General features: G+C 47.8%; 69 protein-coding genes and 2 other annotated features (1 of these 71 running past the window's edge). Of the genes, 67 read left to right on the forward strand and 2 right to left on the reverse strand.

Features of this window, described 5'->3' with window-relative positions; genetic code table 11:
• Positions 1-306: 306 nt before the first annotated feature.
• The 9 genes from SB752_RS29630 to pssA all read left to right on the forward strand — a co-directional run bounded on the left by SB752_RS29630 (position 307) and on the right by pssA (position 10,330).
• A complete protein-coding gene (locus SB752_RS29630) occupies positions 307-1,431 on the forward strand; it encodes an MGDG synthase family glycosyltransferase (RefSeq protein WP_410719052.1) in 1,125 nt (374 codons plus the stop codon).
• Between the two features lie 35 nt (positions 1,432-1,466).
• Complete coding sequence (locus tag SB752_RS29635; RefSeq protein WP_410719053.1) at positions 1,467-2,153, forward strand: HAD family hydrolase; 687 nt, start codon at positions 1,467-1,469, stop codon at positions 2,151-2,153.
• 163 nt (positions 2,154-2,316) lie between these two features.
• A complete protein-coding gene (locus SB752_RS29640) occupies positions 2,317-2,781 on the forward strand; it encodes a CtsR family transcriptional regulator (protein ID WP_103110214.1) in 465 nt (154 codons plus the stop codon).
• 41 nt (positions 2,782-2,822) lie between these two features.
• Entirely contained in the window at positions 2,823-3,341 is a 519-nt protein-coding gene (gene mcsA, locus SB752_RS29645; RefSeq protein ID WP_410719054.1) for a protein-arginine kinase activator protein McsA, read from the forward strand.
• A 20-nt stretch (positions 3,342-3,361) separates the two neighbouring features.
• Positions 3,362-4,435: a protein-arginine kinase McsB gene (gene mcsB / locus SB752_RS29650; RefSeq protein ID WP_410719055.1), complete on the forward strand. Its 1,074-nt coding sequence runs from the start codon at positions 3,362-3,364 to the stop codon at positions 4,433-4,435.
• Positions 4,436-4,505: 70 nt separating this feature from the next.
• Positions 4,506-6,956, forward strand: a complete 2,451-nt coding sequence (locus SB752_RS29655) for an ATP-dependent Clp protease ATP-binding subunit (RefSeq protein WP_410719056.1) — start codon at positions 4,506-4,508, stop codon at positions 6,954-6,956.
• A gap of 104 nt (positions 6,957-7,060) precedes the next feature.
• Positions 7,061-8,428, forward strand: a complete 1,368-nt coding sequence (gene radA / locus SB752_RS29660; RefSeq protein ID WP_410719057.1) for a DNA repair protein RadA — start codon at positions 7,061-7,063, stop codon at positions 8,426-8,428.
• Positions 8,429-8,437: 9 nt separating this feature from the next.
• Positions 8,438-9,514, forward strand: a complete 1,077-nt coding sequence (disA, locus tag SB752_RS29665) for a DNA integrity scanning diadenylate cyclase DisA (protein ID WP_410719058.1) — start codon at positions 8,438-8,440, stop codon at positions 9,512-9,514.
• A gap of 87 nt (positions 9,515-9,601) precedes the next feature.
• Positions 9,602-10,330, forward strand: coding sequence for a CDP-diacylglycerol--serine O-phosphatidyltransferase (pssA, locus tag SB752_RS29670; RefSeq protein ID WP_410719059.1), 729 nt, complete (start codon positions 9,602-9,604; stop codon positions 10,328-10,330).
• Positions 10,331-10,423: 93 nt separating this feature from the next.
• On the opposite strand, the gene SB752_RS29675 is transcribed toward pssA, so the two are convergent.
• On the reverse strand, positions 10,424-10,819 hold the full coding sequence (locus SB752_RS29675) for a nucleoside triphosphate pyrophosphohydrolase family protein (protein WP_410719060.1): 396 nt from the start codon (positions 10,817-10,819) through the stop codon (positions 10,424-10,426).
• Between the two features lie 285 nt (positions 10,820-11,104).
• On the opposite strand from SB752_RS29675, the gene SB752_RS29680 reads away from it, so the two are divergent.
• From SB752_RS29680 to SB752_RS29805, 26 genes are all read left to right on the forward strand, one after another.
• The gene (locus SB752_RS29680) at positions 11,105-12,196 is read left to right on the forward strand and encodes a PIN/TRAM domain-containing protein (protein ID WP_410719061.1); all 1,092 of its coding nucleotides are present in this window, start codon (positions 11,105-11,107) and stop codon (positions 12,194-12,196) included.
• Positions 12,197-12,217: 21 nt separating this feature from the next.
• Positions 12,218-12,904 carry a 2-C-methyl-D-erythritol 4-phosphate cytidylyltransferase gene (gene ispD, locus SB752_RS29685; RefSeq protein ID WP_410719062.1) on the forward strand — a complete coding sequence of 229 codons (687 nt, stop codon included), beginning with the start codon at positions 12,218-12,220 and terminating at the stop codon, positions 12,902-12,904.
• A gap of 2 nt (positions 12,905-12,906) precedes the next feature.
• The gene (gene ispF, locus SB752_RS29690) at positions 12,907-13,380 is read left to right on the forward strand and encodes a 2-C-methyl-D-erythritol 2,4-cyclodiphosphate synthase (RefSeq protein WP_410719063.1); all 474 of its coding nucleotides are present in this window, start codon (positions 12,907-12,909) and stop codon (positions 13,378-13,380) included.
• A gap of 88 nt (positions 13,381-13,468) precedes the next feature.
• Positions 13,469-14,935, forward strand: coding sequence for a glutamate--tRNA ligase (gene gltX / locus SB752_RS29695; protein ID WP_410719064.1), 1,467 nt, complete (start codon positions 13,469-13,471; stop codon positions 14,933-14,935).
• Between the two features lie 28 nt (positions 14,936-14,963).
• Positions 14,964-15,233: a binding site (T-box leader), on the forward strand.
• 70 nt (positions 15,234-15,303) lie between these two features.
• Complete coding sequence (gene cysE / locus SB752_RS29700) at positions 15,304-15,969, forward strand: serine O-acetyltransferase (RefSeq protein WP_410719065.1); 666 nt, start codon at positions 15,304-15,306, stop codon at positions 15,967-15,969.
• Entirely contained in the window at positions 15,950-17,356 is a 1,407-nt protein-coding gene (gene cysS, locus SB752_RS29705) for a cysteine--tRNA ligase (protein ID WP_410719066.1), read from the forward strand. Before cysE ends, cysS begins: the two co-directional genes overlap by 20 nt.
• Positions 17,357-17,371: 15 nt before the next feature.
• A complete protein-coding gene (locus SB752_RS29710) occupies positions 17,372-17,773 on the forward strand; it encodes a Mini-ribonuclease 3 (protein ID WP_103110202.1) in 402 nt (133 codons plus the stop codon).
• 2 nt (positions 17,774-17,775) lie between these two features.
• Positions 17,776-18,531 carry a 23S rRNA (guanosine(2251)-2'-O)-methyltransferase RlmB gene (gene rlmB / locus SB752_RS29715; RefSeq protein WP_213025986.1) on the forward strand — a complete coding sequence of 252 codons (756 nt, stop codon included), beginning with the start codon at positions 17,776-17,778 and terminating at the stop codon, positions 18,529-18,531.
• 1 nt (position 18,532) lies between these two features.
• Entirely contained in the window at positions 18,533-19,057 is a 525-nt protein-coding gene (locus SB752_RS29720; protein ID WP_410719067.1) for an NYN domain-containing protein, read from the forward strand.
• A gap of 82 nt (positions 19,058-19,139) precedes the next feature.
• The gene (gene sigH, locus SB752_RS29725) at positions 19,140-19,790 is read left to right on the forward strand and encodes an RNA polymerase sporulation sigma factor SigH (RefSeq protein ID WP_005828894.1); all 651 of its coding nucleotides are present in this window, start codon (positions 19,140-19,142) and stop codon (positions 19,788-19,790) included.
• Positions 19,791-20,099: 309 nt separating this feature from the next.
• Positions 20,100-20,249 carry a 50S ribosomal protein L33 gene (gene rpmG, locus SB752_RS29730; protein WP_003392018.1) on the forward strand — a complete coding sequence of 50 codons (150 nt, stop codon included), beginning with the start codon at positions 20,100-20,102 and terminating at the stop codon, positions 20,247-20,249.
• The gene (gene secE, locus SB752_RS29735) at positions 20,249-20,497 is read left to right on the forward strand and encodes a preprotein translocase subunit SecE (RefSeq protein ID WP_410719068.1); all 249 of its coding nucleotides are present in this window, start codon (positions 20,249-20,251) and stop codon (positions 20,495-20,497) included. Before rpmG ends, secE begins: the two co-directional genes overlap by 1 nt.
• 45 nt (positions 20,498-20,542) lie before the next feature.
• Positions 20,543-21,079 carry a transcription termination/antitermination protein NusG gene (gene nusG, locus SB752_RS29740; RefSeq protein WP_049742216.1) on the forward strand — a complete coding sequence of 179 codons (537 nt, stop codon included), beginning with the start codon at positions 20,543-20,545 and terminating at the stop codon, positions 21,077-21,079.
• Positions 21,080-21,262: 183 nt separating this feature from the next.
• Positions 21,263-21,688, forward strand: coding sequence for a 50S ribosomal protein L11 (rplK, locus tag SB752_RS29745; RefSeq protein ID WP_005828886.1), 426 nt, complete (start codon positions 21,263-21,265; stop codon positions 21,686-21,688).
• Positions 21,689-21,777: 89 nt separating this feature from the next.
• On the forward strand, positions 21,778-22,461 hold the full coding sequence (rplA, locus tag SB752_RS29750; RefSeq protein WP_410719069.1) for a 50S ribosomal protein L1: 684 nt from the start codon (positions 21,778-21,780) through the stop codon (positions 22,459-22,461).
• A 42-nt stretch (positions 22,462-22,503) separates the two neighbouring features.
• Positions 22,504-22,666, forward strand: a sequence feature (ribosomal protein L10 leader region).
• Between the two features lie 25 nt (positions 22,667-22,691).
• A complete protein-coding gene (gene rplJ / locus SB752_RS29755) occupies positions 22,692-23,207 on the forward strand; it encodes a 50S ribosomal protein L10 (protein WP_410719070.1) in 516 nt (171 codons plus the stop codon).
• 56 nt (positions 23,208-23,263) lie between these two features.
• A complete protein-coding gene (gene rplL / locus SB752_RS29760) occupies positions 23,264-23,626 on the forward strand; it encodes a 50S ribosomal protein L7/L12 (RefSeq protein WP_088910278.1) in 363 nt (120 codons plus the stop codon).
• Positions 23,627-23,727: 101 nt separating this feature from the next.
• Entirely contained in the window at positions 23,728-24,324 is a 597-nt protein-coding gene (locus SB752_RS29765; protein ID WP_410719071.1) for a class I SAM-dependent methyltransferase, read from the forward strand.
• A 310-nt stretch (positions 24,325-24,634) separates the two neighbouring features.
• Positions 24,635-28,174: a DNA-directed RNA polymerase subunit beta gene (gene rpoB / locus SB752_RS29770; RefSeq protein ID WP_410719072.1), complete on the forward strand. Its 3,540-nt coding sequence runs from the start codon at positions 24,635-24,637 to the stop codon at positions 28,172-28,174.
• A 30-nt stretch (positions 28,175-28,204) separates the two neighbouring features.
• Entirely contained in the window at positions 28,205-31,831 is a 3,627-nt protein-coding gene (rpoC, locus tag SB752_RS29775; RefSeq protein ID WP_410719073.1) for a DNA-directed RNA polymerase subunit beta', read from the forward strand.
• Between the two features lie 137 nt (positions 31,832-31,968).
• The gene (locus SB752_RS29780) at positions 31,969-32,223 is read left to right on the forward strand and encodes a 50S ribosomal protein L7ae-like protein (RefSeq protein ID WP_049742223.1); all 255 of its coding nucleotides are present in this window, start codon (positions 31,969-31,971) and stop codon (positions 32,221-32,223) included.
• 122 nt (positions 32,224-32,345) lie between these two features.
• Positions 32,346-32,789 carry a 30S ribosomal protein S12 gene (gene rpsL, locus SB752_RS29785; protein ID WP_005828873.1) on the forward strand — a complete coding sequence of 148 codons (444 nt, stop codon included), beginning with the start codon at positions 32,346-32,348 and terminating at the stop codon, positions 32,787-32,789.
• 54 nt (positions 32,790-32,843) lie between these two features.
• Entirely contained in the window at positions 32,844-33,314 is a 471-nt protein-coding gene (gene rpsG, locus SB752_RS29790) for a 30S ribosomal protein S7 (protein WP_007716226.1), read from the forward strand.
• Between the two features lie 71 nt (positions 33,315-33,385).
• On the forward strand, positions 33,386-35,464 hold the full coding sequence (fusA, locus tag SB752_RS29795; RefSeq protein ID WP_410719074.1) for an elongation factor G: 2,079 nt from the start codon (positions 33,386-33,388) through the stop codon (positions 35,462-35,464).
• A gap of 121 nt (positions 35,465-35,585) precedes the next feature.
• Positions 35,586-36,776, forward strand: a complete 1,191-nt coding sequence (tuf, locus tag SB752_RS29800; RefSeq protein WP_289141683.1) for an elongation factor Tu — start codon at positions 35,586-35,588, stop codon at positions 36,774-36,776.
• Between the two features lie 168 nt (positions 36,777-36,944).
• Entirely contained in the window at positions 36,945-37,880 is a 936-nt protein-coding gene (locus SB752_RS29805; RefSeq protein WP_410719075.1) for a DMT family transporter, read from the forward strand.
• A gap of 8 nt (positions 37,881-37,888) precedes the next feature.
• Here SB752_RS29805 and SB752_RS29810 read toward each other — a convergent pair whose 3' ends face one another.
• Complete coding sequence (locus SB752_RS29810) at positions 37,889-38,287, reverse strand: globin domain-containing protein (protein ID WP_410719076.1); 399 nt, start codon at positions 38,285-38,287, stop codon at positions 37,889-37,891.
• Positions 38,288-38,643: 356 nt separating this feature from the next.
• On the opposite strand from SB752_RS29810, the gene rpsJ reads away from it, so the two are divergent.
• The 32 genes from rpsJ to SB752_RS29970 form a co-directional block, all read left to right on the forward strand.
• Positions 38,644-38,952: a 30S ribosomal protein S10 gene (rpsJ, locus tag SB752_RS29815; protein WP_003333796.1), complete on the forward strand. Its 309-nt coding sequence runs from the start codon at positions 38,644-38,646 to the stop codon at positions 38,950-38,952.
• Positions 38,953-39,099: 147 nt separating this feature from the next.
• Complete coding sequence (rplC, locus tag SB752_RS29820) at positions 39,100-39,729, forward strand: 50S ribosomal protein L3 (RefSeq protein ID WP_410719077.1); 630 nt, start codon at positions 39,100-39,102, stop codon at positions 39,727-39,729.
• Between the two features lie 20 nt (positions 39,730-39,749).
• Positions 39,750-40,373 (forward strand): 50S ribosomal protein L4, encoded by a 624-nt coding sequence (gene rplD, locus SB752_RS29825; RefSeq protein WP_410719078.1) that lies wholly within the window; start codon positions 39,750-39,752, stop codon positions 40,371-40,373.
• A complete protein-coding gene (gene rplW / locus SB752_RS29830; protein ID WP_049742230.1) occupies positions 40,373-40,663 on the forward strand; it encodes a 50S ribosomal protein L23 in 291 nt (96 codons plus the stop codon). The genes rplD and rplW overlap by 1 nt, the downstream gene beginning before the upstream one ends.
• Before the next feature lie 32 nt (positions 40,664-40,695).
• Positions 40,696-41,526, forward strand: a complete 831-nt coding sequence (gene rplB / locus SB752_RS29835; RefSeq protein ID WP_410719079.1) for a 50S ribosomal protein L2 — start codon at positions 40,696-40,698, stop codon at positions 41,524-41,526.
• A gap of 49 nt (positions 41,527-41,575) precedes the next feature.
• On the forward strand, positions 41,576-41,857 hold the full coding sequence (rpsS, locus tag SB752_RS29840; protein WP_007716246.1) for a 30S ribosomal protein S19: 282 nt from the start codon (positions 41,576-41,578) through the stop codon (positions 41,855-41,857).
• A gap of 29 nt (positions 41,858-41,886) precedes the next feature.
• Positions 41,887-42,219: a 50S ribosomal protein L22 gene (rplV, locus tag SB752_RS29845; RefSeq protein WP_023558735.1), complete on the forward strand. Its 333-nt coding sequence runs from the start codon at positions 41,887-41,889 to the stop codon at positions 42,217-42,219.
• Positions 42,220-42,232: 13 nt separating this feature from the next.
• Positions 42,233-42,895 carry a 30S ribosomal protein S3 gene (gene rpsC / locus SB752_RS29850; protein WP_049742232.1) on the forward strand — a complete coding sequence of 221 codons (663 nt, stop codon included), beginning with the start codon at positions 42,233-42,235 and terminating at the stop codon, positions 42,893-42,895.
• A gap of 2 nt (positions 42,896-42,897) precedes the next feature.
• Positions 42,898-43,332 carry a 50S ribosomal protein L16 gene (gene rplP / locus SB752_RS29855; protein ID WP_049742233.1) on the forward strand — a complete coding sequence of 145 codons (435 nt, stop codon included), beginning with the start codon at positions 42,898-42,900 and terminating at the stop codon, positions 43,330-43,332.
• Positions 43,322-43,519: a 50S ribosomal protein L29 gene (gene rpmC / locus SB752_RS29860; protein WP_049742234.1), complete on the forward strand. Its 198-nt coding sequence runs from the start codon at positions 43,322-43,324 to the stop codon at positions 43,517-43,519. The genes rplP and rpmC overlap by 11 nt, the downstream gene beginning before the upstream one ends.
• 22 nt (positions 43,520-43,541) lie before the next feature.
• Complete coding sequence (gene rpsQ / locus SB752_RS29865) at positions 43,542-43,808, forward strand: 30S ribosomal protein S17 (RefSeq protein ID WP_049742235.1); 267 nt, start codon at positions 43,542-43,544, stop codon at positions 43,806-43,808.
• 41 nt (positions 43,809-43,849) lie between these two features.
• The gene (rplN, locus tag SB752_RS29870) at positions 43,850-44,218 is read left to right on the forward strand and encodes a 50S ribosomal protein L14 (protein ID WP_005828835.1); all 369 of its coding nucleotides are present in this window, start codon (positions 43,850-43,852) and stop codon (positions 44,216-44,218) included.
• A gap of 49 nt (positions 44,219-44,267) precedes the next feature.
• A complete protein-coding gene (gene rplX, locus SB752_RS29875) occupies positions 44,268-44,582 on the forward strand; it encodes a 50S ribosomal protein L24 (RefSeq protein WP_007716253.1) in 315 nt (104 codons plus the stop codon).
• 26 nt (positions 44,583-44,608) lie between these two features.
• Positions 44,609-45,151 carry a 50S ribosomal protein L5 gene (gene rplE / locus SB752_RS29880; RefSeq protein WP_103110182.1) on the forward strand — a complete coding sequence of 181 codons (543 nt, stop codon included), beginning with the start codon at positions 44,609-44,611 and terminating at the stop codon, positions 45,149-45,151.
• 24 nt (positions 45,152-45,175) lie between these two features.
• Positions 45,176-45,361: a type Z 30S ribosomal protein S14 gene (locus SB752_RS29885; protein ID WP_005828830.1), complete on the forward strand. Its 186-nt coding sequence runs from the start codon at positions 45,176-45,178 to the stop codon at positions 45,359-45,361.
• A 27-nt stretch (positions 45,362-45,388) separates the two neighbouring features.
• Positions 45,389-45,787: a 30S ribosomal protein S8 gene (gene rpsH, locus SB752_RS29890; protein ID WP_410719080.1), complete on the forward strand. Its 399-nt coding sequence runs from the start codon at positions 45,389-45,391 to the stop codon at positions 45,785-45,787.
• Between the two features lie 35 nt (positions 45,788-45,822).
• Positions 45,823-46,359 carry a 50S ribosomal protein L6 gene (gene rplF, locus SB752_RS29895; protein WP_410719081.1) on the forward strand — a complete coding sequence of 179 codons (537 nt, stop codon included), beginning with the start codon at positions 45,823-45,825 and terminating at the stop codon, positions 46,357-46,359.
• Between the two features lie 32 nt (positions 46,360-46,391).
• Positions 46,392-46,754 carry a 50S ribosomal protein L18 gene (gene rplR, locus SB752_RS29900; RefSeq protein WP_047074697.1) on the forward strand — a complete coding sequence of 121 codons (363 nt, stop codon included), beginning with the start codon at positions 46,392-46,394 and terminating at the stop codon, positions 46,752-46,754.
• 18 nt (positions 46,755-46,772) lie between these two features.
• Positions 46,773-47,270: a 30S ribosomal protein S5 gene (gene rpsE, locus SB752_RS29905; protein ID WP_103110179.1), complete on the forward strand. Its 498-nt coding sequence runs from the start codon at positions 46,773-46,775 to the stop codon at positions 47,268-47,270.
• Between the two features lie 16 nt (positions 47,271-47,286).
• Positions 47,287-47,472: a 50S ribosomal protein L30 gene (gene rpmD, locus SB752_RS29910; protein ID WP_103110178.1), complete on the forward strand. Its 186-nt coding sequence runs from the start codon at positions 47,287-47,289 to the stop codon at positions 47,470-47,472.
• A 33-nt stretch (positions 47,473-47,505) separates the two neighbouring features.
• Positions 47,506-47,946, forward strand: a complete 441-nt coding sequence (gene rplO / locus SB752_RS29915; protein WP_289141698.1) for a 50S ribosomal protein L15 — start codon at positions 47,506-47,508, stop codon at positions 47,944-47,946.
• A complete protein-coding gene (gene secY, locus SB752_RS29920) occupies positions 47,946-49,241 on the forward strand; it encodes a preprotein translocase subunit SecY (protein ID WP_289141699.1) in 1,296 nt (431 codons plus the stop codon). Before rplO ends, secY begins: the two co-directional genes overlap by 1 nt.
• 60 nt (positions 49,242-49,301) lie before the next feature.
• The gene (locus tag SB752_RS29925; protein WP_103110175.1) at positions 49,302-49,946 is read left to right on the forward strand and encodes an adenylate kinase; all 645 of its coding nucleotides are present in this window, start codon (positions 49,302-49,304) and stop codon (positions 49,944-49,946) included.
• 6 nt (positions 49,947-49,952) lie between these two features.
• Positions 49,953-50,699: a type I methionyl aminopeptidase gene (map, locus tag SB752_RS29930; RefSeq protein WP_410719082.1), complete on the forward strand. Its 747-nt coding sequence runs from the start codon at positions 49,953-49,955 to the stop codon at positions 50,697-50,699.
• Between the two features lie 118 nt (positions 50,700-50,817).
• Positions 50,818-51,036, forward strand: coding sequence for a translation initiation factor IF-1 (gene infA, locus SB752_RS29935; protein ID WP_023558720.1), 219 nt, complete (start codon positions 50,818-50,820; stop codon positions 51,034-51,036).
• A 34-nt stretch (positions 51,037-51,070) separates the two neighbouring features.
• Positions 51,071-51,184, forward strand: a complete 114-nt coding sequence (gene rpmJ, locus SB752_RS29940; RefSeq protein WP_003333770.1) for a 50S ribosomal protein L36 — start codon at positions 51,071-51,073, stop codon at positions 51,182-51,184.
• A 21-nt stretch (positions 51,185-51,205) separates the two neighbouring features.
• Entirely contained in the window at positions 51,206-51,574 is a 369-nt protein-coding gene (rpsM, locus tag SB752_RS29945; protein ID WP_049742247.1) for a 30S ribosomal protein S13, read from the forward strand.
• 16 nt (positions 51,575-51,590) lie between these two features.
• Entirely contained in the window at positions 51,591-51,992 is a 402-nt protein-coding gene (rpsK, locus tag SB752_RS29950; protein WP_410719083.1) for a 30S ribosomal protein S11, read from the forward strand.
• Positions 51,993-52,148: 156 nt separating this feature from the next.
• Positions 52,149-53,093 (forward strand): DNA-directed RNA polymerase subunit alpha, encoded by a 945-nt coding sequence (locus SB752_RS29955; protein ID WP_376900296.1) that lies wholly within the window; start codon positions 52,149-52,151, stop codon positions 53,091-53,093.
• Positions 53,094-53,148: 55 nt separating this feature from the next.
• Positions 53,149-53,508, forward strand: a complete 360-nt coding sequence (gene rplQ / locus SB752_RS29960) for a 50S ribosomal protein L17 (protein ID WP_410719084.1) — start codon at positions 53,149-53,151, stop codon at positions 53,506-53,508.
• 186 nt (positions 53,509-53,694) lie between these two features.
• A complete protein-coding gene (locus SB752_RS29965) occupies positions 53,695-54,546 on the forward strand; it encodes an energy-coupling factor transporter ATPase (RefSeq protein WP_410719085.1) in 852 nt (283 codons plus the stop codon).
• Positions 54,522-55,331, forward strand: partial view of an energy-coupling factor transporter ATPase gene (locus tag SB752_RS29970; protein ID WP_410719086.1) — the 5' portion only. Its footprint extends 63 nt past the window's final position; 810 of the gene's 873 nt are visible here — the first part of the coding sequence; the start codon lies at positions 54,522-54,524; the stop codon falls past the right edge of the window. The genes SB752_RS29965 and SB752_RS29970 overlap by 25 nt, the downstream gene beginning before the upstream one ends.

The raw sequence follows: 55,331 nt of genomic DNA on the forward strand, positions 1-55,331 counted from the left end.
GGAGCTGACGAATACTAATCGGTCGAGGACTTATCCACACTCTTAGCAATCATGCAGATCCAGTTTTCAAGGAATGAAATGAACCTCTTTACCCCAAAATGGGTAAGGAGGTTTTTCGTTGTACAGATAAAATCTCAATTCGCTTTTGGTAAAAAACGTAAAAAGACCTTTTAATTTGTCGATAAGTTAGTTCGAATGGCCGACAAGAACCCTCTTGCGGACTGGAGAGAGGGTAGACTAACATGAGAAGGTACCTGAATCTGGCGTTGGAGTAGGCAAGGCAAGGTTTATGAAGGAGAAGAATTCATGAAAAAAATCCTCATCTTTTCTGCTTCCATCGGCAACGGTCACAATCAAGCTGCCAGAGCTATGCAGGAAAGCTTGGCTGAGAATGGTTGCACGTCTATGATCATTGATACGTTGGAATATATTAGTCCCACGTTTCACAAGATCTTGCTGGAAAGCTATATGAATCTGTTACGACTGTCACCGAAAATGTGGGGGAGAATATACCACAATACGGAGAAAAGCCGTTTTTTTGATATGAATGTACTGATGAACAAATTGCTCGCCAACAAATTGAAAAAGCTCATCAACAGTGTTCAACCTGATGCATTCATTGCAACGCATCCTTTTGCGAGCTGCATGCTCTCTGTACTTAAAGGAAGAAATAACTGGAAAGAGCCGATCTACACGATCATTACGGACTATACGATTCATCCGTCCTGGATTAATCATCACATCAATTACTACTTCATCGGACATGAGCAGCTTTATTATTTAGTAGACCTTTATCGGCAGGATCATCAGAAATTCATTCCGATGGGTATTCCGATTATGCGAAAGTTCAGTATGCCACTGGATGCCCAAGAGATCAGAATGAAGCTGGGACTTGCTCCAGAACAAAAAAGTATCATACTCTCGGGGGGCGGCCTGGGTCTAGGCTCCATGGAAAAGGTACTCGACGGACTGGAGGCGATAAACCTCCCGCTGAAGACCTTTGTACTCACTGGAACCAATGATAAGCTTTATAAAAAAGTTACCAATCGCACCTATCGACATGAGGTTGTCCCTCTAAAATTTATAAGCAACTTCCATGAGTATTTGGAAACAGCCGATCTTATAGTGACAAAATCCGGTGGATTAACATCTGCTGAGGTGATGAGCAAGAGGGTACCCATGATTATTTACAACCCGTTGCCGGGACAAGAAGAGCGAAATAGCCACTTCCTGTTGAATAATGGCTGTGCGGTACATGCCAATTTGTCAGAGCAGCTGATTTATTTTATCGACGAGTTATTGCATAGTCCGTCAAAGGTAGAGTATATGAGACGAATGGGTCAAAAAATATCGAAACCGGATGCGGCACAGCGGATTTCCGAATTTATTCGAGGCGATATGGAAATAGCGCTCCAAGCTGAAAATGACTAGCCTCAGGCGACAGTAAGAGGGGACGGGAGAAACAAATGAGTATTTCTTTTGCAATTCTGTTCGATATGGATGGCACTTTGCTGCAGACTGAGAAGCTGGCCATTCCAGCATTTACTCGAACGTTTGAGCAGCTGCAAAAAAAGGGATTATGGGATGGGCCAACTCCGGATGAGGGTGAGATTACCAATCTTCTTGGGATGACGATTGAGCAGGCCTGGAACAAGCTCATACCTGGTGCGAGTGAAGAGACGGTCCATGCAGCAGATACGTTATTACTGGAAAATGAAACTCAGCTCATACAGGAGCGAATTACCGATCTGTACCCAGGAGTAAAGGAGACGCTCGAAGCTCTCCATGCACAGGGGTATGCCCTATTTATAGCGAGTAATGGGCAAGAGGGGTACATTGAGGCCATCTGTGAAGAATATGGACTAAAGCCGCTTCTAACTGACCTGTACTCGGCAGGGCGATTTGCCACGAAATCAAAAAATGACCTGGTCGCCAAGCTGTTGCACGATTATCAGATCAAGCAAGCCATCATGGTAGGAGATCGTCATTCAGATATTGAGGCAGGAACAACCAATGGACTTAAGACGATTGGCTGCGACTTCGGTTTTGCCCAACCAGGAGAACTGGATGGAGCTACGATTGTCATTACAAGCTTCCCGCAATTACTTGAGATTCTTTCAAAAATCGACACCATCACGCATAATCAAACATAAACCATTCCGACTGGAGTGGTTTTTTCTTTGGTTTCAAGCGCCCCCTTTTTGCCCACACTAGAAAGTGTATTCACCCCTTGCATGAGCGTAGTAAACCCATTATAATCAAAGTCAAAGATAGTCAAAGTCAATAGTTAAAACACATGGAACAGGAGGCGATGACTTGCGAAACATCTCGGACATCATTGAACATCACTTAAAAAGCATCATTACCGAGAGTCCCAATGGAGCTATCGAGATTCAGCGTAGTGAGCTTGCCGACCTTTTTCAATGTGTCCCGTCCCAAATTAATTACGTCATCAACACTCGATTTACCGTACAAAAAGGGTATATCGTGGAAAGTAAGCGTGGCGGTGGCGGGTATATACGTATTCGCAAAGTGCAGATTGTCAGCAAGGCGCGTTTGCAGGAATTGTTGACCGAAGAGCTGATCGGTGAGAGTATTGCCCAAAATGTGGGTAATGCAATAGTGGAAAGACTGTTCGAAGAAGGCCTAGTCAACATCAGGGAAGCCACTTTGATGAAAATTGCCACATCGCGAAACGTATTGACTGTAGACACGGAATTACGAGATCGTTTGCGGGCAAATATTTTAAAGCAGATGATTGCGGCAATCCTGTTGAAGTAAACAAAGGAACAGGGACGCCCAGTGCTAGGAGGGATGATGTGATGAACTGTGAGGAATGCGGAAAACGACCGGCGACACTTCATCTGACGAAAATCGTCAATGGCGAAAAAACCGAATACCATATTTGTGAGCACTGTGCTCAGGAAAAAGGGGACGTCTTTACCGGCTTTCACAATTTTAGCATCAACAATCTCCTTTCAGGACTATTGAAATTTGATCCCATGCAGAAAAATGGACGCGAAACGGCAACGAGCAAACCACTCCGGTGCGAAACCTGCGGACTCACATATGCTCAGTTCAGCAAAAGCGGACGCTTCGGATGCAGTGATTGCTACACCTTTTTGGGGGATAAGCTCGACCCGTTGCTCCGACGCATTCATGGCAATACCCAGCATAGCGGCAAAGTGCCGGAGCGTACGGGTGGCCAGCTGAAAATCCGTAAAGAGCTGGAGCAGCTAAAACAAGCCCTGCAAAGTCATATTGCCAGCGAGGAATTTGAAAAGGCAGCTGAGATGCGTGACCGAATTCGTGCTTTGGAACAAAAAATGGCCCAATCGTAACAAGGGGAGGTAAGCAGGTAATGAGCCAACAGCAGTTTATGCAAAACCCGTGGAGCAATTGGATGAAAGGAGAAGGTCCCGATTCCGATATCGTTATCAGCACACGGCTGCGAATCGCCCGAAATCTGCGCCAGCACCCTTTCCCGTTATTGGCAACCGACTCCCAAGGAGAGGAAGTTGTTAGAAAGGTAACGGAGGTATGCGATTCGGAGGCCATGCGCAAACGACAGCCTCTGCAAATTATTCAAATGGATCAGGTAAATCCATTAGAGAAACGGGTATTGGTGGAGAAGCACCTGATTAGCCCCCACTTGGCAGAGGAATCACGTAAAGGAGCCGTTTTACTTAGTCCAGACGAGTCAGTCAGCATCATGGTAAATGAAGAAGACCATATACGAATTCAAGTTCTGTTGCCCGGGTTTCGATTGAATGAGACATGGGAAATCGGAACAAAAATAGATGATATTTTTGAGAAGCATCTCAACTACGCGTTTGATGAAACCAGAGGGTACCTCACAAGCTGCCCAACCAATGTGGGAACTGGGATTCGCGCCTCGGTTATGCTGCATCTGCCAGCACTAGTTATGACTCAGCAAATCAGCCGGATTCTGCAAGCGATTAATCAAGTTGGCTTGGTCGTTAGAGGAATTTACGGGGAAGGTAGCGAAGCGTTAGGGAACCTGTTTCAACTCTCCAATCAGGTAACGCTTGGATTGTCAGAAACAGATATCCTCTCGAATCTGTACGGGGTAGCCAGACAGATTATCGAGCAGGAGCGTGTAGCACGTACTTATTTGCTTGAGCATACACGCATATCATTGGAGGACCGGATATTCCGCTCGTATGGCATTTTGATGTTCGCACGTACGGTGGAGTCCAAGGAAGCAGCACAACGCCTATCCGATGTACGACTCGGGATTGATCTTGGTGTGATTCCAAATGTGTCACCGCTGATCCTGAATGAGCTGCTCGTGACGACCCAGCCTGGTTTTCTGCAGCAGCACGCAGGGCAAAAGCTGACTCCGGACCAGCGAGACGAACGCAGAGCCCGTTTAATCCGGGAGCGAATCGGAGTGAACGAGTCATCTGATTGACACGTAAAGGGCAGTAATATGCAACAGTTAACCCATAGAGAAAAAACACGGTTATACGGAGGTGTACGTTATGATGTTTGGACGTTTTACGGAACGAGCACAAAAAGTACTGGCGCTTGCCCTAGAAGAGGCAGTGCGTCTCGGACACAAGGATATTGGGACAGAGCATGTACTCTTAGGGCTGATTCGAGAAGGCGAGGGCATTGCTGCCAAGGCATTGCAATCACTTGGGCTTGGGCTCGACAAAATCCAGAGTGAAGTGGAGTCGTTGATCGGACGTGGAACAGAGCAGTCCGGTAGTAATTACACGCCAAACTATACACCTCGCGCCAAAAAGGTAATTGAACTGTCCATGGATGAGGCTCGCAAGCTGGGTCACACCTACGTCGGTACGGAACACATCCTGCTTGGTCTGATCCGTGAAGGCGAAGGCATTGCAGCACGCATTATGAATAATTTAGGTGTGAGCTTGAACAAGGCGCGTCAGCAGGTTCTGCAGCTGCTAGGTAGCTCGGAGCTAATGGCATCCCATCAGCCTTCTGGAGGTAACCCAGCGGCGAATACACCGACTTTGGATGGATTGGCACGCGACCTTACTGCCATCGCACGTGACGGTGGTCTTGACCCAGTCATTGGACGTCAAAAAGAAATTGAGCGTGTGATTCAAGTACTGAGCAGACGGACCAAAAATAATCCGGTATTAATCGGGGAGCCAGGCGTAGGGAAAACAGCAATTGCGGAAGGCTTGGCACAAAAGATTGTAAACAACGAAATTCCCGAAACACTTCGCGATAAACGTGTCATGACACTCGATATGGGTACAGTGGTAGCAGGTACCAAATATCGCGGTGAATTCGAAGATCGCTTGAAAAAGATTATGGATGAAATCAGGCAGGCCGGAAATATCATCCTGTTTATTGACGAATTGCATACATTGATCGGTGCTGGTGGTGCCGAAGGAGCGATTGACGCTTCAAACATTTTGAAGCCAGCTCTGGCCCGTGGCGAATTGCAGTGCGTAGGGGCTACCACCCTGGACGAATACCGCAAGTACATCGAAAAGGATGCAGCGCTTGAGCGTCGTTTCCAACCGATTCAGGTAGATGAGCCAACAGCCGAGGATGCCGTTAAAATCCTCCACGGCTTGCGTGATCGTTATGAGGCTCACCATCGCGTAAAGATTACGGATGAAGCTATTGAGCAGGCAGTCAAGCTGTCTGATCGCTATATCACAGATCGTTTCTTGCCTGACAAGGCGATTGACCTTGTGGATGAGGCCGCTTCCAAGGTGCGTTTGCAATCCTTCACCGTTCCACCGAATCTCAAGGAGCTGGAGGGACGTCTGGAAGAGGTACGCAAGGAAAAGGATGCGGCTGTTCAGTCGCAGGAATTCGAAGAGGCAGCAGCCTTGCGTGATCAGGAGCAAAAGCTGCGCGAAGAGCTGGATAAAACGAAAAAAGATTGGAAAGAACGTCAAGGTCAGCTAAACATGGAGGTAACTCCAGAGGATATCGCGACCGTTGTGGCTAGCTGGACAGGAATTCCTGTTCTCAAGCTCAAGGAAGAGGAAACCGAGAGACTGTTGAAAATGGAAGCAATCCTCCATGGTCGTGTCATCGGTCAGGATGAGGCAGTCAAATCCGTCTCCCGTGCGGTTCGCCGTGCACGTGCGGGCCTCAAAGATCCGAAGCGTCCCATTGGCTCCTTTATTTTCCTCGGACCAACAGGTGTAGGGAAAACCGAGCTGGCCCGTGCAGTAGCGGAAACGCTCTTTGGAGATGAAGACGCGATGATCCGTGTAGACATGTCCGAGTACATGGAGAAACACTCTACAGCACGTCTAGTGGGCGCGCCTCCGGGATATGTAGGCTATGATGAAGGCGGCCAGCTGACAGAAAAAGTTCGTCGCAAGCCGTATTCGGTTATCTTGCTCGACGAGATCGAAAAAGCGCATCCAGATGTGTTCAACATCTTACTGCAGGTACTTGATGACGGTCGTTTGACAGATTCTAAAGGACGCACGGTAGACTTCCGCAATACCGTCGTGATTATGACCTCCAACGTAGGAGCAAGCATGATCAAGAAAAACACGACCCTTGGCTTCACAACCGGCGATACCGAAAGAAAATACCAGGATATGAAGGACAAGGTGATGGATGAGCTGAAAAAGAGCTTCCGTCCTGAGTTCCTGAACCGGATCGATGAGGTCATTGTGTTCCACTCTCTGGAGCAGGAGCACATCGAGCAAATCGTGTCTTTGATGACAGATGAGCTGCGTAAACGCTTGAAAGAACAAAGCATTGATTTCCAATTGACCGACGACGCCAAGAAAATATTGGCGAAGGAAGGCTTCGATCCTGCATACGGTGCCCGTCCGCTGCGTCGTGCCATTCAGCGTCACATTGAGGACCGCTTGTCCGAAGAGCTGCTGAAAGGTAACATCAGCAAAGGCGACACGGTAAACATTGAATCTGAAGATGGTCAGCTGGTAGTAAAACGGTTGGAAAAGACAAAGTCATAAGGTAGGAAAATAATGTGGAATGCCTCCTGTTTCAGGAGGTATTCTTTTTTTGGGTGCGTATCTATGGTAAAAATAGAGGAGAAATTCCAAGTGAGGGTGCGAATATGTCAAAGTATAAAACGAAATACGCGTGTCAAGAATGTGGCTATGAATCACCAAAATGGATGGGGAAATGTCCAGGCTGTAACAGCTGGAATACGCTGGTCGAGGAAGTGACGGTGAAGGCTGCACACCGCCATGAAGGGATGAGTGGTGGACAGCGTCAGGCAGCAATTCCTTTGACTCAGATAGCAAGTGCAGAAGATCCGCGGATGGATACGACCATCGGTGAATTAAATCGTGTACTCGGTGGCGGACTTGTACCAGGCTCCCTCATTCTCGTCGGGGGCGATCCGGGAATCGGCAAATCAACACTGCTTCTACAAACCTCTTTTACATTAGCTCACCAAGGTGCCAAGGTGCTTTATGTATCCGGTGAGGAATCGGCAAAACAAATCAAATTACGCGCGGATCGACTGAATATGCAAACACCGCCCATGTTTGTCTTGGCAGAAAATGATTTAGATTTGATCGAACAGCATATTAATCAAGTAGACCCCCATGTTTTGATCATCGATTCAATTCAGACTGTGTTTCACCCTGCGGTACAATCTGCGGCGGGAAGTGTCGCCCAGGTACGAGAGGCTACTGCCCAGCTGATGCGGATTGCCAAAGGAAAAGGGATCGGTACATTCATTGTAGGTCACGTGACCAAGGAAGGCTCCATCGCCGGACCGCGTATGCTGGAGCATATGGTGGATGCCGTGCTTTATTTTGAGGGAGAACGTCATAACACTTTCCGCATTTTACGTGCTGTCAAAAATCGCTTTGGTTCGACAAATGAGATCGGCATTTTTGAAATGAAGGATCGGGGACTGGAGGAAGTAGCAAACCCTTCAGAGATCTTTCTGGCAGAGCGTCCTCATGGCGTGGCAGGCTCCACTGTCGTAGCGAGCATGGAAGGGACTCGTCCCGTCCTAGTAGAGCTTCAGGCTCTTGTAGCGCCTACTAGCTTTGTGACACCACGACGTATGGCTACGGGCGTAGATCATCAACGTGTAGCAATGATCATGGCTGTTCTGGAAAAGCGTATGGGCATGATGCTTCAAAATCAGGATGCGTATGTGAATGTGGCAGGGGGAGTACGGTTAGATGAGCCAGCAGTCGATCTGGCAATAGCCGTCAGTATTGCCAGCAGTTTTCGCGATCACGCAACCAATCCGCACGATGTGGTTATCGGAGAAATCGGCTTGACTGGAGAGGTGCGAGGGGTTTCACGGATTGAACAAAGGGTGCGGGAAGCACACAAGTTAGGCTTCAAGCGAGTTATCATTCCAGAAAAGAACATTCGCGGGTTGGAGGCACCAGACGATATCCAAGTGATTGGTGTAAACAACATAGCAGAGGCTTTGAATGAGGTGATAAGGGGGTAGGAGCGAGGGATGCAGGAGAACACCAAAAGAAATCCGCAGTTTAGCGATGTGCTTCGCTCAGTCGCTCCCGGTACACAGCTACGGGAAGGATTGGAAAATGTTTTGAGGGCGAAAACGGGTGGATTAATCGTCGTTGGCTACGGTCCGGAGATGAGATCGATTGTCGATGGTGGTTTTTCCATCAATTGTGACTTCTCTCCTGCCCATTTGTATGAATTGGCGAAGATGGATGGTGCCATCATAGTAAGTGAAGACGCAAAAAGAATCCTGTATGCCAATACCCAACTGTTTCCTCCTGCCTCCATATCTACCAGTGAAACAGGAACACGCCATCGGACGGCTCAAAGAACTGCTATTCAGACTCACTATCTGGTGATTGCAATCTCTCAACGTCGCAATGTCATTACACTGTACCAAGGGAACTTCCGTTATGTCTTAAATGAAATAAGCGTCATTCTGGCAAAGGCCAATCAGGCCGTCTCCACCTTGGAGAAATACAAGGCCGTTCTGGATCAGACGCTGACCAATCTCGGTGCGTTGGAATTTGAGGAATTAGTAACGTTTCAAGAAGTTACTTCCGTTTTGCAACGAATTGAGATGGTATTACGTATTAAGACAGAGGTCTCCAAGTACATATGTGAGCTAGGAATCGAGGGAAGGCTCGTTAGCATGCAGATGGAGGAGCTTGTATCAAACATTGAAGAAGAAGCGCACATGCTCATTCGCGATTATTGTCGAGACGTGTCGTATTCTCCTGATCATGTACTGCGTGACATGAAAAAACTAAGCTCCGATGAAATGTTAGAATTGCCCTCTTTCTTGCGTGTCCTTGGATACTCTGCAAACGTCAGTATGCTTGAAGAATCTGTTTCTCCAAGAGGGTATCGTATTTTGCAAAAAATCCCAAGGCTTCCTATTTCCATCATCACAAATTTGGTTCTTCATTTCCATAATTTACCTAGAATTATGATGGCTACGATCCAGGAATTGGACGAAGTTGAGGGGATTGGAGAGGTTCGAGCGAGGGCTATCAAAGATGGTCTGAAACGGATTCAGGAACAAGTGTTCATTGACAGGCACATTTAAAGTAGATAGGATTAAGGCATTATTTGTTTTCAACATTTGCCTAGGAGACGACTTTCTTTTAGGCAGAAGAAATCAGGAGGTAAGTCTATGTTCGTGAAATCGTTACCGAACATACTAACCGTAAGCAACTTGTTTCTGGGAGTTTTAGCAATTATTCTTGCGTTTCAAGGCGATCAATACGTCGATTATGCAGCTATTACAGTAATAATCGGTATGCTGGCAGACGGACTGGACGGACGCGTAGCACGAATGCTGAATGCACAAAGCGAGTTCGGTAAGGAACTGGATTCCTTGTCTGACGTGATCACGTTCGGGGTAGCGCCAGCGTTTATCATGTATGTTGTCGTCCTGCAAGATTTCAACCTGCTCGGTATTTTTGTCACCGCGATTTTTCCAATCTGTGGGGCGCTGCGCTTGGCTCGCTTCAATGTCCAAGCCGGAGTTCCAGGTTACTTCATCGGTTTGCCGATTACGGCAGCGGGTGGTGTGCTGGCTACACTTGCTCTATACCACCAGGTTTTCAACCCGGTACTGCTTGCAATAAGCATGCTGCTTCTCGCCTTTTTGATGGTATCCAAGGTCAAGTATCCGAATTTCAAAAAAGTGGGTATTCCTAAATCCGCGTACTGGATTACACCGATTATCATTGCTATTGTAGTCGTGGTAGCGATCAAGTACCCACAACAATTCCCTAAGATTGTCTTCTTGCCATTGGCGTTTTACGCTTTGTACGGAATAAAAAAAAACGTTGACTTTCTCGTCAAAAAATTACGTAAGAGAAAGAACAAAGAAGAAGAATCTGTGCCCTTTGAATAAAGGGCAACGACAAAAACCCGCACATTCGAGTGCGGGTTTTTCATTTTTTAAGTGCAACTTTTTTGAGGGTTCGTTCGTAATACGAGTGAAAGGTTATGAAAGGTTGAATACGCCCAGGGTGTTCAGTCTCTTTGACTCCTTCTCCAGTACGTCTTCTAGCTTGATGTCCGTAATATTGCACAAGGCTGTGAGATAAAACAGGTTTTTACCGAGCTCGGCAGTGACTACGTCGCGGCAATGCTCACACAAGGGTCCGGAGAAGTGGGTGTCCAAATGGGGCTTGTTTTCCTCCAGGTTTTTGCTGGAATCATACGTTTGCTTTTTAGCAACCACTTCCACACAGCCACATTCAGTGATGGATTTGGTCAGTGAACGGTTGATGCGGGAAGCCGATTCCTGAACTTTGGACATGACGTCCAGTACGCTCCGATGTCTGATCAGAAGCTCCGATACTTGCGTTTGAAAGTCGTCTACACTTCGATTGTCCATATGGTTCACCTCTGCTTTAGGCTGTAGATATCGTCAAAATTTTCGGGCATTCGTTATTGCCATTATAAGAAGGGAGTCTGCCCTCTGTCAATTTGCATCCAAAGGAAACGGGTGTTCGAGGTTGACGAGAAATTGACAACTATGTTAAAATTTTTGGCTATTTGACATGATAAAATCATTTTTGCTATAGTGAGGGAAAGTGCCGATGAAGCATTTTAGCCATTTGGAAAGAAATAGGGTTTTACTCAAAGCTTTACGTCTATATTAATAAAAGGAGGTGAAGGCATGGTACGCCGCATAGGAAAAATCTTTTTTGTCTTGATTGGCGGTGGATTGGGGTATCAATACGGAGATGACTTGTTTTCGATGCTCAATCCGCTTTTGAATTTCGGTGTAGTAGCTGGAACACAGTATATTGGTGCGGTACTTGGTGCCATCTTGTTCTTCTTTTTAGCCAATTGGTTATTAGATTATATTTTGAGAGTCGTCCGTTGGGGCGAAGAGACACTCGTCAAAATGCCAATTGTCGATGTTATGTTCGGAGCGATGGGGTTGATTAGTGGTCTTATTGTTGCGTTTTTATTATTCCTGCCCATCAGTAAAATTCCGATCCCTTTGATAGGAGATCTTTTGCCGTTGGTTGTTTCCGGACTGCTTGGCTATTTGGGGTTCCAAGTAGGTTTCCGCAAGCGGGACGAGATTATGTCCGTTTTTTCCATCGGACGCAAGGATAAGAAAAAAGACAATGCCTCCACTACCGTATCGAACGTGGAGAACAAAATATTGGATACAAGTGTTATCATTGATGGACGCATTGCAGATATTTGCCGCACCGGCTTTTTGGAAGGTGTGCTCGTAATACCAGGGTTTGTACTAGAAGAGCTTCAGCATATTGCAGATTCATCCGATGTGTTGAAAAGAAATCGCGGACGCCGTGGCCTGGACATCCTGAACAAGATTCAAAAGGAAATGAAGGTCAAGGTTCAGATTTGGGAAGGCGATTTTGAAGAGGTATCCGAAGTCGACAGCAAGCTGATCAAGCTGGCGAAAGTGATTAACGGGAAAGTCGTCACGAACGACTTTAACTTGAATAAAGTGTGCGAGCTGCAAGGTGTAGCCGTACTGAATATCAACGATTTGGCAAATGCAGTGAAGCCGGTCGTTTTGCCTGGGGAAGAAATGAACGTTCAGGTGATCAAGGACGGCAAGGAGCACGGTCAGGGAGTTGCTTACCTCGATGACGGTACGATGATCGTCGTGGAAGGTGGACGCGAATATATCGGCAATGATGTAGACGTCCTCGTGACAAGCGTACTGCAAACATCGGCTGGACGAATGATCTTCGCCAAGCCGAAGCTTCTGGAAAGAGCGTTATAGAGAGACAGGAGAGGAATTATCGTGAGTACGGGTGTCGTAATCGTTGCAGCCGGTTCCGGTAAACGGATGGGTGGGCAACGGAATAAGCTGTGGTTACCGCTTGCAGGAGAGCCGATTTTAGCTCATACGGTGCGCCTCTTCGCTACTCATCAGGATGTCGATCAAATCGTCCTGGTAGTAAGCGAGCAGGACTACGCAGATGTGCGAGAGTGGCTTCAAAAAGAAGCGATTCAGCTAACAGTTGTACTGGGCGGAGCAGAGAGACAGGATAGTGTGCGAAATGGCCTGGGCGCACTTTCTGAAAACTGCACGTATGTACTTGTTCACGACGCGGCCCGACCTTTTGTCACTCGCGAACAGATCAGAGAAATGATCAAGCAGGTAGAGCACGATCAAGCGACGATCATGGCTGTTCCTGTCAAAGATACGATAAAAGTGGTGGGGGCCACAGGAATTGTGGAAGCAACCCCAGCGCGGGAAAGCTTGTGGGCGGTACAAACCCCACAAGCTTTTCGTATGTCTTTGTTGCGAGAGGCACACGAGGCGGCGCAGCGTGCAGGTAAAGTAGGTACAGATGATGCGATGCTGGTAGAATGGCTCGGTCATTCCGTCACTGTCATACAGGGAAGCTACGAAAACATAAAGATAACCACGCCGGATGATTTGTGGTTCGGTGAAGAGATATTGCGAAAGCGAAAGGGAGAGTAGCTATGCGTATTGGACAAGGCTTTGATGTGCATCAACTGGTGGAGGGTCGTCCTTGCATCATCGGTGGCGTCACACTTCCCTATGAAAAAGGATTATTGGGTCATTCCGATGCAGACGTGCTCTTGCATGCGATAAGTGATGCCATTCTCGGGGCGATTGGAGAAGGAGATATCGGGCGGCATTTTCCTGATACCGATCCAGCCTTCAAGGATGCAGACAGTGTGAAGCTTTTGGAGCGCGTATGGAAAATGGTAAAGGAACGCGGATACCGTTTGGGAAATGTTGACGCTACGATCATCGCTCAAGCTCCAAAAATGGCTCCGTACATTCCGCAGATGTGCGAGGTCATCGCGCGGGTGCTGGAGGCGGATGATCCCTCCCAAGTAAATGTGAAGGCAACGACCTCGGAAAAGCTTGGTTTCACAGGCCGCGGAGAAGGAATTGCGGCACAGGCTGCATGCTTGCTTGTCAAGTAGAGGGGCAAGGTGTAACATAAAGCCTTAGAAACATGTAACGATAGTCAATTATTTACACCCTTTTACATTCATAAGGATGGTGCTACCAATGGCGAAAGAAATCCGCACCCGTTATGCGCCCAGTCCTACGGGGCATTTACACATCGGCGGTGCGAGAACCGCACTTTTCAATTATTTGTTTGCAAAACATCACGGTGGTTCATTCATCGTTCGGATTGAGGATACGGACCAAACGCGGAATAAGGAAAATGCTGACGAAGAGCAGATGAAGAATCTGAAGTGGCTCGGAGTCGAATGGGTAGAAGGCACTGACCTTGGCGGGCCATATGGGCCGTATCGTCAAATGGAGCGACTGGATATCTATCGTAAATATATTGATCAGCTTTTGGCAGAGGGCAAAGCTTACTACTGCTATGCCAGTAAAGAAGAGCTGGATGCTGAGCGTGAAGAGCAGTTGGCACGCGGTGAAACGCCACGTATTTTGGAAAAGCACCGTCATGTTACAGAAGAACAGCGTGCACAGTATGAAGCGGAAGGGCGTGTTCCTTCCATCCACTTCCTGGTGCAGGAAGACCGTGAATACGTTGTAGATGATATGATTCGTGGACTAGTAACCTTCAATTCCAACGAGATGGGTGACTTTGTCATCTGTCGTCCTGATGGAATTCCAACGTATAATTTTGCTGTAGTGATTGACGACTATCTGATGGAAATCAGCCATGTCATCCGTGGGGAAGAGCATCTGTCCAATACACCTCGTCAATTGATGATTTATGAGGCATTTGGCTGGGAAACACCGCAATTTGCCCACTTGGCGCTGATTTTGAATCAAGATGGCAAGAAAATGTCCAAGCGCGATGAGAGCATCCTGCAGTTCATCGAACAATACCGTGAGCTGGGCTTCTTGCCAGAGGCGATCGTGAACTTCCTTGTTCTTCTGGGCTGGTCTCCAGGTGGAGAAGAAGAGATTTTCGGCATGGAGGATCTGATCCAGCTGTTCTCCGCAGACCGTGTCAGCAAATCTCCAGCTGTCTTTGATGCAACCAAAATGAACTGGATGAACAATTTCTATCTGAAGCGTCAGTCGCTTGAGCTGATTACCGAGATGTGTATCCCGCATCTGGTAAAAGCGGGCTTCATTGAGGAAGCACTGTCCGAAGAAAAGCAAAGCTGGGTTCGCAGCATCGTGGGACTGTATCAAGAACAAATGTCCTACTGTGCACAAATCGTTCCGCTCGCAGCTCTTTTCTTCCTGGACGAAGTGGTGTACGATGAAGAAGCAACATTGGTGCTGAAGGAAACACAGCTGCCAGAGGTTCTGACATCTTTTGTTAAACACCTGTCGGCCCAAGACGCATATAATGTTGATGTTATCAAAGCAGCACTGAAAGAAGTGCAAAAGGAAACGGGTCACAAAGGAAAGGCATTGTTTATGCCAGTCCGCGTGGCAGCTACCGGTCAAGCGCATGGGCGCGATCTGGCAGAGACCTTGTACCTGCTCGGACGTGATAAAGTCATTGCGCGGACAAATCAAGTGATTGCAAACGGAAAGTAGGCAAGCGCCTCTTTTCTTGAATAAAAAAGTGAATGCGAAGATCAGGAGAAGTACAGCAGGGCACACGTCTACAGAGAGGATGGATAGGTGAGAGCCATCCGGCGTGACCTGTTTGGAAATGCGCCTGTGAGCAATGAGCTGAAAGCGTCTGGAAAGCAGCGGCCAGATGTCTAGTAGGTGCCATCGGTGCCCCGCCGTTACCGGGATATTGAGCGAGATTGTCAGGGCTATGCGCATTGGGTTAGCCGTCTTCATGACAATCTAAGCAGAGTGGAACCACGGTGAAACCGTCTCTGTCCTTTCGTTATGAAAGGCAGGGGCGTTTTTTTTTATTTTTGCAGGAAAATCAGGCAGGAGGTGCCACCAAAATGTTAGCACAGATGAGAGATGACATTCGCGCTGTATTTGAACGAGACCCGGCTGCGCGCAGTACCTTAGAGGTCGTTATGACCTATGCGGGTCTGCATGCGATATGGGGGCACCGGATTGCCCACAAGCTGTGGAAGGCTGAATGGTGTACGCTTGCTCGCGTTGTTTCTCAAGTGTCCCGCTTTTTTACCGGGATTGAGATTCACCCGGGCGCGCGGATCGGCCGAGGTTTGTTTATTGATCATGGGAGTGGGGTTGTCATCGGGGAGACTTGTGAGATCGGTGATAATGTAACGATTTACCAAGGAGTTACTCTCGGGGGAACAGGAAAGGAAAAAGGCAAACGCCATCCTACAGTAGGAAATGATGTCATTATTGCGACTGGAGCAAAAGTATTGGGCTCCTTCAAGATTGGCGATAATTCAAAGATAGGGGCTGGTGCTGTTGTTTTGCAGGAGGTACCGCCGAATTCGACCGTCGTAGGAATTAAAGCCCGCATCGTCATTCAGGATGGCAAGCGTGTAAAAAATGATTTGGATCACGTGAATATGCCTGACCCGGTAGCAGATACCATTCGTTTGATGCAAAAAGAAATTGATCAGCTGCGAACGGAATTGGAGCATTTGAGGGAGGATAAAAAGAACAATGGGCATTCAACTGACTAATACGATGACACGCCGAAAGGAACCGTTCGTTACATTGGAGCCAGGGAAGGTAAAGATGTACGTGTGCGGTCCGACTGTGTACAACTACATTCATATTGGTAACGCCCGTCCAGCTATTGTTTTCGACACACTTCGCCGATACTTGAAATACCGCGGCTACGAAGTGACGTTTGTACAAAACATTACAGATGTGGACGATAAGCTGATCCGGGTCGCCAATGAAGAGGGAACGACTGTCAAAGAAGTGGCTGACCGTTATACCGATGCTTTCAATGAGGATTTGCGCTCCTTGAATGTACTGCCGCCTGATATTCAACCGCGTGTGATGCAGACAATCCCTGAAATCATTGAATTCATCCAAGGCCTGATCGAAAAAGGCTACGCCTATGAGAGTGAGGGCGATGTATACTTCCGTACGGGACGTTTTCAATTGTATGGAAAGCTTTCTCATCAACCGCTGGATGACCTGCAAGCAGGCGCGCGCGTAGAGATCAATGAGAAAAAGGAGCACCCGCTTGACTTTGCTTTGTGGAAAGCGGCAAAGACAGGAGAGGTTACATGGAGCAGTCCTTGGGGTGAAGGACGCCCGGGCTGGCACATCGAGTGCTCGGCGATGGCGCTAAAGTTTTTGGGCGAGGAAATCGATATTCATGCTGGTGGTACCGATCTGGTGTTCCCTCACCATGAGAACGAAATTGCTCAGTCCGAGTGCTTTACGGGAAAAGTATTTGCGCGCTACTGGCTACACAACGGCATGCTCAATATCGACAATGAAAAAATGTCCAAATCACTGGGTAACTTCCTTTTGGCTCGTGATTTGACCGCAAAATTCGGGGGACAGTTAATTCGTTTCTTCATGCTGCAAGGTCATTACCGCAACCCGATTAATTTTAGCGATGAATTGTTGGAGCAAGCAGCAAACGGTCTGGAGAGAATCAAGACAGCTTACACAAACCTCTCTCATCGACTGGAAACGTCGCGGGACGAAGAGCCAAATGGCCAGGCAACTGAGCAAGCCAAAATCATCAGCGATCTGCGTGAGCGGTTCATTGCGGAGATGGATGACGACCTGAATACAGCGAATGCGATTACCGTATTCTTTGATATCGTAAAAGAAGCCAATCTCTACATGCGTCACCAGAATGTAGGGACAAAAGAGATCACTGCCTACATGGAGCTTCTCGTGGAGCTGACTGGAGTATTTGGACTGGAGCTTGTATGTGAAGAGGAGCTTTTGGACAGTGAAATCGATGCACTGATCGTAGAACGTACAGAAGCACGCAAAGCACGCGATTTTGCTCGTTCGGACGAAATTCGTGATTTGCTCGCAGCCAAAGGAATTGTGCTGGAAGACACCCCACAGGGTGTTCGCTGGCGCCGTAAGTAAGGGGCCGAAGAAGGTATGCAAAAAGAAGAACTAACGCGAGATCCTAATCTGACCAATCCACTGGTGCTTGCCTTTCTCGGCGACGCTACCTATGCTCATTGTGTGAGATACCATCTAATTGCCAAGGGGCTGGTTAAGCCAAACCAGCTCCACAAGGCAGCCAACCGGTATGTGTCAGCGAAAGCGCAGGCAAATGTCTTACTGACTTTAATGCCTACTTTGCCGGAGGAAGAGCTGAGTGTGGTAAAACGAGGACGAAATGCCAAATCAGGCTCCACGGCCAAAAATGCCGATATTATCGACTATCGTCATGCCACTGCCTTTGAAGCGTTGATCGGGTATTTGTATTTGAGTGGAAAAGAAGAGCGGATCGCTGAAATTGTGCAGCAAGCTTTTGCGATTGTGGAAGGAGAATAAGCATGAGTGAAGAGTGGATTCTCGGGAAAAACCCGGTTATCGAAGCGCTCCGATCAGGGCGTACAATTAATAAGATTTGGATTGCAGAAGGAACCAATAAAAATTTAATGGGCCCCGTATTTTCTTTGGCAAAAGAGCAGGGAGTCATTGTGACGACGGCGAACCGCAAGAAGCTGGATCAACTGGTGTCTACAGATAACCACCAGGGAGTCATTGCTTCTGTAGCCGCTTACGATTATGTAGAAGTGGACGATATTTTGAAGCGGGCAGAGGAAAAAAACGAGCAACCATTTATTCTTTTGCTGGACGAGCTGGAGGACCCGCATAATCTGGGCTCCATTATGCGGACGGCAGATGCGGTGGGTGCTCATGGGGTCGTCATTCCCAAGCGTCGTTCGGTCAGCTTGACGGCTACTGTGGCCAAGTCGTCCGCTGGGGCTATCAATTATGTGCCCGTAGCGCGTGTAACGAATTTGGTCCGCACCATGGAAGAATTAAAAGAGCGTGGTGTCTGGATTGCAGGTACCGATGCGAGTGCGAAGCAGGATTTCCGCCAAGGCGATTATACAATGCCACTTGCGATTGTGATTGGCAGTGAGGGCAAAGGCATCAGCCGTTTGGTACGGGAAAACTGTGATTTTCTGTACAGTCTGCCGATGGCCGGCAATGTAACCTCTCTCAATGCCTCAGTAGCTGCGGCACTGCTCATGTATGAAGTATACCGTTCCAGGAGTCCACTTCCGACGCGGGTGAAATGAAATGGCTAAAAAGAAAGCCAAGCAGCTGCTGATCGTGGATGGCTATAATATCATCGGTGCCTGGCCGGACTTGCGCGTATTAAAGGATCAAGATCGCATGGACGAGGCGCGTGATCAGCTGATTTCCAAAATGGCAGAATACCAGAGCTACATGGGAATGAAAGTCATCATTGTATTTGATGCCTATAATGTACCGGGCATCGGTCGCCAAATGGAAGATTATCAGGTAGAAATTTATTTCACGAAGAAAAAGGAGACGGCTGACGAAAAAATTGAACAGCTCGTCTCCCAATTTCACCAAAAAAATCGACAAATTTATGTAGCAACATCTGACTACACTTCCCAGCGTGTCATTTTCGGTCAGGGAGCACTGCGCAAATCCGCGCGGGAGTTGTTGTTAGATATGGAAAATGCAGGCAAGGAAATCAAGCAGCAGGTTGAAAAAACACATGAAGAAGGCTTCTCCAGACGCATTAAATTGGATGATGAAATAGCGAAAATATTCGAAAAATGGAGAAGGGAATAAGTTTGATTCGGTTGACGCTTTTTTACGGCATCATGTATAATAGCGTCATCTATGGAGAAACCGGTTGGCGGAGGGATCATTTGTGAGTGTTGACCTCAAGGAGTTAAAACATGCCCAATATGAACTGATGACCGACGAAGAAGTAGTCGACCTGGTTCGCGATAATGACGCAGAAGCTCTGGAGTACTTGATCAACAAGTACAAGAACTTCGTGCGTGCCAAAGCGAGATCCTATTTTCTTATTGGGGCTGACCGCGAAGATATCGTGCAGGAAGGGATGATCGGACTGTACAAGTCTATTCGCGACTTCCGAGGGGACAAGCTCACTTCTTTCAAAGCTTTTGCTGAGCTGTGCATTACTCGTCAGATCATCACAGCCATCAAGACGGCTACCAGACAAAAGCATATTCCGCTCAATTCGTACGTATCGCTGGACAAGCCGATCTACGATGAGGATTCTGACCGCACCTTACTGGATGTCATTTCTGGCACCAAGGTGACAGATCCCGAAGAATTGTTTATTAACCGCGAGGAGTTTGATGATATCGAGGGTAAAATGAGTGAGATTTTGAGCGACCTGGAACGTCAGGTGCTTATGCTCTACCTGGATGGACGCTCGTATCAGCAGATTGCTGTTGAGCTAAAGCGTCACGTCAAATCTATCGACAATGCCTTGCAGCGTGTAAAGCGTAAATTGGAGCGTTATTTGGAAGGAAGAGAGATTCATCTGTAAAAAGAGAATCTCTCTTTTTTATTCCTAGCAAAATCGAAATTGCTTTCAGTAGGGTAAACGGTGCAAAAAAGGGAAATAGCGGATTTTTTATGGAAGCAAAATGCTTTCGTCTTGTCAAGTCGTTTTGTTTGACATGGGTATTTCGGTGTGATAAATTTATTTAGGTAGCCATAGACTCTTATCTCTCTGTTCTATGGTTACTTTGGTGAATGAAATGGTCTGGAAAAAGTAGCGGTTTTCCCGTACTATTTATCATCGGGGTACTTTTCATTAATAGTAAGGTTTGAAATGAGATGGAGGTGGCAATAAATGCGAGTAAACATCACGTTGGCGTGCACCGAGTGTGGCGAGCGTAACTATATCTCCACCAAGAACAAGCGCACCACTACTGAACGTGTTGAACTGAAAAAGTATTGCTCCCGTGACAAGAAGCAAACCCTTCATCGCGAGACGAAGTAATGGTTGATGCGACGAAGTCAGGGGGTGGCAAAGTGGGTTTTTTAGCACGAATCGGAGCCAGTTTTCGCCGTACCGGTGACTTTTTTGGCGACGTAATGTCCGAACTGAAGAAAGTCCGTTGGCCCAACCGTAAGGAATTGACGACCTACACGCTCGTTGTTCTCGTAACAGTTGTGCTGTTAGCACTGTTCTTCTTCGTCGTTGATTTGGGTATCTCGCGCTTGATCGATTTGATTCTAGGAACGTAATTTTGCAAGTCTTAGGAGGGACGGACGGTTAACGTCCTGGTGGATATGGAAAAAGCATGGTATGTACTTCATACGTACTCAGGTTACGAAAACAAGGTTAAAACGAATCTTGAGAAACGCCTCGAGTCGATGGGCATGGAAGACAAGATCTTTCGCGTTCTCGTTCCCACTGAAGAAGAAGTGGAGACTAAGGATGGCAAAAAGCGCACCGTCACGAAAAAAGTGTTTCCTGGATACGTCCTTGTTGAAATGGTGATGACGGACGACTCATGGTATGTCGTGCGTAACACTCCTGGGGTTACCGGCTTTGTCGGATCCACAGGCGCCGGCTCCAAGCCGACAGCGCTGCGTCCCGAAGAGGCCGATACGATTCTCAAGCAAATGGGGATCGAAATTCCCAAAATCAGAGTCGATTTTGCTCTCCGCGATATGGTGCGCGTCACAGATGGTCCATTTTCTAATCGCACCGGGGAGATTATCGAGATTCACCCGGACAGACAGAAGGTTCGCGTATTAGTGGACATCTTCGGTCGCGAAACACCGGTAGAGCTAGACTTTACACAAGTTCAAAAATTGGATTAGGATACAACTTGAAAAGTATCGTGCTATATGGTACATTTCATTTTGTTTTAACAATCCCACAACAATATCTGGGGTTTCTTGCACTCTCACTATAGATCGAAGGTCGTTACATAGACTTTCACCAAACGGTGGGAGGGGGCATTCCCCCGTAATAACCACATGTGAAGTAAGGAGGTGTCTTACGTGGCTAAGAAGGTTATCCGCGTAATTAAATTACAAATCCCAGCAGGTAAAGCGAATCCTGCACCTCCAGTAGGTCCGGCGCTCGGTCAAGCTGGTGTTAACATCATGGGATTCTGTAAAGAATTCAATGCTCGTACAGAGAGCGAAGTTGGTATGATCATCCCGGTGGAAATCACCGTGTTTGAAGACCGTTCTTTCACTTTCATCACGAAGACTCCACCAGCTGCAGTTCTTCTGAAAAAAGCTGCTGGCATCGAGTCCGGTTCTGGCGTACCAAACAAAACAAAGGTTGCTACGCTGAAGCGTGATAAAGTTCGTGAAATCGCAGAACTGAAGCGCCCTGACCTGAATGCAGCATCCGTTGAAGCGGCTATGCGCATGGTTGAAGGTACTGCACGTTCTATGGGTATCGTAATCGAAGACTAATTGTCTTAAGTGCAAGGGGGCACAGACATTGTGCCCCCCTGTCTGTGGGAGGATTAACCGCTACGACCACATTGAAGGGAGATTTAATCATGGCGAAAAAAGGTAAGAAATATCAAGAGGCTGTAAAGCTCGTTGATAAAAACAAAGTATACGAAGTAGCAGAAGGTATCGAGCTGGTTAAAAAAGCAGCTACTGCTAAATTCGATGAAACTGTTGAAGCAGCTTTCCGTTTGGGCGTAGACCCTAAGCGTGCTGACCAACAAATCCGTGGCGCTGTTGTATTGCCTCATGGTACTGGTAAAGTACAACGCGTTCTCGTATTCGCTAAAGGCGAAAAAGCAAAAGATGCAGAAGCAGCTGGCGCTGACTATGTAGGCGATGCAGACATGATCGCGAAAATTCAAGGTGGCTGGTTCGACTTTGACGTTGTAGTAGCTACTCCTGACATGATGGGTGAAGTAGGTAAATTGGGTCGTGTACTCGGTCCAAAAGGCCTGATGCCAAACCCTAAAACCGGAACTGTTACATTTGATGTAACCAAAGCGGTTAACGAAATCAAAGCAGGTAAAATTGAGTATCGCGTAGACAAGCAAGGTAACATCCACGCTCCGATCGGAAAAGCATCCTTCGATGCTGACAAGCTGGCTGACAACCTGGCTGCATTGACAGATGCGCTGAACCGCGCGAAACCAGCAGCAGCTAAAGGTGTTTACATGAGAAATGTAACCCTGAGCTCCACTATGGGTCCTGGCGTACGCGTTGCTGTAAAATAATGGCACTTGACTTCCTTTGTGGGAGTTGTTAAGATAGTTCCTGTTGATGAAAAGAATAGGCCGTAGACAGATGGTGCAAAGCTTTCTAAAGCAATGCTTAATATCCCTCCGAGGCGTGTGATGTACGAAAGAGGAAATGAGATTTCCTTTGACGATAAAGCATTATGCCCTCGTGAGTCTGCGAGGGCATTCTTCATTTTCTAGGAATTAGAGCACGGGAGGTGTAAACAATGGCAGAAATTCGTCCAACCGTTATTCGTGAAGAAAAGGTACAAGCGATCAACGAAATCGCAACTAAGCTTCGCGAAAGCCAAACAACAGTGGTAGCTGACTACCGCGGTCTGACAGTAGCACAAGTAACTGAGCTGCGCAAACAATTGCGTGAAGCAGGTGTTGAGTTCCAGGTGTTGAAAAACTCCCTGACTCGTTTGGCTACTGAGAAGGAAAGCCTGACTGAACTGGATCAATATCTGACTGGCCCGAACGCGCTGGCGTTCTCCAATGACGATATCATCGCTCCAGCGAAAATCATCGCTGAATTCGCTAAGAAAAACGACAAGCTGGAAATCAAGGGTGGCGTAATCGAAGGTAAAGTAGTTGCTGCTGATCAAATTCAAGCACTCGCAACTCTTCCATCCCGCGAAGGTCTCCTTTCCATGCTTCTTTCCGTCCTGCAAGCTCCAATGCGCAACGTTGCACTGGCAGTCAAAGCAGTGGCAGAACAAAAAGAAGGTCAAGGCGCGTAATCGCCTGATCGCTTAACATTTCAACTATACTTTTCCTTGAATGGGAGGATTTCAAAATGTCTAAAGAGCAAATCTTGGAAGCCATTAAAGGCATGTCCGTTCTCGAACTGAACGACCTGGTAAAAGCAATCGAAGAAGAATTCGGTGTAACTGCTGCTGCTCCTGTAGCTGTAGTTGCTGGTGGCGGTGCTGAAGCGGCTGCTGAGCAAACTGAATTCACTGTAAACCTGGTAAGCGGTGGCGCTTCCAAAATCAACGTTATCAAAGTTGTTCGCGAGCTGACTGGTTTGGGTCTGAAAGAAGCAAAAGACCTGGTAGACAACGCTCCAAAAACACTCAAAGAGGGCGTTTCCAAAGACGAAGCAGAAGCTCTCAAAGCAAAACTCGAAGAAGCTGGCGCACAAGTAGAAGTAAAGTAAGTTAGCTTCCTAATGGAAATCCCCTTGCCTGCGGCAGGGGGTTTTTCTGTAGAAGTGAGAGAGCTTTGCTTCTATATCGATGCGAAGAGGGTGAATCACACGTGGCAGATCACTACTACACCAATCGACCGGGCGCTGCACATGACGAGCAGCAGTTTACGTTTGTGCTTCGCGGCAAAGAACTGCGTTTTTGGACAGATGCAGGTGTTTTTTCGCGCGATCGGATTGACTTCGGCAGTGTATTGCTCATCGAAGATATGGACATTCCCAGTCGTGCTCGAGTGCTGGATGTGGGATGCGGTTATGGTCCTATCGGTTTGACTGCTGCCGGACTTGCTGCTGAGGGACAGGTGACGATGATTGACGTCAACGAGCGTGCTGTGAGCTTGGCGCGACGTAACGCGGAGTTGAATGGCGTGGAAAATGTTGAGGTTCTCGTTAGCGATGTTTACAGCGGCGTGCAGGGAAAGCAGTACGATATCATCCTGACCAATCCACCTATTCGAGCGGGCAAAGAAATCGTCCATCGCATTTTTACGGAAGGGTATGAGCTCCTGGCTGAAGGTGGCGAGATGTGGGTAGTGATTCAAAAGAAACAAGGTGCCCCTTCAGCATTGAAGAAGCTTCAGGAAACCTACCACGAAGTAATAGAGATAGACCGGAAAAAAGGCTATCACATTTTTCGGGCGATCAAATAGTCAAGGAAAGACTCATTAGGAAACTTTTCTTGACGGGAATAACCCGATATGATAGCATTATAAAATGTCAATATGGGATAAATGTCTATTTTTCAGTAATTCCCTGTCTGTCAAGCATTTTTTCTTTTCATGAAAAAGAAAGGAATGTTTGTGTAAAAACATGGGAATTCTTTTAAAATAGAGTTTCTCTGGGTTAAAAATGGTGTTACTGCTTTAACCCATTTTTATTTTTGAGGCATTCGTCTGCTCTCTTAAAGTTGCCGAATGCCAAGTTTCTGTGTGTGAAAACACAACCTGAGGGGTGAATAAGTTGGCAGGTAAAGTGATTCAAAGTGGCCGACACCGCCAGCGTCGTACGTATTCACGTATTAACGAAGTGCTGGGCCTTCCAAATCTCATCGAGATTCAGCAAAAGTCCTACCAATGGTTCCTTGATGAGGGGCTCCGTGAGATGTTCCAAGACATTTCGCCAATCCAGGACTTCACAGGTAATCTCGTGCTGGAGTTTATCGACTACAGCTTGGGAGAGCCGAAGTACGATGTTGACGAGTCGAAAGAACGTGACGTCACCTATGCGGCGCCTCTGCGTGTGAAGGTACGTTTGTTGAACAAAGAGACGGGAGAAGTGAAGGAACAAGAAGTCTTCATGGGGGATTTCCCGCTCATGACTGAAACGGGAACCTTCATTATTAATGGTGCTGAGCGCGTTATTGTCAGCCAGCTTGTTCGTTCCCCCAGTGTATATTACAACACCAAAGTGGACAAAAACGGCAAGCAGACGTTCACAGCTACTGTGATCCCGAACCGGGGCGCGTGGTTGGAGTTGGAGACTGATGCGAAAGACGTAATCTATGTCCGCATCGACCGTACACGTAAAATCCCGGTAACGGTCCTTTTGCGTGCATTGGGCTTTGGTTCTGACATTGAGATTTTGGGCTTGCTGGGTGAAGATGAATACATCAAGAACACGCTGGAAAAAGACAATACGGACTCTACCGAAAAAGCGCTGATCGAGATTTACGAGCGCCTGCGTCCAGGTGAGCCGCCGACAGTTGATAATGCGAAGAGTCTCTTGGTCTCTCGCTTCTTTGATCCAAAACGCTATGATTTGGCTTCTGTCGGTCGTTACAAAATGAACAAGAAGCTTCATCTGAAGAATCGCCTGTACAATCAGCGTTTGGCAGAAACGTTGGTCGATACCGATACTGGTGAAATTTTTGCTGAGGCAGGTCAAATGATTGACCGTCGTGTATTGGATCGCATTTTGCCAGCTCTGGAAGGAAACATCGGTGGTATTGATGTTCGTACGCATGGCGGCGTTTTGGAAGAGGAAGCGATTCATCTGCAATCCATTAATATTTTCTCTCCGATCGAAGATGGCAAGATCATCAAGATCATCGGAAACGGAAATGTAGATAAATCAGTCAAGCATATTACGCCGGCAGATATCGTTTCGGCGATCAATTATTTCATGAACCTCTTGCATAGCGTTGGTTCCACAGACGACATCGATCACTTGGGTAACCGTCGTCTCCGTTCCGTGGGTGAGCTCTTGCAGAACCAGTTCCGTATCGGTTTGTCCCGTATGGAGCGTGTGGTTCGTGAGCGTATGTCCATCCAGGATCAAAACCAGATTACGCCGCAAGCTCTCATTAATATCCGTCCAGTGATTGCATCACTGAAGGAGTTCTTTGGTAGCTCGCAGCTGTCTCAGTTCATGGACCAAACAAACCCGCTTGCTGAGCTGACTCATAAACGTCGTCTCTCTGCACTCGGACCTGGTGGTCTGACTCGTGAGCGCGCAGGCTTTGAAGTGCGCGACGTTCACCATTCCCACTATGGCCGCATGTGTCCAATTGAGACGCCAGAGGGTCCAAACATTGGTTTGATCAACTCGCTGTCTTCCTTCGCTCGCATCAACGACTACGGCTTTATCGAAACGCCTCGTCGTAAGGTCGATCCGGAGACAGGCTATGTTCTTACCGATATCAGTTATTTGACGGCTGATGAGGAAGACGTGTTTAACGTGGCACAGGCGAATCAGCCTCTCGATGAAGTTGGTCGCTTTGTGAACGACATGGTTATTTGCCGCCGTAAAGGTGAAATCTTGAGCGTTCCACGTGACAAGGTTGACTTCATGGACGTATCCCCTAAACAGGTAGTGTCCGTGGCAACCGCGTTGATTCCGTTCCTTGAAAACGATGACGCGAACCGCGCATTGATGGGTTCCAACATGCAGCGGCAGGCCGTTCCGCTTTTGATTCCACAAGCACCGTTTGTCGGTACAGGTATGGAGCATAAAGCAGCGCAAGATTCCGGGGTAGCAATCGTTGCTAAGCATCCGGGTCAGGTAGAGCGTGTAACGGCTCGCGAAATCTGGATTCGTCGTTACAAAGAAATCGACGGCAAGAAAGTCGCTGGCGATATCGATAAGTACAAGATGCACAAATTTATCCGTTCCAACCAAGGTACGTGTATCAACCAACGCCCAATTGTAAGCCGTGGCGACTGGATTGAAAAAGGCGATATCGTTGGTGACGGTCCATCCACCGAAAAAGGTGAATTGGCTCTCGGTCGTAACGTGATCGTTGCGTTTATGACATGGGAAGGATACAACTACGAAGACGCGATTCTTCTGAGTGAAAAACTGGTTAAAGATGACGTGTATACGTCTATCCATATTGAAGAATACGAGTCCGAAGCACGTGACACCAAGTTGGGTCCAGAGGAAATCACACGCGATATTCCAAACGTGGGTGAGGACGCTCTGAAAAACCTGGACGAACGCGGAATTATCCGTGTAGGTGCAGAAATTCAGGATGGCGACATTCTCGTTGGTAAGGTTACTCCAAAAGGGGTTACTGAGCTGACAGCAGAAGAACGTCTCCTGCATGCGATCTTCGGTGAAAAGGCTCGTGAAGTTCGCGATACGTCCCTGCGCGTACCGCATGGTGGTTCCGGTATTATCGTGGATGTCAAAGTCTTTACGCGTGAGAATGGCGACGAGCTGCCTCCAGGCGTAAATCAACTGGTACGTGTCTACATCGCTCAAAAACGGAAAATTTCCGTGGGTGACAAGATGGCCGGTCGACATGGTAACAAAGGGGTTATTGCCCGGATCATGGCAGAAGAAGACATGCCATTCCTCCCAGATGGCTCTCCAGTTGAGATCGTACTCAACCCGCTTGGCGTACCTTCGCGGATGAACATCGGTCAGGTATTGGAGACTCACCTTGGTATGGCAGCGAAGCTTCTGGGTATTCACGTGGCAACGCCAGTATTTGACGGTGCACGCCAGGCAGAAGTATTCGAGACATTGGAAGAAGCCGGACTCGACCGCGATGGTAAAACCATTCTGTTCGATGGCCGTACAGGTGAACCGTTCGATCGACGTGTAACCGTCGGTTGCGTATACATGCTGAAACTGGCTCACTTGGTTGATGACAAAATCCATGCCCGTTCTACTGGTCCTTACTCACTCGTTACACAGCAGCCATTGGGTGGTAAAGCTCAATTCGGAGGACAGCGTTTCGGGGAGATGGAGGTTTGGGCACTGGAAGCATATGGTGCAGCCTACACCTTGCAAGAAATTCTCACTGTGAAATCCGATGACGTCGTCGGACGTGTGAAAACGTACGAAGCGATCGTCAAAGGCGAAAACGTTCCAGAGCCAGGCGTTCCTGAGTCCTTCAAGGTATTGATCAAGGAGCTGCAAAGCTTGGGTATGGACGTGAAGATCCTGTCCGGAGATGAGCAGGAGATTGAAATGCGAGAGATGGAAGATGAGGATGAGGGCAATGGTGAAAAACTGAACCTCGTACTCGAAGGCGGAAGCTTGAACGAAGAGTAAGATTCCGGTACAAAAGGGAGGTAACGCCCTGTGATAGACGTGAACAACTTCGAATATATGAAGATCGGCTTGGCTTCCCCCGATAAGATCCGTTCCTGGTCTTTCGGGGAAGTAAAAAAGCCGGAGACGATCAACTACCGCACACTGAAACCGGAAAAAGACGGCTTGTTCTGCGAACGCATCTTTGGACCGACCAAGGACTGGGAGTGCCATTGCGGTAAATACAAGCGTGTACGTTATAAAGGTGTAGTGTGCGATCGTTGCGGCGTGGAAGTAACCCGCGCCAAAGTACGTCGTGAGCGCATGGGGCACATTGAACTGGCTGCCCCAGTTTCTCACATCTGGTACTTCAAAGGGATTCCGAGCCGTATGGGCTTGGTTCTCGATATGTCCCCGCGTTCCCTGGAAGAAGTAATTTACTTTGCTTCTTACGTGGTAACGGATGCTGGGGATACACCTCTCGATAAGAAGCAGCTGCTCTCCGAAAAAGAGTACCGCAACTATCGTGAGAAATACGGCCACTCCTTCCAAGCGATGATGGGTGCAGAAGCGATCAAGCGTCTGCTCGCTGAAATCGATCTGGACAAAGATGTGGAAACGTTAAAAGAAGATTTGAAAACGGCACAAGGCCAACGCCGAAACCGCGCGATCAAGCGTCTGGAAGTGCTCGAGGCATTCCGCAACTCCGGTAACCACCCGGATTGGATGGTTCTTGACGTACTGCCAGTAATTCCGCCGGAGCTGCGCCCGATGGTTCAATTGGATGGTGGACGCTTTGCCACATCCGACTTGAATGACTTGTACCGTCGTGTAATCAACCGGAACAATCGTCTGAAGCGCCTGCTTGAGCTGGGTGCTCCTGACATTATCGTACAAAACGAGAAACGCATGCTGCAGGAAGCAGTAGATGCGCTCATCGACAACGGGCGTCGTGGACGTCCTGTAACAGGACCAGGTAACCGTCCTCTGAAATCTCTCAGCCACATGCTGAAAGGTAAACAAGGTCGTTTCCGTCAAAACCTGCTCGGTAAGCGTGTTGACTACTCCGGTCGTTCCGTTATCGTTGTAGGACCAAACCTGAAGATGTATCAGTGCGGTTTGCCAAAAGAAATGGCACTCGAGCTCTTCAAGCCGTTCGTGATGAAAGAGCTGGTGGCAAAAGGCCTCGCTCATAACATCAAGAGCGCAAAGCGCAAGGTAGAGCGCGTTCAGCCTGAGGTATGGGATGTACTTGAGGACGTTATCCGCGAGCATCCAGTACTGTTGAACCGTGCCCCCACCTTGCACCGTCTGGGTATCCAGGCGTTTGAACCAGTATTGGTAGAAGGTCGCGCGATCCGTCTGCATCCGCTCGTTTGTACAGCGTACAACGCGGACTTCGACGGTGACCAAATGGCTGTTCACGTTCCGTTGTCTGCAGAGGCACAGGCAGAAGCCCGTATCCTCATGCTGGCAGCACAAAATATCTTGAACCCGAAAGACGGTAAGCCGGTAGTTACGCCATCCCAGGATATGGTGCTTGGTTCTTACTACCTCACGTTGGAGCGGGAAGGCGACAAAGGCGAGGGGACGATTTATCGTGACCCGCATGATGCGATTGCCGCGTACCAGCAGGGCTACATCAGCCTGCATACACGTATCGCTCTGCCTGCGAAGCGCCTGAACAAAACGAGCTTTACTGAGCAGCAAGAGAACGCGCTTCTCGTAACGACTGTAGGGAAAGTCATTTTTAATGAAATTTTCCCTGCTGATCTGCCGTTCATTAATGCACCAACCAAAGCTAACCTGCAATTTATGGTTCCAGACGAGTGCTTTATCTTTGATAAAGGTACGAACGTTACGGAGTTCATTAAGAACCTCCCTGATCCAGGTGCTGTGAAGAAAGGCTTCCTCGGAACTATTATTTCGGAGTGCTTCCGTCGCTTTGGTACGATGAAAACATCCATGATCCTCGATAAGATCAAGGAATTGGGCTTCACGTACTCGACAAAAGCAGGTATCACGATTGCCGTAGCAGACATCGCGGTACCAGGTAAGAAAAAAGATATCCTTGATGGTGCAGACGAAAAGGTTGCAACTGTCATGACTCAGTTCCGTCGCGGTTTGATTACCGAAGACGAGCGCTATGACCGCGTTATTTCCATCTGGTCCAAAGCCAAGGATGAAGTAACAGAAGTGTTGATGAAATCGATGGATAAATTTAATGCTATCTTTATGATGGCAAACTCCGGTGCCCGCGGTAACGTATCCCAGATTACTCAGCTGGCAGGTATGCGCGGTCTGATGGCGAATCCGTCTGGTCGAATAATCGAGTTGCCTATTAAATCCAACTTCCGTGAAGGTCTGACGGTATTGGAATACTTTATCTCCACGCACGGTGCGCGGAAAGGTCTCGCCGATACGGCACTTCGTACAGCGGACTCGGGTTACCTGACTCGTCGTCTCGTAGACGTTGCCCAAGACGTGATCGTCCGCGAAAAAGATTGTGGTACGGATAAAGGAATTCGTGTTACAGCAATTAAGGATGGTAAAGAAGAGATCGAAAAGCTGTCTGACCGTCTAATCGGTCGTACATGCTTCGAGACTTTGCGCCACCCTGTGACCAAAGAAGTCATTATTGGCCGCAATGAGGAGATTTCTGAAGAGGTTGCCGAGTATATCGAAAAAGAAGGCATCACTGAGGTTTACATCCGTAACGTACTTGCTTGCCGCACCAGCCATGGTGTCTGCAAACTGTGCTACGGACGCAACCTGGCAACAGGTGCCGAGGTGGAAGTAGGGGAAGCAGTAGGTATTATTGCTGCTCAGTCTATTGGTGAGCCGGGTACCCAGCTGACTATGCGTACCTTCCATACCGGTGGGGTTGCGGGAGACGATATTACCCAAGGTTTGCCGCGTATTCAGGAGTTGTTTGAGGCGCGCAATCCGAAAGGGCAAGCCGTTATCTCCGAGATTGACGGTGAAGTTGTCGACATTCGCGAAGGTAAAGATCGTCGCGAAATCGAAGTTCGTGGTGAAGCGGAAAACAAAGTGTATGCAGCTCCGTACGGCTCTCGCATCAAGGTTTCTGTTGGCGTCAAGCTGAATGCCGGGGATGAACTCACAGAGGGTTCCGTAGATCCGAAAGAAATGCTGAAAGTTCGCGGCATGCGCGGAGTTTCCAACTACATTTTGCAAGAGGTACAAAAAGTTTACCGTATGCAGGGTGTAGAAATTAACGATAAACACGTGGAAGTAATGATTCGTCAGATGCTTCGCAAGCTGCGTGTTATTGATAGCGGGGATACGGATCTTCTGCCAGGTTCCTATGTGGAAGTTCCGGAATTCGAACAAGCAAATGCGAAAGTACTCATTGAAGGCAGAAATCCAGCAGTTGGTCGTCCAGTACTCTTGGGTATCACGAAAGCATCCCTCGAAACGGACTCCTTCTTGTCGGCAGCATCCTTCCAGGAGACGACTCGCGTTCTGACCGATGCAGCGATCAAAGGAAAAGTGGACCGCTTGCTAGGTTTGAAAGAGAACGTTATTATCGGTAAGCTGGTTCCAGCTGGTACCGGTATGTCGCGTTATCGCAATATTAAAGTGGCAAGTCAGATGGATTACGAAGCAGAGCTTGAGGCAGGGAAAGCGCAGCAAGCAGCTGTTTCAGTGGAGTAATTGCAGGTTAAGCGCCCATCATTTGCGGTGGGCGCTTTCCTAAATAAAAATATGAAGTGGGACGTTGACAACTCATAGCCCACCTGATATTATATTCAAGTGTGCCTGACATCTGTACTTTGGAGGATATGAAAATCATGTCTTATGAAAAAGTAGAGCGGGCCAAGGAGTTGACGATCGGCATTAAGCAGACGATCAAAGCTGTCGAACACCAACAGGTAGAAGCAGTTTACATCGCTACGGATGCTGATAAGCGTTTGACCCAAAAAGTCGAGCTCCTTTGCAAAGAGAAGGGTGTTCCAGTCATCCATGTAGATTCCATGCGTCGATTAGGCAAAGCGTGCGGGATCGAAGTGGGGGCAGCTACTGCTGCGATTAAGAAAAGTGGTTAATGATGTTTTTGTCAGTTGTTACACGTTGCGTAATGCTGGACAAGGACTTTCTATTTGGCCTAAAAATGACTCACCTGGATCTGTGGTCTTGAAGATTGGGTATTAAGAAGGGAGGTAACATCATGCCTACAATTAACCAATTGGTGCGTAAAGGTCGCGAGGATAAGGTTGTGAAGTCGAAGTCCCCAGCTCTTCAAAAAGGGTACAACAGCTTCAAGAAAAGCCAAACCAACCAAAGCTCTCCTCAAAAACGTGGTGTTTGCACTCGTGTAGGTACCATGACTCCGAAAAAACCAAACTCCGCGTTGCGTAAATACGCTCGTGTGCGTTTGACTAACGGTATCGAGGTAACTGCATACATCGGTGGTATTGGCCACAACCTGCAAGAGCATAGCGTCGTGCTTGTGCGCGGCGGTCGTGTAAAAGACTTGCCAGGGGTACGCTACCATATCGTTCGTGGTGCACTTGACACTGCTGGTGTGAACAACCGTAAACAAGGTCGTTCCAAATACGGTACTAAGCGTCCGAAGCCAGGTCAAGCAGCTGCTGCAGCGAAAAAGAAATAATGAAAACGCCTTTGAAGTGGCGTGAAGTTATATTGAAAAGAAGGAGGGAATACGATGCCTCGTAAAGGTCCTGTAACCCGTCGTGACGTGCTGCCTGATCCTATTCATAACAGCAAGTTGGTTACTCGCTTGATTAACCGCCTGATGTTGGATGGTAAGCGTGGTGTAGCTCAGAACATTCTCTACAACGCATTTGACATCATTCAGGAGCGCACAGGTCGCAATCCGATGGAAGTGTTTGAAGAAGCACTGAAAAACGTAATGCCAGTACTCGAAGTTAAAGCTCGCCGTGTAGGTGGTGCTAACTATCAAGTACCAATCGAAGTAAAACCAGAGCGCCGTACGACTCTTGGTCTGCGTTGGATGGTTAACTACTCCCGTAACCGTGGAGAAAAAACCATGGAACAACGTCTTGCTAACGAGATCATGGACGCTGCTAACAACACTGGTGCAGCTGTTAAAAAGCGTGAAGACACACACAAGATGGCTGAAGCGAACAAAGCGTTTGCTCACTATCGCTGGTAGGATTTTAAAATGGGTATCCGTTTCGGATACCCGTATATTCTCACACACGAGTTATGGAAGGAGCATACCTAATGGCTCGCGAGTTCTCTCTCTCGAATACGCGTAATATCGGTATCATGGCTCACATTGATGCTGGTAAGACGACTACCACGGAGCGTATTCTGTTCTACACTGGTCGCGTTCACAAAATTGGTGAGACACACGAAGGTGCGGCTACCATGGACTGGATGGAACAAGAACAAGAGCGCGGTATTACGATCACTTCCGCCGCTACTACTGCTCAATGGAAAGGCCATCGTATCAACATCATCGATACGCCTGGTCACGTAGACTTCACTGTAGAAGTGGAGCGCTCCCTGCGCGTTCTTGACGGTGCTGTAACCGTTTTTGACGCAAAGGGTGGTGTAGAACCACAGACTGAAACCGTATGGCGTCAAGCTGACAAATACGGTGTTCCGCGTGTTTGCTACATCAACAAAATGGACATCATCGGTGCTAACTTCGACATGTGCTTGGAGCAAATCCGCACTCGTCTTGGAGCTAACCCGGTAGCAGTTCAATACCCAATCGGTGCTGAAGATCAGTTCAAAGGAATGGTTGACCTCATCGAGATGAAGGCAATCATCTATACTGATGACCTGGGTAAAACATCTGACTCTGTAGAAATTCCTGCTGACCTGAAAGAAAGATGCGAAGAACTGCGTCTGGCATTGGTTGAAGCAGCTGCAGAACAAGATGAAGAATTGATGATGAAGTACCTCGAAGGCGAAGAGTTGACTAACGATGAAATTCGTTCAGCTCTGCGTAAAGGTACCATCGATGTTAAACTCGTTCCAGTAATGTGCGGTTCTTCTTACCGTAACAAAGGTGTTCAACCTATGCTGGATAACGTAGTAACTTTCCTGCCATCGCCTGTAGACATCCCGGCGATCAAAGGTACATTGCCAGACACCGAAGACGAAGTGTCTCGTCCAGCTGACGATAACGGTCCATTCTCTGCTCTTGCTTTCAAGATCATGACTGACCCTTACGTTGGTCGACTGACCTTCTTCCGTGTGTACTCTGGTGTATTGAATGCTGGTTCTTATGTACTCAACTCTACTAAAGGCAAGCGTGAGCGTGTAGGCCGCATTCTGCAAATGCACGCAAACCACCGTGAAGAGATCCAAACGGTTTACTCCGGTGATATCGCTGCTGCAGTAGGTTTGAAAGATACAACAACTGGTGATACTCTGTGTGATGAAAAGTCTCCGGTTATCCTGGAGTCCATGACATTCCCAGAACCAGTTATCTCCGTTGCGATCGAACCTAAGTCTAAAGCAGACCAAGACAAGATGGGTATTGCCCTCTCTAAATTGGCTGAAGAAGACCCTACGTTCAGAACTCGTACGGATGAAGAAACAGGTCAAACAATCATTTCCGGTATGGGTGAGCTTCACCTGGAAATCATCGTTGACCGTATGAGACGTGAATTCAAAGTGGAAGCGAACGTAGGTGCACCACAAGTTGCTTACCGTGAAACATTCCGTACAGCAGCTAAAGTGGAAGGTAAATTCGTTCGTCAGTCCGGTGGTCGTGGTCAATTCGGTCACGTTTGGGTAGAGTTCGCTCCACTCGAAGCTGGTGCTGGATTCCAGTTTGAAAACAAAATCGTCGGTGGTGTGGTTCCAAGAGAATACATCCCTGCTGTTCAAGCGGGTATCGAAGAATCAATGAAAAATGGTGTTATCGCTGGCTTCCCGCTGGTAGATATCAAAGCTACTATCGTAGACGGTAGCTACCATGACGTTGACTCCTCCGAGATGGCATTTAAAGTAGCAGGTTCCCTCGCTTTGAAAGAAGCTGCGAAAAAATGTGGCGCTGTTCTCCTTGAGCCAATCATGAAAGTAGAAGTAATCATGCCTGAAGAGTACATGGGCGACGTAATGGGTGACCTGAACTCCCGCCGCGGTCGTATCGAAGGTATGGAAGCTCGCGCAAATGCACAAGCGATCCGTGCAATGGTACCACTGTCCGAGATGTTCGGATACTCCACAGTTCTTCGTTCCCGTACACAAGGTCGTGGTAACTACTCCATGGAGATCGATCACTACGAAGAGGTACCAAAATTCATCTCCGAAGAGATCATCAAGAAGTCCAAAGGCGAATAATAGTAGCTCCTGGCTTTATCTTCAAACAAGAAAGGTTTACAATAGTAAAGGGACAACCATTAGTAGGGTAAACCTTTCTTTAACCAATATAACCCTTATCATTTAAGGAGGCTTTTCTCTCATGGCAAAAGCGAAATTTGAGCGTAATAAACCACACGTTAACATCGGTACTATTGGTCACGTTGACCATGGTAAAACTACTCTGACTGCTGCTATCACAACTGTTTTGGCACAATCAGGTAAAGCACAAGCAATGAACTATGCTGCGATTGACGCTGCTCCAGAAGAAAAAGAGCGCGGTATCACAATCAACACAGCACACGTTGAGTACGAAACTGAAAACCGTCACTATGCTCACGTTGACTGCCCTGGTCACGCTGACTACGTGAAAAACATGATTACTGGTGCTGCTCAAATGGACGGAGCAATCCTGGTTGTATCCGCAGCTGATGGCCCTATGCCACAAACTCGCGAGCACATCCTGCTCTCCAAACAAGTAGGCGTACCTTACATCGTAGTATTCATGAACAAATGCGACATGGTAGACGATGAAGAGTTGTTGGAACTCGTTGAAATGGAAATCCGTGACCTGCTGTCCCAATACGACTTCCCAGGTGACGACACTCCAGTAATCAAAGGTTCTGCTAAAGAAGCTTTGGATAACCCAACTGGTGACTGGGCTAAGAAAATCGCTGAGTTGATGGACGCTGTTGACAGCTACATCCCAACTCCTGAGCGTGCAACTGACAAGCCTTTCCTGATGCCTGTAGAGGATGTTTTCACAATTACTGGTCGTGGTACTGTAGCTACTGGTCGCGTAGAGCGCGGTGTAGTTAAAGTTGGTGACCAAGTAGAAATCATCGGTCTGGCTGAAGAAACTAAAAACACAACTGTAACTGGCGTTGAGATGTTCCGCAAATTGCTGGATTCCGCTCAAGCTGGTGACAACATCGGTGCTCTGTTGCGCGGTGTAGACCGTAACGACATCGAGCGCGGACAATGCTTGGCGAAACCAGGTTCCGTTAAGCCTTACACTAAGTTCAAAGCAGAAGTTTACGTTCTGTCCAAAGAAGAGGGCGGACGTCACACTCCTTTCTTTGCTAACTACCGTCCACAATTCTACTTCCGTACAACTGACGTTACAGGTATCATCCAACTGCCAGAAGGCGTTGAAATGATCATGCCTGGCGACAACACTGAGTTCACTGTTGAACTGATCGCTCCAGTAGCGATGGAACAAGGTACTCGCTTCGCTATCCGCGAAGGTGGCCGTACAGTAGGCGCTGGCGTTGTAGCTTCCATCGAATCCTAATCGATTCTGATACATGTATAAAACCCGACAGCATTATGTTGTCGGGTTTTTCTATTTTCATAGCACTGGTCATCGATTTTATGAATGGCTCCCATCAAAATGATTCAACAAGCGTTTCCTGCCGATATGCTACAATACCATCAGGATTGGATGGGGGATACTATAAAAATGAAAAGTAATGAACGTTTACTGTACTTGATGTTAGCAGGAGTTATTACGCTGTGGGGTTTGAATGTCGTCATGGTTAAATATCTCACCGTATTTCCTCCTATATATGTAGCCGTAATCAGAATGACCGTTGCGGGTCTTTGTCTAGCACCTATTGTGTATATATACCGGAAGAATTTGAAGTTTAGAAAAATGGATTGGCTGCTGCTAGCAGGTGTAGGGGCGAGCTCAATCGCGCTTCATCAAATCACACTGGCTACGGGAGTCCAGTACACAACGGCTGGCAATGCATCACTCATTTTAGCGTTGAATCCATTGGCAACAGCATTGCTTGCGATGATGCTGCTTGGTGAAGGCATGTCGTGGAGAAAAGGTCTAGGAATTGGAATCGGATTTGCTGGTGTATTGATCGTTGTCATTTCTCAGCATGGAAGTATTCACATGAATGGCTGGGGAGATGCGATCATGTTTTTCTCCATGCTCATGTATGTAACAGGTGGGTTGCTCGTACGGAAGCTGGTGGTGCGCGGCGTACCTGTTCTATTAATTACAGCTTTATCGCAAATGTTTGGGCTCATCTTTCTATGGGGAACGGCACTCTCCATGAATCCGATCAGCTACTATACAGGACTGGATGTATCGGCCCTTCAGTGGGGCGTTATATTCGTGTCGGGTGCACTTTCGACAGCACTTGGTTCAGTCGGTTGGAATTATGGAATTCGTCAATTAGGGGCAAGTAGAACGGCAGTATTTTTAAATGGAATGCCGATGGCCAGTTTGCTGTTTGCGGCATTATTTCTGGGGGAGCCACTTCAGTTTGTTCATCTACTCGCATTGGTAATGATCGTAGGAGGCGTATACTTGGGCTCGCGTACGTTGCCAAAGAAACTCCAGACAAATACTGCAGTAGCTCCAGAGGTAACAACAAAAGCGTAGGGAGATCCCTACGCTTCTTCTGTTTGCTCCCATTGATTGACCATATGATGCGCGGTAAGTCGCAGGCGATCAAATATTTGGTGACGCAGCTCTCCGTGAAGCCCTGTTTGATCCATGGCTTCCTTCATACATGCTAGCCAAGCTTCCGCCTGTACAACACCAATAGGAAATCGCATATGTCGTGCACGAAGCATGGGATGACCATGCTGATCGGTGTACAAAGTAGGGCCGCCGAGAAACTGTGTTAAAAACTGATATTGTCGCTCTTTCACCTCAGTGAAATCTTCGGGGAAAAGAGGTGCGAGATCTGGGTGCTTTGCTACCAAATCATAAAAATTATCGACAAGACGGGCTAATGTATCAGCTCCGCCAATCATTTCATAGGGAGTGTGAATTGCTTCGGACATCACGTCTAGCCTCCTTTAAGGGGATGTTCCATTCTTAGTATAGCGTGTTTCCTCTATTATATATAGAAGTTAGATGCAGCTGGCAGGGAATCCCGCTTGCCTTTCAGTGGGGAAATCAGTATCATAGGCAAAGTGAGCCTATGGATTTGGCTTGCTTGTACAAAAAATATGTGGGTACCTAAAGAAATGACTTGCGTTGCCCAGATTTATTTAGTACAATATTGAATGTTGGTCATGGACTTGCGATGATGTGGGAGGTTGCTGACACACCCGGGCCCTTTGCCATGACCGGGGTGCAGGATATTTCCACGGAGAAATGTCTGTTTAGAAAAATGGGCGAAAAAGGAGGGACTTAAATGGCAAAGCAAAAGATTCGTATTCGTTTGAAGGCGTATGATCACAAAATCCTCGATCAGTCCGCAGAAAAAATTGTAGAGACTGCTAAGCGTTCCGGAGCAAATGTGTCCGGTCCAATCCCGCTTCCTACGGAGAAAGCAGTTTACACGATCCTGCGTGCGGTTCATAAGTACAAAGATTCTCGTGAGCAATTCGAGATGCGTACACATAAACGTTTGATCGACATCTTGAATCCAACACCACAAACAGTAGATGCTCTGATGCGTCTGGATCTGCCGTCTGGTGTGGATATCGAGATCAAGCTGTAAGGTCCCAAAAAGCGATACACGCGCAGACGTTGTCTTGATAAGCGTGTTATACCAAGCGTCAAACCCTTAAATGGCACCCCTGCGCATCGATGGGGACTTGATACAACATAAAATGTTTTACTGAAATAAGCACAGGAGGTGGCACTAATGACCAAAGGAATCTTAGGGAAAAAACTTGGAATGACTCAAGTTTTTGGTCCGAACGGAACAGCGATTGCTGTAACGGTCATCGAGGCTGGTTCTAACGTAGTTCTCCAAAAGAAAGACGTGGAGAATGACGGTTACGAAGCAATCCAAATTGGCTTCGAAGACAAAAAAGAGCAGCGCGCTAACAAGCCGGAAAAAGGCCATGCAGCAAAAGCTAACACTGCTCCTAAGCGCTTCGTTCGCGAAATTCGCGGAGTAAACCTCGCTGACTTTGAGGTTGGTCAAGAGTTGAAGGCTGACATTTTTGCCGAGGGAGATATCGTTGACGTTGCTGGCGTATCCAAAGGTAAAGGATTCGCAGGTTCTATCAAACGTCACAATCAATCTCGTGGTCCAATGGCTCACGGTTCGCGCTACCATCGCGGCCCGGGTTCTCTGGGTGCAGTTGATCCAGGACGCGTATTCAAAGGCCAAAGCCTGCCAGGTCAAATGGGTGGCGACAACGTTACTATCCAAAACCTGGAAGTAGTGAAAGTAGTGGCAGAACGTAACCTGATTCTCGTTAAAGGCTCCGTGCCTGGTCCGAAAAACGGTTGCGTACTCGTTTCCACGGCAGTCAAGAAGAACTAGTAAGGAAAGGAGGAACTGACATGCCGAAAGTAGCTCTTTATAACCAAACCGGTTCTCAAGTTGGAGACATCGAATTGGCAGATAGCGTATTTGGGATTGAACCTAACAACGCTGCTCTGTACGATGCGATCGTGATGCAACAAGCATCCCAACGTCAAGGTACACATGACGTAAAGAACCGTTCTGAAGTACGTGGTGGTGGCCGCAAGCCATGGCGCCAAAAAGGTACAGGTCGTGCACGCCAAGGTTCCATTCGCTCTCCGCAATGGAAAGGTGGCGGTGTTGTATTCGGTCCAACACCTCGCAAATATGGTTACAAACTGAACCGTAAAGTTCGTCGTCTGGCACTGAAATCAGCACTCTCTACCAAAGTACAAAACAATGAACTTTTGGTACTGGAAGCCCTGAACATCACGGCTCCAAAAACAAAAGAAATGACAGCTGTTCTGAGCAGCTTCAAAGCAGATCGCAAAGTTCTGATCGTTACCTCCGAGTATGATCAAAACGTAGCGCTCTCTTCCCGCAACATCCCAGGCGCTAAAATCGTAGATGCAGCAGGCATTAACGTTCTGGACCTGGTAGCGCATGACAAAGTAATCGTGACGAAAGAAGCGATTGCGAAAGTAGAGGAGGTGCTCGCATAATGAAGAGCCTTCATGATGTCCTTAAACGCCCTGTCATTACCGAGCGCACCACTGATATGATGGCTGAGAAGAAGTACGTTTTCGAAGTGCCTCTCAAAGCCAACAAGACAGAAATCAAACAAGCTGTTGAAAAAGTATTTGGCGTAAAAGTAGAAGCAGTTAACACTGTTCGTGTTCCTGCTAAACCAAAACGCTACGGAAAATACTCCGGTTACACATCCGAGTGGAAGAAAGCGATCGTTAAGCTGACTGATGACAGCAAAGACCTGGCCTTCTACGAGGGAGTATAACCTCGACGACTACCGAAAAGGAGGGTATTAACATGGGTATCAAAAAGTTTAAACCGACTTCTCCTGGTCGTCGCCAAATGACGGTTTCTACTTTCGAGGAGATCACCACGTCGACTCCCGAAAAATCCTTGCTGGCGCCTCTTAGCAAAAATGCTGGTCGCAACAACCAAGGTAGAATCACCGTTCGTCATCAAGGTGGCGGTCATAAACGTAAATATCGTATTATCGACTTCAAACGTAACAAAGATGGTATCATTGGTCGCGTAGCAACCATTGAGTACGATCCAAACCGTTCCGCTAACATCGCGCTGATCAACTATGCAGACGGTGAAAAGCGTTACATCATCGCTCCACAAAACCTGAAAGTGGGCGACCAGATCGTATCCGGAGCAGATGCCGACATCAAAATCGGTAATGCACTGCCACTGGAGAAAATCCCGGTAGGTACAACCATCCACAACATCGAGCTGAAACCTGGTAAAGGTGGCCAACTGGTTCGTGCAGCTGGTACTTCCGCTCAATTGCTTGGTCGCGATGGCGAGTTCGTAATTGTACGTCTTTCTTCTGGTGAAACACGTCGCATTCATAACGTATGCCGTGCTACCATCGGTCAAGTAGGAAACCAAGATCACGAATTGCTGAACATTGGTAAAGCAGGACGTTCCCGCTGGTTGGGTGTTCGCCCGACTGTTCGTGGTAGCGTAATGAACCCTAATGATCACCCACACGGTGGTGGTGAAGGTCGCGCTCCAATCGGTCGCAAGGCACCAGTTACTCCTTGGGGTAAACCTACATTGGGTCTCAAGACTCGCAAGAAAAAGAATAAGTCCGACCAGTACATCATCCGCCGCCGCAAGAAGTAAGGCAGGCTGATACTATAACCGAACGCCTTTGGCGAAGGGAGGTTCACTAATGGGACGTAGCTTAAAAAAGGGTCCTTTCGTGGATGACCACTTGATGAAAAAAGTTGACGAGCAAAATGAAAAGAACGAGAAGCGAGTGATCAAAACTTGGTCTCGCCGTTCCACCATTTTTCCTGATTTCGTAGGACACACGTTTGCAGTTTACGATGGCCGCAAACATGTACCAGTATACGTATCGGAAGACATGGTTGGTCATAAATTGGGTGAATTCGCACCAACTCGTACCTTCAAGGGTCACGTCGACAACGACAAGAAATCCAAGAAGCGCTAATTTTCTCTTGACAGAGAGGAGGTACAAAGATGGAAGCAAAAGCAGTTGCTCGGAATATCCGCATCGCGTCTCGTAAAGTTCGCCTCGTGGTTGACTTGATTCGCGGTAAGCAAGTAGGTGAAGCATTGGCGATCTTGAAACACACGCCTAAAGCAGCTTCTCCAGTTGTTGAAAAACTCCTGAAGTCGGCTATTGCAAACGCTGAGCACAACTATGAGCTGGATCCAAACAGCCTGGTAGTGAGCAAAATCTTCGTAGACCAAGGTCCAACGTTGAAGCGTTTCCGCCCGCGCGCTATGGGTCGCGCTAGCCGTATCCATAAACGCACGAGCCACATCACCGTGGTACTAAACGAGAAATAAGGAGGGATTACGTGTGGGTCAAAAGGTAAGCCCGGTAGGTCTTCGGATCGGTGTCATTCGTGACTGGGAGTCCAAGTGGTACGCTGACAAGGACTTCGCAACTCTGTTGCACGAAGACTTGAAAATCCGCAAGTATGTAAAAGGGCGTCTGAAAGATGCTGCTGTATCTACTATCGAAATCGAACGCGCAGCTAATCGCGTGAACGTAACGATTCACACCGCTAAGCCTGGTATGGTAATTGGTAAAGGTGGAGCTGAGGTTGAAACTCTGCGTAAAGCCTTGACTGAACTGACTGGCAAACGCGTTCATATCAATATCAACGAAGTAAAACGTCCGGATCTGGATGCTACTCTGGTAGCTGAAAACATTGCACGCCAATTGGAAAACCGCATTTCTTTCCGCCGTGCGCAAAAGCAATCGATCACTCGTTCGCTGCGCTCTGGTGCTAAAGGTATCAAAACCTTGGTAAGCGGTCGTCTTGGCGGCGCGGACATCGCACGTTCTGAAGGCTACAGCGAAGGAACTGTTCCGCTGCATACACTCCGTGCTGATATCGACTACGGTACTGCTGAAGCACATACCACTTATGGTCGCATCGGTGTAAAAGTGTGGATCTATCGTGGAGAAGTCCTTCCAGCGAGAAAGAACGTCGCTACTGAGGAAGGAGGCAAGTAATCATGTTGACGCCAAAACGCGTGAAACACCGTAAACAACACCGCGGGAAAATGGCCGGTAACGCAAAAGGCGGTACCACTGTTGCGTTCGGTGAATACGGATTGCAAGCAGTAGAACCATCTTGGGTAACGAACCGTCAAATCGAGGCAGCTCGTATTGCGATGACTCGTTACATTAAACGTGGTGGTAAAGTTTGGATTAAAATTTTCCCAGATAAACCAGTAACACAAAAACCGCTCGAAGTACGGATGGGTTCCGGTAAAGGTTCTCCTGAGAAATGGGTAGCGGTAGTGAAACCAGGCAAGATCATGTTTGAACTTGCTGGCGTACCTGAAGAAGTCGCTCGCGAAGCTATGCGTCTGGCTATGCACAAACTGCCTATCAAGTGCAAGTTCGTGAAGCGTGAAGAAGTGGGTGGTGACGCACATGAAGGCTAATGAGTATCTTAACTTGACCACTGCCGAGATCGAACAAAACGTCGCTTCTTTGAAAGAAGAGTTGTTCAACCTTCGTTTCCAGTTGGCTACCGGTCAACTCGAAACCACATCTCGCATTAAACAAGTGCGTAAGGATATCGCACGTGCGAAAACCATCCTGCGCCAGAGAGAATTGGGAATCGGTTAATTAAAGGAAGGAGGTTTGAACGATGACCGCAGATCGCAATATGCGTCGAACCGTTGTAGGTCGCGTCGTTTCCGACAAGATGGATAAAACCATTTCGGTTCTTGTTGAAACTTACAAGACACACACTTTGTACGGCAAACGCGTGAAGTACTCCAAAAAGTTCAAGGCTCACGACGAGAACAACACGGCAAAAGTGGGCGACATCGTAGAAATTATGGAAACTCGTCCATTGTCGAAAGACAAACGTTTCCGTTTGGTACGTATCGTCGAAGAGGCAGTAATCGTATAAGTCAGATTTTCGGATATCAATTCCGAAAGGAGGAACAGTAAATGATCCAAACTCAGACGAGATTGGCTGTTGCTGACAACTCCGGTGCTAAGGAACTCATGTGCATCAAGGTTCTGGGTGGTTCCGGTCGCAAAACGGCGAACATCGGTGATGTTATTGTGTGCTCCGTTAAATCCGCTACACCCGGCGGCGTTGTCAAGAAAGGTCAAGTAGTTAAAGCGGTTGTAGTTCGCACAGTAAGCGGCGTACGTCGTCAGGATGGTTCTTACATCCGTTTCGATGAAAATGCAGCTGTAGTTATCAAAGAAGATAAGTCCCCTCGTGGAACGCGTATCTTTGGACCTGTGGCTCGTGAGCTCCGCGATAAGGATTTCATGAAGATCATCTCTTTGGCTCCAGAGGTTATCTAATTGAACGGCAAAACTCAGGCAGTTTGTTCGATAGGAGGTGCACCAAGCGATGCACGTTAAAAAAGGCGACACTGTTATCGTAAATGCGGGTAAAGATAAAGGCAAAAAAGGTCGCGTTCTCGCTGCTTATCCGAAGAAAGAACGCGTTCTGGTTGAAGGTATCAACCTCGTGAAGAAACATAGCCGTCCGTCTCAAGCTAACCCGCAAGGTGGCATTGTGACTCAAGAAGCAGCTATCCACGTATCTAACGTATCTTTGATCGATCCGAAGTCCGGAAAAGCAACTCGCATCGGTTACAAGGTTTTGGATAACGGCAAGAAAGTTCGGTATGCGAAAAAGTCTGGCGAAGTACTCGACAAGTAGTCAGGTTGGAAAGGAGGATATCCTAGATGGCAACAAGATTGAAAGAAAAGTATTCGAATGAAATCGTGCCTGGCTTGATGAGCAAGTTTAACTACTCTTCCATCATGCAAGTGCCGAAAGTAGAAAAGATCATCATCAACATGGGTGTTGGCGAAGCGGTTGCTAATGCTAAAGCCTTGGATACTGCAGTTGAAGACTTGGCGTTGATCGCTGGTCAAAAGCCTGTAGTAACTCGCGCAAAGAAATCTATCGCTGGTTTCAAATTGCGTGAAGGTATGCCGATCGGTGCGAAGATTACTCTGCGCGGCGAGCGTATGTACCACTTCCTCGACAAGTTGATGAACGTATCTCTTCCGCGTGTTCGTGACTTCCGTGGAATCTCTTCCAAGGCGTTTGACGGTCGCGGTAACTACACACTTGGTCTGAAGGAACAACTGATCTTCCCTGAGATCGAGTACGATAAAATTGACAAAGTACGCGGTATGGACATCGTTATCGTCACTTCCGCAAAAACGGATGAGGAAGCTCGCGAGCTCTTGACTCAAATGGGTATGCCATTCCGTAAATAAACCCACTCGTAAGGAGGGAAGAATGTGGCAAAGAAATCAATGATCATCAAGCAACAGCGGCAGCCGAAGTTTGCAGTACGCGCGTACACTCGTTGCGAGCGTTGCGGACGTCCTCACTCCGTATTGCGTAAATTTAAACTCTGCCGTATTTGCTTCCGTGAACTTGCTTATAAAGGTCAAATTCCAGGCGTGAAAAAAGCAAGCTGGTAATTTGAAACGGGAAGGAGGTTTTCTCTCATGGTTATGACTGATCCAATCGCTGATATGTTGACTCGCATTCGTAACGCCAACATGGTTCGCCACGAGAAAGTGGAGATCCCGGCGTCCACCATCAAGAAGGAAATCGCGCGCATTCTGAAAGAAGAAGGCTTCATCCGCGACGCGGAGTTTGTTGAAGACAACAAACAAGGCATCATCCGTGTATTCCTGAAATATGGTGCGAACAACGAGCGTGTAATCACAGGTCTGAAACGTATCTCCAAGCCTGGTCTTCGTGTATATGCAAAAAGCACTGAAGTACCTAAGGTATTGGGTGGTCTCGGTTGCGCGATCATCTCTACATCCACTGGTGTAATGACTGACAAGCAAGCTCGTCAAGCAACTGTCGGTGGAGAAGTACTTGCATATATTTGGTAAACTAGCAGATAGAAAAAGCACAGGAGGTGCACCACATGTCTCGTGTCGGTAGAAAACCGATCGTGGTACCTGCAGGCGTTACCCTCACTCTTAACGGAACAGAGCTGACGGTAAAGGGCCCTAAGGGTCAACTCGTTCGTAGCTTCCATGAAGATATCAAAATTAACATCGCTGAAAACGAAGTAGTAGTAGAGCGTCCAAGCGATAATAAACTTCACCGTTCCTTGCATGGTACGACTCGTGCGCTTGTTGCCAACATGGTAAACGGCGTATCCGAAGGCTTCACTCGTACCCTGGAACTGGTCGGTGTAGGTTACCGTGCTGCCAAAACTGGCAACGGAATTACTCTCTCTCTTGGTTTCTCCCACCCAGTGGAAGTTACTCCAGAAGAGGGTATCGAAATCGACGTACCAAACCAAACCACGCTGGTTGTTAAAGGTATCAACAAAGAGCGCGTAGGCCAAATTGCTGCTGAAATCCGTGCACTTCGTAAACCTGAGCCTTACAAAGGTAAAGGTATCAAGTACAGTGATGAAGTGGTTCGTCGTAAAGAAGGTAAAAAAGGTAAATAAGCTTCTAGCTTCATGAGAAAGGAGGCCGCTTAATGTTTACGAAAGCTGATAAAAACAAAGCTCGGAAAAAACGTCACCTGCGTATTCGCAAACGCGTGATTGGTTCTACCATTCGTCCGCGTCTGAACGTGTTCCGTTCTTCTAAGCACATCTACGCTCAACTGATTGACGATGCGACTGGCGTAACACTGGTATCTGCATCTTCATTGGATAAAGAGCTGGGCCTGAAAAATGGCGCTAACGTGGAAGCTGCTACAGCTGTTGGCACACTGATCGCTAAGCGTGCACAAGAAAAAGGTGCGACTGAAGTGATTTTTGACCGCGGTGGTTACATCTATCATGGACGTATTAAAGCACTGGCAGAAGCAGCTCGTGAAGCTGGTCTGCAATTCTAACAACAAGGAGGGAAAGGAATGCGTATCGACCCTAGCAAATTAGAGCTCGAAGAAAAAGTAGTCGCAGTTAACCGTGTAGCTAAGACGGTTAAAGGTGGACGTCGCATGAGCTTCAGCGCCTTGGTTGTTGTGGGTGACCGTAACGGCCACGTAGGTGCTGGTATGGGTAAAGCTCAAGAAGTTCCAGACGCTATTCGTAAAGCGATTGACGACGCTAAGAAAAAATTGATCCGTGTACCGATGAGAGGAACTACTGTTCCGCACGAAGTAATGTGCCAATTCGGTGCAGGTAAAGTTCTCCTGAAGCCTGCTTCTGCGGGTACAGGTGTTATCGCCGGTGGACCTGTTCGTGCCGTTCTCGAACTGGCTGGTGTAGGCGATATCTTGAGTAAGTCTCTTGGTTCCAACAATCCTATCAACATGGTCAACGCTACGCTGGAAGGCCTCGGCCGTCTGAAAACAGCGGAAGATGTCGCGAAGTTGCGCGGTAAGACTGTTGACGAGTTGTTGGGTTAATAAGGAGGGAATGAACATGGCAAAATTGCAAATCACCCTCAAACGTAGCTTGATTGGGCGCACTGTCGATCAACAAGACACTGTAAAAGCTCTGGGTCTTCGCAAATTGAACTCTACCGTAGTGAAAGAAGATAACGCTGCGATCCGTGGTATGGTTTTCAAAGTGAAGCACTTGGTTGAAGTGAAAGAAGTAGAAGCATAATCACACATCTCAATTAGTTAGGAGGTGCAACGTATGAAATTGCATGAACTGCAACCTGCAGAAGGATCCCGTCACACTCGTAAGCGCCTCGGTCGCGGTATCGGTAGCGGAACTGGCAAAACTGCCGGTAAAGGTCACAAAGGTCAAAAAGCTCGTTCCGGCGGCGGTGTACGTCCTGGATTCGAGGGTGGTCAAAACCCATTGTACCGTCGTCTGCCTAAGCGCGGTTTCACTAACATTAGCCGCAAAGAATTTGCGCTTGTGAGCCTAGACGCGCTGAACCGTTTCGAAGAGGGTACTGTAGTAACACCTGAGCTGTTGAAAGAAACTGGTGTTATCAGTGCGCTGCGCGACGGTGTTAAGGTTCTGGCTAACGGTGAACTGACAGTGAAGCTGACTGTAAAAGCTCACAAGTTCTCCGGAGCTGCTGCTGAGAAGATCGCACAAGTCGGTGGAACAACCGAGGTGATCTAATGTTAGCGTCCTTAACTAACATTTTTAGGATTGGCGATTTGCGTCGTAAGATCCTCTTTACACTCATGATGCTAGTGGTATTTAGGATCGGAAGCTTTGTGCCAGTTCCTAACGTAAATGTCGAGTTGTTTCAGCAGAACACAAGCCACTTGCTGGGATTGTTGAACACCTTCTCTGGAGGTGCACTGCATAACTACTCGATTTTTGCCATGGGAATCATGCCTTACATCACGGCTTCGATTATCATGCAGCTGATGTCGATGGATGTCGTTCCAAAGCTTACGCAATGGGCACGTGAAGGAGAGGTTGGCCGTCGCAAGATCGCTACGGTTACACGCTACTTTACGATTATCCTTGGCTTGATTCAGTCTGTAGGGATGACGATCGGTTTCAACAATATCGCACCTGGCTTGCTCAATGATACGTCTGTGGGCAGTTATGCACTGATTGCGTTGACACTGACCGCAGGAACCGCGTTTATGATGTGGATGGGTGAGCAGATTACTGAAAAAGGTATCGGTAACGGGATTTCGATCCTGATCGTTGCGGGTATCGTCGCTAACATTCCAAGCGGAATTACGACGATCTACACCACACAATTTGCTGATCCTTCTCAGAACGTCTTTTTCAGCATCGTCAAAGTTGTGATCATCCTGCTGGTGATCCTCGCCATTATTGTCGGGGTTATCTTTATGCAGCAAGGTATTCGTAAAATTCCAGTTCAATATGCTAAACGAGTGGTTGGACGTAAAATGTACGGTGGTCAATCTACCCACATTCCACTGAAAATCAACTCAGCTGGTGTTATTCCTGTTATCTTTGCGATCTCGCTCGTAATTTTCCCGTCAACAATTGCACAGTTCTGGGTGGATCAATCCAGAACGGGTATTGCCAACTGGATTTATGAAAACTTCCAGCCGAGTGCAGGTTTGGGCATGCTGCTTTACGCAGTGCTGATTATCGGCTTTACCTACTTCTACACCTTTGTACAGATCAATCCTGTACAAATGGCGGAGAACATGAGGAAAAATGGCGGTTACATTCCTGGTATTCGACCTGGTAAAAACACTGAGGTGTACATTACTCGTACGTTGAACCGCTTAACATTGGCTGGTGCTTTGTTCCTGATGGCTATCTCCATCTTGCCGTTCTTCTTCAGCAAGTTGGCTAATTTGCCTCAGCAGATTTACATCGGTGGTACGTCGCTGTTGATCGTTATCGGGGTTGCACTTGATACGATGAAGCAGATTGAAAGCCAGATGATCAAACGCCATTACCAAGGGTTCATCAAGTAATACCTAGGTTTTTACAGAAAAGCCTCTGTAGCTTTTCTTTATGGGACGGAGGGAATGAACGTGAATATAATCTTGATGGGACTGCCTGGAGCCGGTAAAGGGACTCAGGCAGAACGAATCGTAGAAGAGTTTAACATTCCGCACATTTCGACTGGCGATATGTTCCGAGCGGCGGTCAAAAATGAAACGCCGCTCGGACTAGAAGCAAAGTCCTATATGGATAAAGGCTTGCTGGTTCCAGATGAGGTTGTCATCGGGATTGTGCGGGAACGCCTGTCAATGGACGATTGCGCTAACGGATTCCTGTTAGATGGTTTCCCGCGCACTGTTCCTCAGGCGGAAGCGTTGACAGCTACTGTAAAAGAGCTGGGACGCGAGATTAACCATGTGATTAACATCAACGTTCGTCGTGAACAACTGATTGAACGTCTGACCGGTCGCTGGATTTGCCCTGTATGTGGAGCTAGCTATCACACGATGTTCAATCCTCCTAAAGAGGTTGGCGTTTGTGACAAAGATGGTGGTAAGCTGTATCAGCGTGAGGATGACAAGCCGGAAGTGGTAGCACAACGACTTGACGTCAACATTGCTCAGACACAACCACTCATCGATTACTACTCCGCTCAGGAACTCCTGCGAGATATCAATGGGGAACAAGATATCCAGGTAGTGTTTGCGGAAATTAAGTCTTTGCTAAGAGGGTAATTGCGAATGATTATCCTAAAGTCGAAAGCAGAACTTGAGGTTATGCGCGAAGCTGGTCGTATCGTCGCACTCACCCATCAAGAACTGGCTAAGGCAATTAAGCCTGGTGTCACGACAAAGCAGCTAGACGAAATAGCCGAGACCTTTATCCGTAGCATGGGAGCAATTCCATCATTCAAAGGCTACGGTGGCTTTCCAGGAAGTATCTGTGCTTCAGTCAATGAAGAACTCGTACACGGGATCCCAGGACAGAGGGCGTTGCAAGAGGGAGACATCATTAGTCTAGACATCGGTGCCCAGTTTCAGGGTTACCACGGCGACTCCGCTTGGACGTACCCCGTCGGTAAGATTTCCACTGAAAATCAGAATCTATTGCGAGTAACGGAAGAGTCGTTGTTCAAGGGGCTTGAAAAAGCGATGCCAGGTGCACGACTGTCTGATATCTCACATGCGATTCAGATTCATGCGGAAGCTGCCGGTTTCACACTCGTTCGCGAGTATGTGGGGCATGGGATTGGGCAAAACTTGCACGAAGATCCGCAGGTTCCTAACTACGGCCCTCCTGATCGAGGTCCACGGTTAAAACCAGGCATGGTGTTGGCAGTTGAGCCAATGGTAAATGCCGGCGAACGTTATGTCCGCACATTGGAGGACAATTGGACGGTAGTAACATTGGATCGGAAAACTTGTGCTCATTTTGAACACACCATCGCGATTACGGAAGATGGCTATGAGATTTTCACACGGATATAAAGCGGTAGTTCCGAATGATTTCGGGATTGTCGTCCAACGTGTCGACGATAAGTTCGTTGTGTGATCATTTCGCAAAACTCATGGTCCGACTGAAGAGCAGAAGAAAGGAGAGTTTACCATGGCAAAAGATGATGTAATTGAGGTGGAAGGAACGGTAATCGAGCCTTTGCCGAATGCTATGTTTCGGGTAGAATTAGAGAATGGACATAAGATCCTTGCTCACGTCTCTGGAAAAATCCGTATGCACTTTATCCGTATCCTGCCGGGGGATAAAGTAACCGTTGAACTGTCGCCATACGACTTGACCCGCGGTCGTATTACTTACCGCTATAAATAGTTAGTAAAACCCCTAGAAAAGGGAGGCAAGAACCATGAAAGTGAGACCTTCGGTTAAGCCGATCTGCGAGAAATGCAAGGTTATCCGTCGTAAAGGTAACGTAATGGTTATTTGTGAAAATCCGAAGCATAAGCAAAAACAAGGGTAAACAAGGAGGTGCTTTTTACACATGGCACGTATTGCTGGCGTTGACTTGCCACGCGAAAAACGCGTTGAAGTCGCTCTTACCTACATCTTTGGTATTGGCCGCCCCACGTCTCAAAAAATTCTGTCTGCCACTGGCGTAGATGCGAACACTCGTGTTCGTGATCTGACAGAAGACGAAGTTGGAAAACTGCGTGAGTACATCGACAAAACGGTTAAGGTGGAAGGCGATCTCCGTCGTGAGATTTCTTTGAACATCAAACGTTTGATGGAAATCGGTTGCTTCCGTGGCATCCGTCATCGTCGTGGACTCCCTGTTCGCGGTCAACGTTCTAAAACGAATGCTCGTACGCGCAAAGGTCCACGCCGTACAGTAGCAAACAAGAAGAAGTAAAGGAGGGTAATCTGACATGGCGAAAAGAAAACAGGCTACAGCAACTCGTACCCGTCGTCGTGATCGCAAAAATGTTGAAGTCGGCGTAGCACATATCCGTTCTACTTTCAACAACACGATCGTAACTATCACAGATCCACACGGTAACGCGATCTCTTGGTCCAGTGCTGGTTCCCTCGGTTTCAAGGGCTCCCGTAAAAGCACTCCATTTGCTGCGCAAATGGCTGCTGAAGCGGCTGCACGTGTTGCTATGGAACATGGCATGCGTTCTCTTGAAGTATCAGTTAAAGGCCCAGGTGCTGGTCGCGAAGCAGCGATCCGTTCCCTGCAAGCTACTGGTCTTGAAGTGAACTTGATTAAAGACGTGACGCCAATTCCGCACAACGGTTGCCGTCCACCAAAACGTCGCCGCGTGTAACTGGTTTATATCGTTCAGAACATGTCCATACTAGAATGGTAAATTCTGATTTATAGCTTGTCATGCACGCAAACGGTAAACCGCCGGGGAAATTCCTGAGTGGGCACGTATGCGGCCCACCCAAGGATTTCGACGTTTTGAAGGAGGGTTTGTTTAATGATAGAAATAGAAAAACCAAAAATCGAGGTTGTGGAAGTTAGCGACGACAACTCGTATGGAAAGTTTGTTGTAGAACCTCTAGAGCGCGGATATGGAACTACCCTTGGCAACTCGCTGAGACGAATTCTTCTTTCGTCCTTGCCAGGCGCGGCAGTTCGTACCGTTCAAATCGATGGGGTTCTTCACGAGTTCTCTACGATTGAAGGCGTCGTTGAAGATGTAACCGAGATCATCCTGAACATCAAAGGCTTGGCGCTGAAGATCCATTCCGATGAAGAAAAAGTAATCGAGATCGATGCAGAAGGCGAAGGCGTTGTCAAAGCGGGAGATATCCGTGCTGACAGTGATGTGGAGGTCTTAAACCCTGATCTTCATATTGCAACGTTGGCCAATGGCGGTCGTCTGCATATCCGCATGACAGCTGGACGTGGTCGTGGTTATGTTCAATCAGACGGAAACAAATCGGAGGATCTACCTATTGGTGTGATTCCGATTGATTCGATCTACACGCCGATCAAGCGCGTTAACTATCAAGTGGAAAATACCCGTGTAGGGCAAATGACCAACTATGATAAGTTGACTCTTGAGGTTTGGGCTAACGGTAGTATCAGTCCGGAAGAAGCCGTAAGTCTCGGCGCTAAAATCATGACGGAGCACCTGAACCTGTTTGTCGGTTTGACCGATGAGGCGAAAGATGCAGAAATCATGGTGGAAAAGGAAGAAGACAAGAAAGAGAAAGTCTTGGAGATGACTATCGAAGAGCTCGATCTTTCTGTCCGTTCCTACAACTGCTTGAAGCGTGCCGGTATCAACACCGTGCAAGAGCTGACGCAGAAGACCGAAGAGGACATGATGAAAGTGCGTAACCTGGGACGCAAATCTCTGGAAGAAGTACAAGAAAAGTTGGCTGAACTGGGCTTGTCCCTGCGCAGCGACGACTAGAGAAGCAAACCGATAGCACGTTTTTGTTCTCTCGAGTAAGAGGGAGGTAAAGAACATGGCATACCGTAAATTGGGTCGTCGCAGCTCAGCTCGTAAAGCGCTGTTCCGTGACTTGGTAACTGACCTGATCATCAACGAGCGCATCGAAACGACAGAGATGAAAGCGAAAGAACTTCGCCCAATCGCTGAGAAAATGATCACGCTCGCGAAACGTGGCGATCTGCATGCTCGCCGTCAAGTTGCTGCTTTCGTTCGCAAAGAAGTTGCGAATGAAGAAGGCCGCGATGCTGTTCAAAAACTGTTCGATGAAATCGCGCCTCGCTTCAAAGAGCGCAACGGTGGATACACTCGTATCCTGAAAACCGGCCCTCGTCGTGGCGACGCTGCTCCAATGGCGTACATCGAATTCGTATAAGTCATCACAAGATATTGGTCGTTCTACTTGGGTACGGGAGCCTCTCCCGAACCTAGTAAACTACCGCGAAAAGGGTGGGGGCAGATCTGGTCATAGGCTGGACTCTGATTCAACCCTTTTTTCCTTTCTATCCGTTGTTTTGCTCGTTCGTTCCTTCGTAGGTAATGGGGAGGATGTGATAGCCTCATGAGTGAGGAGAGCTTGCTAGCGTTTCAAAATGTCTCTTTCGCTTACGATGATGAGGATGGCAAACGAGTACCCGTACTGAAAGACGTGGACCTCACGATCGAGAAAGGCTCTTTTGTATCTGTTCTTGGGCATAACGGGTCGGGTAAATCGACAATGGCCAAATTGATGAATGCCTTATTGCTTCCTGCTGGAGGTAAGGTGCTTGTCAGTGGCATGGATACTCAGAATGGAGAAGTGCTGTGGGAGATTCGGCAGCATGTTGGTATGGTCTTTCAAAATCCCGACAATCAGATTGTTGGGGCAACCGTGGAAGACGATGTGGCCTTTGGGCTCGAAAACATGGGTGTCGATCCCAAGGAAATGCGGCATCGCATTGATGAGACGCTGCTTTCTGTCGGCATGGAAAAGTACTTGTTAGCCGAACCGCATCGTTTGTCAGGTGGACAAAAGCAGCGCGTGGCTATCGCGGGGATTTTGGCAATGCGGCCTTCTGTCATTATTCTTGATGAAGCGACCGCGATGCTTGATCCGAAGGGAAGACAGGAAGTGCTGCTTTTGGCACGTAAGCTTAATCGTGAAGAAGGGATCACGATTGTCAACATTACTCACTTTCCCGAAGAGGCCATTTATTCGGACCGCGTCATCGTGATGAACGCTGGCGAAGTTTTGATGGAGGGTCTACCGAGTGAGGTATTCAGCCAGGTAGAGCGACTTAAGGAAGCAGGCCTTGATGTACCGTTCGTTGTACGGCTACGGCATGAGCTTTCTGCAAAAGGAATCGATCTACCATTTGTACTGCACCAAGAGGAGCTGGTGGAGCACGTATGCAAATTACTTTTGACCAAGTAAGCCATATCTATGGCAAAGGCACACCGTTTGAAAGAGTTGCCTTGCAAGATATATCCCTGACGATCCCATCCGGTTCGTTTGTGGGCATTATTGGCCAAACCGGCTCCGGCAAATCTACACTTATTCAGCACTTGAATGGTTTGCTCGCACCTTCATCAGGTCGTATTCTTTTGGGGGATGTGGTCATTACACCTTCGAAGCGACTACCTCACGCGCAGAGACGGGATATTGGGCTTGTCTTTCAATATCCTGAGCATCAGCTGTTTGAAGAAACGGTAGCCAAGGATGTCGCCTATGGACCTCTTAATTTTGATTTGCCCGAGGCGATGGTTGAGTCCCGTGTGCGTGAGTCACTAGAAGTTGTAGGTTTGGACTATGAATCGATCAAAGACCGCTCGCCATTTCACCTGAGTGGCGGTCAGATGCGCCGTGTGGCTATAGCAGGGGTTTTAGCTATGCAGCCCAAGGTGCTGGTCTTGGACGAGCCGACAGCTGGTCTCGATCCTGCTGGACGTAAGGCTATTTTAGAGGGAATTCATCGCATCCATGTGGAGCAGAGCCTAACTACATTGTTGGTGACGCACAGCATGGAGGAAGCCGCACGCTATGCCGACTATTTGCTAGTCATGGCTGGGGGTCAGGTAGTTTTACAAGGGAAACCGGACGAGATATTTATGCAGGCAGAGAGACTGCGTGCATTGTCTTTGGATGTACCAGAAACAGTCGCATTTGTTTCGAGCCTGAATCAATTGTTGCCGGGTGAAGCAAATCTGCAAAGCTCCCTG

It is taken from the genome of Brevibacillus sp. SIMBA_040, assembly GCF_046535075.1.
Taxonomy (GTDB): Bacteria; Bacillota; Bacilli; order Brevibacillales; family Brevibacillaceae; genus Brevibacillus.

Coding starts and splice junctions, on each gene's coding strand:
- radA (WP_410719057.1), top strand. CDS start 7,061: ATGTCAAAGTATAAAACGAAATACGCGTGTCAAGAATGTGGCTATGAA.
- SB752_RS29710 (WP_103110202.1), top strand. CDS start 17,372: ATGCAAAAAGAAGAACTAACGCGAGATCCTAATCTGACCAATCCACTG.
- rplO (WP_289141698.1), top strand. CDS start 47,506: ATGAAATTGCATGAACTGCAACCTGCAGAAGGATCCCGTCACACTCGT.
- SB752_RS29675 (WP_410719060.1), bottom strand. CDS start 10,819: ATGGACAATCGAAGTGTAGACGACTTTCAAACGCAAGTATCGGAGCTT.
- rplW (WP_049742230.1), top strand. CDS start 40,373: ATGAAGAGCCTTCATGATGTCCTTAAACGCCCTGTCATTACCGAGCGC.
- rplJ (WP_410719070.1), top strand. CDS start 22,692: ATGGCAGAAATTCGTCCAACCGTTATTCGTGAAGAAAAGGTACAAGCG.
- disA (WP_410719058.1), top strand. CDS start 8,438: ATGCAGGAGAACACCAAAAGAAATCCGCAGTTTAGCGATGTGCTTCGC.
- rplA (WP_410719069.1), top strand. CDS start 21,778: ATGGCGAAAAAAGGTAAGAAATATCAAGAGGCTGTAAAGCTCGTTGAT.
- rpsL (WP_005828873.1), top strand. CDS start 32,346: ATGCCTACAATTAACCAATTGGTGCGTAAAGGTCGCGAGGATAAGGTT.
- rpmJ (WP_003333770.1), top strand. CDS start 51,071: ATGAAAGTGAGACCTTCGGTTAAGCCGATCTGCGAGAAATGCAAGGTT.
- rplV (WP_023558735.1), top strand. CDS start 41,887: ATGGAAGCAAAAGCAGTTGCTCGGAATATCCGCATCGCGTCTCGTAAA.
- pssA (WP_410719059.1), top strand. CDS start 9,602: ATGTTCGTGAAATCGTTACCGAACATACTAACCGTAAGCAACTTGTTT.
- secE (WP_410719068.1), top strand. CDS start 20,249: ATGGTTGATGCGACGAAGTCAGGGGGTGGCAAAGTGGGTTTTTTAGCA.
- rpsH (WP_410719080.1), top strand. CDS start 45,389: ATGGTTATGACTGATCCAATCGCTGATATGTTGACTCGCATTCGTAAC.
- fusA (WP_410719074.1), top strand. CDS start 33,386: ATGGCTCGCGAGTTCTCTCTCTCGAATACGCGTAATATCGGTATCATG.
- rplX (WP_007716253.1), top strand. CDS start 44,268: ATGCACGTTAAAAAAGGCGACACTGTTATCGTAAATGCGGGTAAAGAT.
- rpmG (WP_003392018.1), top strand. CDS start 20,100: ATGCGAGTAAACATCACGTTGGCGTGCACCGAGTGTGGCGAGCGTAAC.
- rplC (WP_410719077.1), top strand. CDS start 39,100: ATGACCAAAGGAATCTTAGGGAAAAAACTTGGAATGACTCAAGTTTTT.
- rpmC (WP_049742234.1), top strand. CDS start 43,322: ATGAAGGCTAATGAGTATCTTAACTTGACCACTGCCGAGATCGAACAA.
- SB752_RS29720 (WP_410719067.1), top strand. CDS start 18,533: ATGGCTAAAAAGAAAGCCAAGCAGCTGCTGATCGTGGATGGCTATAAT.
- secY (WP_289141699.1), top strand. CDS start 47,946: ATGTTAGCGTCCTTAACTAACATTTTTAGGATTGGCGATTTGCGTCGT.
- cysS (WP_410719066.1), top strand. CDS start 15,950: ATGGGCATTCAACTGACTAATACGATGACACGCCGAAAGGAACCGTTC.
- map (WP_410719082.1), top strand. CDS start 49,953: ATGATTATCCTAAAGTCGAAAGCAGAACTTGAGGTTATGCGCGAAGCT.
- tuf (WP_289141683.1), top strand. CDS start 35,586: ATGGCAAAAGCGAAATTTGAGCGTAATAAACCACACGTTAACATCGGT.
- rpsE (WP_103110179.1), top strand. CDS start 46,773: ATGCGTATCGACCCTAGCAAATTAGAGCTCGAAGAAAAAGTAGTCGCA.
- rpsG (WP_007716226.1), top strand. CDS start 32,844: ATGCCTCGTAAAGGTCCTGTAACCCGTCGTGACGTGCTGCCTGATCCT.
- mcsB (WP_410719055.1), top strand. CDS start 3,362: ATGAGCCAACAGCAGTTTATGCAAAACCCGTGGAGCAATTGGATGAAA.
- rpsQ (WP_049742235.1), top strand. CDS start 43,542: ATGACCGCAGATCGCAATATGCGTCGAACCGTTGTAGGTCGCGTCGTT.
- rpsM (WP_049742247.1), top strand. CDS start 51,206: ATGGCACGTATTGCTGGCGTTGACTTGCCACGCGAAAAACGCGTTGAA.
- cysE (WP_410719065.1), top strand. CDS start 15,304: ATGTTAGCACAGATGAGAGATGACATTCGCGCTGTATTTGAACGAGAC.
- rplP (WP_049742233.1), top strand. CDS start 42,898: ATGTTGACGCCAAAACGCGTGAAACACCGTAAACAACACCGCGGGAAA.
- rplF (WP_410719081.1), top strand. CDS start 45,823: ATGTCTCGTGTCGGTAGAAAACCGATCGTGGTACCTGCAGGCGTTACC.
- ispF (WP_410719063.1), top strand. CDS start 12,907: ATGCGTATTGGACAAGGCTTTGATGTGCATCAACTGGTGGAGGGTCGT.
- SB752_RS29680 (WP_410719061.1), top strand. CDS start 11,105: ATGGTACGCCGCATAGGAAAAATCTTTTTTGTCTTGATTGGCGGTGGA.
- rplQ (WP_410719084.1), top strand. CDS start 53,149: ATGGCATACCGTAAATTGGGTCGTCGCAGCTCAGCTCGTAAAGCGCTG.
- SB752_RS29655 (WP_410719056.1), top strand. CDS start 4,506: ATGATGTTTGGACGTTTTACGGAACGAGCACAAAAAGTACTGGCGCTT.
- rpsS (WP_007716246.1), top strand. CDS start 41,576: ATGGGACGTAGCTTAAAAAAGGGTCCTTTCGTGGATGACCACTTGATG.
- SB752_RS29635 (WP_410719053.1), top strand. CDS start 1,467: ATGAGTATTTCTTTTGCAATTCTGTTCGATATGGATGGCACTTTGCTG.
- SB752_RS29805 (WP_410719075.1), top strand. CDS start 36,945: ATGAAAAGTAATGAACGTTTACTGTACTTGATGTTAGCAGGAGTTATT.
- infA (WP_023558720.1), top strand. CDS start 50,818: ATGGCAAAAGATGATGTAATTGAGGTGGAAGGAACGGTAATCGAGCCT.
- SB752_RS29630 (WP_410719052.1), top strand. CDS start 307: ATGAAAAAAATCCTCATCTTTTCTGCTTCCATCGGCAACGGTCACAAT.
- rplR (WP_047074697.1), top strand. CDS start 46,392: ATGTTTACGAAAGCTGATAAAAACAAAGCTCGGAAAAAACGTCACCTG.
- rlmB (WP_213025986.1), top strand. CDS start 17,776: ATGAGTGAAGAGTGGATTCTCGGGAAAAACCCGGTTATCGAAGCGCTC.
- rplL (WP_088910278.1), top strand. CDS start 23,264: ATGTCTAAAGAGCAAATCTTGGAAGCCATTAAAGGCATGTCCGTTCTC.
- nusG (WP_049742216.1), top strand. CDS start 20,543: ATGGAAAAAGCATGGTATGTACTTCATACGTACTCAGGTTACGAAAAC.
- SB752_RS29965 (WP_410719085.1), top strand. CDS start 53,695: ATGAGTGAGGAGAGCTTGCTAGCGTTTCAAAATGTCTCTTTCGCTTAC.
- rplB (WP_410719079.1), top strand. CDS start 40,696: ATGGGTATCAAAAAGTTTAAACCGACTTCTCCTGGTCGTCGCCAAATG.
- mcsA (WP_410719054.1), top strand. CDS start 2,823: ATGAACTGTGAGGAATGCGGAAAACGACCGGCGACACTTCATCTGACG.
- SB752_RS29780 (WP_049742223.1), top strand. CDS start 31,969: ATGTCTTATGAAAAAGTAGAGCGGGCCAAGGAGTTGACGATCGGCATT.
- rplN (WP_005828835.1), top strand. CDS start 43,850: ATGATCCAAACTCAGACGAGATTGGCTGTTGCTGACAACTCCGGTGCT.
- rplE (WP_103110182.1), top strand. CDS start 44,609: ATGGCAACAAGATTGAAAGAAAAGTATTCGAATGAAATCGTGCCTGGC.
- rpsK (WP_410719083.1), top strand. CDS start 51,591: ATGGCGAAAAGAAAACAGGCTACAGCAACTCGTACCCGTCGTCGTGAT.
- rpmD (WP_103110178.1), top strand. CDS start 47,287: ATGGCAAAATTGCAAATCACCCTCAAACGTAGCTTGATTGGGCGCACT.
- SB752_RS29955 (WP_376900296.1), top strand. CDS start 52,149: ATGATAGAAATAGAAAAACCAAAAATCGAGGTTGTGGAAGTTAGCGAC.
- SB752_RS29810 (WP_410719076.1), bottom strand. CDS start 38,287: ATGTCCGAAGCAATTCACACTCCCTATGAAATGATTGGCGGAGCTGAT.
- rpsJ (WP_003333796.1), top strand. CDS start 38,644: ATGGCAAAGCAAAAGATTCGTATTCGTTTGAAGGCGTATGATCACAAA.
- gltX (WP_410719064.1), top strand. CDS start 13,469: ATGGCGAAAGAAATCCGCACCCGTTATGCGCCCAGTCCTACGGGGCAT.
- rplD (WP_410719078.1), top strand. CDS start 39,750: ATGCCGAAAGTAGCTCTTTATAACCAAACCGGTTCTCAAGTTGGAGAC.